Source organism: Thermodesulforhabdaceae bacterium (assembly GCA_037482015.1).
Taxonomy (GTDB): Bacteria; Desulfobacterota; Syntrophobacteria; order Syntrophobacterales; family Thermodesulforhabdaceae; genus JAOACS01.
In genome coordinates this window covers 1-52,222 of sequence record JBBFKT010000012.1, presented here as the reverse complement: position 1 = coordinate 52,222, position 52,222 = coordinate 1, and the positions used below count along the sequence as shown (strand labels likewise).

Annotated in this window: 45 protein-coding genes and 1 rRNA gene; 14 read left to right on the top strand and 32 right to left on the bottom strand. The window is 42.7% G+C overall.

Translation table 11 applies throughout. The features are described 5' to 3' along the window. From WHS38_11000 to WHS38_10960, 9 genes are all read right to left on the bottom strand, one after another. Positions 1–1,717: SBBP repeat-containing protein (locus tag WHS38_11000; GenBank protein ID MEJ5301504.1), on the bottom strand; the 1,717-nt coding region annotated here is incomplete at its 3' end. A gap of 429 nt (positions 1,718–2,146) precedes the next feature. Next, the gene (locus WHS38_10995; GenBank protein MEJ5301503.1) at positions 2,147–2,527 is read right to left on the bottom strand and encodes a transposase; all 381 of its coding nucleotides are present in this window, start codon (positions 2,525–2,527) and stop codon (positions 2,147–2,149) included. A 71-nt stretch (positions 2,528–2,598) separates the two neighbouring features. Beyond that, on the bottom strand, positions 2,599–3,042 hold the full coding sequence (locus tag WHS38_10990) for a transposase (protein MEJ5301502.1): 444 nt from the start codon (positions 3,040–3,042) through the stop codon (positions 2,599–2,601). Positions 3,043–3,841: 799 nt separating this feature from the next. Then, complete coding sequence (locus WHS38_10985; protein ID MEJ5301501.1) at positions 3,842–4,669, bottom strand: choice-of-anchor Q domain-containing protein; 828 nt, start codon at positions 4,667–4,669, stop codon at positions 3,842–3,844. Then, entirely contained in the window at positions 4,638–5,846 is a 1,209-nt protein-coding gene (locus WHS38_10980) for a hypothetical protein (protein MEJ5301500.1), read from the bottom strand. The genes WHS38_10985 and WHS38_10980 overlap by 32 nt, the downstream gene beginning before the upstream one ends. Positions 5,847–6,423: 577 nt before the next feature. Beyond that, a complete protein-coding gene (locus WHS38_10975) occupies positions 6,424–6,852 on the bottom strand; it encodes a 3TM-type holin (GenBank protein ID MEJ5301499.1) in 429 nt (142 codons plus the stop codon). Continuing rightward, positions 6,849–7,355 carry a putative peptidoglycan-binding domain-containing protein gene (locus WHS38_10970; GenBank protein ID MEJ5301498.1) on the bottom strand — a complete coding sequence of 169 codons (507 nt, stop codon included), beginning with the start codon at positions 7,353–7,355 and terminating at the stop codon, positions 6,849–6,851. The genes WHS38_10975 and WHS38_10970 overlap by 4 nt, the downstream gene beginning before the upstream one ends. 172 nt (positions 7,356–7,527) lie before the next feature. Beyond that, positions 7,528–9,777, bottom strand: coding sequence for an LPS assembly protein LptD (lptD, locus tag WHS38_10965; GenBank protein MEJ5301497.1), 2,250 nt, complete (start codon positions 9,775–9,777; stop codon positions 7,528–7,530). 44 nt (positions 9,778–9,821) lie between these two features. Continuing rightward, a complete protein-coding gene (locus WHS38_10960; protein ID MEJ5301496.1) occupies positions 9,822–11,153 on the bottom strand; it encodes a folylpolyglutamate synthase/dihydrofolate synthase family protein in 1,332 nt (443 codons plus the stop codon). Between the two features lie 229 nt (positions 11,154–11,382). Here WHS38_10960 and WHS38_10955 point away from each other — a divergent pair, with 229 nt between their 5' ends. The 12 genes from WHS38_10955 (at position 11,383) to mdh (ending at position 21,583) form a co-directional block, all read left to right on the top strand. Next, positions 11,383–11,907, top strand: a complete 525-nt coding sequence (locus WHS38_10955) for a nitroreductase (protein ID MEJ5301495.1) — start codon at positions 11,383–11,385, stop codon at positions 11,905–11,907. A gap of 19 nt (positions 11,908–11,926) precedes the next feature. Beyond that, positions 11,927–12,556 carry an MBL fold metallo-hydrolase gene (locus WHS38_10950; GenBank protein ID MEJ5301494.1) on the top strand — a complete coding sequence of 210 codons (630 nt, stop codon included), beginning with the start codon at positions 11,927–11,929 and terminating at the stop codon, positions 12,554–12,556. Between the two features lie 15 nt (positions 12,557–12,571). Continuing rightward, positions 12,572–13,120 (top strand): hypothetical protein, encoded by a 549-nt coding sequence (locus WHS38_10945; protein ID MEJ5301493.1) that lies wholly within the window; start codon positions 12,572–12,574, stop codon positions 13,118–13,120. Positions 13,121–13,134: 14 nt separating this feature from the next. Further along, on the top strand, positions 13,135–14,352 hold the full coding sequence (gene coaBC / locus WHS38_10940; protein MEJ5301492.1) for a bifunctional phosphopantothenoylcysteine decarboxylase/phosphopantothenate--cysteine ligase CoaBC: 1,218 nt from the start codon (positions 13,135–13,137) through the stop codon (positions 14,350–14,352). Continuing rightward, positions 14,345–15,028 (top strand): uracil-DNA glycosylase, encoded by a 684-nt coding sequence (locus WHS38_10935; GenBank protein ID MEJ5301491.1) that lies wholly within the window; start codon positions 14,345–14,347, stop codon positions 15,026–15,028. Before coaBC ends, WHS38_10935 begins: the two co-directional genes overlap by 8 nt. 35 nt (positions 15,029–15,063) lie before the next feature. Beyond that, on the top strand, positions 15,064–16,419 hold the full coding sequence (locus tag WHS38_10930; protein ID MEJ5301490.1) for a nodulation protein NfeD: 1,356 nt from the start codon (positions 15,064–15,066) through the stop codon (positions 16,417–16,419). Positions 16,420–16,494: 75 nt separating this feature from the next. Next, positions 16,495–17,292 carry a slipin family protein gene (locus tag WHS38_10925; protein ID MEJ5301489.1) on the top strand — a complete coding sequence of 266 codons (798 nt, stop codon included), beginning with the start codon at positions 16,495–16,497 and terminating at the stop codon, positions 17,290–17,292. 34 nt (positions 17,293–17,326) lie between these two features. Continuing rightward, complete coding sequence (locus WHS38_10920; GenBank protein ID MEJ5301488.1) at positions 17,327–17,656, top strand: transcription termination factor Rho; 330 nt, start codon at positions 17,327–17,329, stop codon at positions 17,654–17,656. Between the two features lie 33 nt (positions 17,657–17,689). Beyond that, positions 17,690–18,262 carry an HDIG domain-containing metalloprotein gene (locus WHS38_10915; protein MEJ5301487.1) on the top strand — a complete coding sequence of 191 codons (573 nt, stop codon included), beginning with the start codon at positions 17,690–17,692 and terminating at the stop codon, positions 18,260–18,262. Positions 18,263–18,278: 16 nt separating this feature from the next. Continuing rightward, positions 18,279–18,503: a hypothetical protein gene (locus WHS38_10910; GenBank protein ID MEJ5301486.1), complete on the top strand. Its 225-nt coding sequence runs from the start codon at positions 18,279–18,281 to the stop codon at positions 18,501–18,503. Between the two features lie 43 nt (positions 18,504–18,546). Then, positions 18,547–20,553: a pyruvate carboxylase subunit B gene (locus WHS38_10905; GenBank protein MEJ5301485.1), complete on the top strand. Its 2,007-nt coding sequence runs from the start codon at positions 18,547–18,549 to the stop codon at positions 20,551–20,553. 94 nt (positions 20,554–20,647) lie between these two features. After that, positions 20,648–21,583 (top strand): malate dehydrogenase, encoded by a 936-nt coding sequence (gene mdh, locus WHS38_10900; GenBank protein ID MEJ5301484.1) that lies wholly within the window; start codon positions 20,648–20,650, stop codon positions 21,581–21,583. Positions 21,584–21,631: 48 nt separating this feature from the next. Here the strand turns inward: mdh and WHS38_10895 are convergent, their stop codons facing one another. From WHS38_10895 to pilM, 8 genes are all read right to left on the bottom strand, one after another. Beyond that, positions 21,632–23,116, bottom strand: a complete 1,485-nt coding sequence (locus WHS38_10895; protein MEJ5301483.1) for an ATP-binding protein — start codon at positions 23,114–23,116, stop codon at positions 21,632–21,634. Continuing rightward, positions 23,113–24,498, bottom strand: a complete 1,386-nt coding sequence (locus tag WHS38_10890) for a glucose-6-phosphate isomerase (GenBank protein MEJ5301482.1) — start codon at positions 24,496–24,498, stop codon at positions 23,113–23,115. The genes WHS38_10895 and WHS38_10890 overlap by 4 nt, the downstream gene beginning before the upstream one ends. Continuing rightward, positions 24,464–25,840 (bottom strand): replication-associated recombination protein A, encoded by a 1,377-nt coding sequence (locus WHS38_10885; protein MEJ5301481.1) that lies wholly within the window; start codon positions 25,838–25,840, stop codon positions 24,464–24,466. Before WHS38_10885 ends, WHS38_10890 begins: the two co-directional genes overlap by 35 nt. A 303-nt stretch (positions 25,841–26,143) precedes the next feature. Next, positions 26,144–26,764: a L,D-transpeptidase gene (locus WHS38_10880; GenBank protein MEJ5301480.1), complete on the bottom strand. Its 621-nt coding sequence runs from the start codon at positions 26,762–26,764 to the stop codon at positions 26,144–26,146. A 33-nt stretch (positions 26,765–26,797) separates the two neighbouring features. Next, the gene (pilQ, locus tag WHS38_10875) at positions 26,798–28,753 is read right to left on the bottom strand and encodes a type IV pilus secretin PilQ (protein MEJ5301479.1); all 1,956 of its coding nucleotides are present in this window, start codon (positions 28,751–28,753) and stop codon (positions 26,798–26,800) included. Positions 28,754–28,768: 15 nt separating this feature from the next. Continuing rightward, positions 28,769–29,389, bottom strand: coding sequence for a type 4a pilus biogenesis protein PilO (pilO, locus tag WHS38_10870; GenBank protein MEJ5301478.1), 621 nt, complete (start codon positions 29,387–29,389; stop codon positions 28,769–28,771). A gap of 21 nt (positions 29,390–29,410) precedes the next feature. Beyond that, a complete protein-coding gene (locus WHS38_10865; protein MEJ5301477.1) occupies positions 29,411–30,010 on the bottom strand; it encodes a PilN domain-containing protein in 600 nt (199 codons plus the stop codon). After that, positions 30,007–31,077 (bottom strand): type IV pilus assembly protein PilM, encoded by a 1,071-nt coding sequence (gene pilM, locus WHS38_10860; protein ID MEJ5301476.1) that lies wholly within the window; start codon positions 31,075–31,077, stop codon positions 30,007–30,009. The genes WHS38_10865 and pilM overlap by 4 nt, the downstream gene beginning before the upstream one ends. A 119-nt stretch (positions 31,078–31,196) precedes the next feature. Here pilM and lepB point away from each other — a divergent pair, with 119 nt between their 5' ends. Next, positions 31,197–31,853, top strand: a complete 657-nt coding sequence (lepB, locus tag WHS38_10855; protein ID MEJ5301475.1) for a signal peptidase I — start codon at positions 31,197–31,199, stop codon at positions 31,851–31,853. 17 nt (positions 31,854–31,870) lie between these two features. Here the strand turns inward: lepB and WHS38_10850 are convergent, their stop codons facing one another. The 4 genes from WHS38_10850 to dnaE are packed head-to-tail and all read right to left on the bottom strand — an operon-like array spanning position 31,871 to position 36,614. Beyond that, on the bottom strand, positions 31,871–32,161 hold the full coding sequence (locus WHS38_10850; GenBank protein MEJ5301474.1) for a succinate dehydrogenase assembly factor 2: 291 nt from the start codon (positions 32,159–32,161) through the stop codon (positions 31,871–31,873). Between the two features lie 9 nt (positions 32,162–32,170). Then, positions 32,171–32,650, bottom strand: a complete 480-nt coding sequence (locus WHS38_10845) for a DNA polymerase III subunit chi (protein MEJ5301473.1) — start codon at positions 32,648–32,650, stop codon at positions 32,171–32,173. A 9-nt stretch (positions 32,651–32,659) separates the two neighbouring features. Further along, positions 32,660–33,001 carry an MTH938/NDUFAF3 family protein gene (locus WHS38_10840; GenBank protein ID MEJ5301472.1) on the bottom strand — a complete coding sequence of 114 codons (342 nt, stop codon included), beginning with the start codon at positions 32,999–33,001 and terminating at the stop codon, positions 32,660–32,662. A 22-nt stretch (positions 33,002–33,023) separates the two neighbouring features. After that, positions 33,024–36,614, bottom strand: a complete 3,591-nt coding sequence (gene dnaE / locus WHS38_10835) for a DNA polymerase III subunit alpha (protein ID MEJ5301471.1) — start codon at positions 36,612–36,614, stop codon at positions 33,024–33,026. A gap of 86 nt (positions 36,615–36,700) precedes the next feature. Between dnaE and WHS38_10830 the strand changes: the two genes are divergently transcribed. Next, positions 36,701–38,206, top strand: coding sequence for a sigma 54-interacting transcriptional regulator (locus WHS38_10830; protein ID MEJ5301470.1), 1,506 nt, complete (start codon positions 36,701–36,703; stop codon positions 38,204–38,206). 7 nt (positions 38,207–38,213) lie between these two features. On the opposite strand, the gene WHS38_10825 is transcribed toward WHS38_10830, so the two are convergent. The 11 genes from WHS38_10825 to rrf all read right to left on the bottom strand — a co-directional run. Then, a complete protein-coding gene (locus WHS38_10825) occupies positions 38,214–38,789 on the bottom strand; it encodes a DUF3011 domain-containing protein (GenBank protein ID MEJ5301469.1) in 576 nt (191 codons plus the stop codon). Positions 38,790–38,814: 25 nt separating this feature from the next. Then, positions 38,815–39,762, bottom strand: a complete 948-nt coding sequence (locus tag WHS38_10820) for a CoA ester lyase (protein MEJ5301468.1) — start codon at positions 39,760–39,762, stop codon at positions 38,815–38,817. Positions 39,763–39,892: 130 nt separating this feature from the next. Further along, a complete protein-coding gene (gene ppdK / locus WHS38_10815; GenBank protein MEJ5301467.1) occupies positions 39,893–42,649 on the bottom strand; it encodes a pyruvate, phosphate dikinase in 2,757 nt (918 codons plus the stop codon). A 142-nt stretch (positions 42,650–42,791) separates the two neighbouring features. Further along, on the bottom strand, positions 42,792–43,673 hold the full coding sequence (locus tag WHS38_10810) for a dihydropteroate synthase (protein MEJ5301466.1): 882 nt from the start codon (positions 43,671–43,673) through the stop codon (positions 42,792–42,794). Positions 43,674–43,788: 115 nt separating this feature from the next. Further along, positions 43,789–45,141, bottom strand: a complete 1,353-nt coding sequence (gene acsC / locus WHS38_10805; protein ID MEJ5301465.1) for an acetyl-CoA decarbonylase/synthase complex subunit gamma — start codon at positions 45,139–45,141, stop codon at positions 43,789–43,791. Between the two features lie 97 nt (positions 45,142–45,238). After that, positions 45,239–47,596, bottom strand: a complete 2,358-nt coding sequence (gene acsB / locus WHS38_10800; protein MEJ5301464.1) for an acetyl-CoA decarbonylase/synthase complex subunit alpha/beta — start codon at positions 47,594–47,596, stop codon at positions 45,239–45,241. A gap of 120 nt (positions 47,597–47,716) precedes the next feature. Continuing rightward, positions 47,717–49,693, bottom strand: a complete 1,977-nt coding sequence (gene cooS / locus WHS38_10795) for an anaerobic carbon-monoxide dehydrogenase catalytic subunit (protein MEJ5301463.1) — start codon at positions 49,691–49,693, stop codon at positions 47,717–47,719. 54 nt (positions 49,694–49,747) lie between these two features. Then, positions 49,748–50,695, bottom strand: coding sequence for an acetyl-CoA decarbonylase/synthase complex subunit delta (locus WHS38_10790; GenBank protein MEJ5301462.1), 948 nt, complete (start codon positions 50,693–50,695; stop codon positions 49,748–49,750). Between the two features lie 235 nt (positions 50,696–50,930). Further along, complete coding sequence (locus tag WHS38_10785) at positions 50,931–51,458, bottom strand: hypothetical protein (protein ID MEJ5301461.1); 528 nt, start codon at positions 51,456–51,458, stop codon at positions 50,931–50,933. 26 nt (positions 51,459–51,484) lie between these two features. Next, on the bottom strand, positions 51,485–51,835 hold the full coding sequence (locus WHS38_10780) for a hypothetical protein (protein ID MEJ5301460.1): 351 nt from the start codon (positions 51,833–51,835) through the stop codon (positions 51,485–51,487). A 284-nt stretch (positions 51,836–52,119) separates the two neighbouring features. Further along, positions 52,120–52,222, bottom strand: a 5S ribosomal RNA gene (gene rrf / locus WHS38_10775); the annotation flags it as partial.

Here is a 52,222-nt window from a genome sequence, read left to right as displayed (position 1 = left end):
CCAAGTTATTGCTCAGTTTTGAAACAAAAACGTCATTCCCACCATTGTGGCTTTGATCATAAGCCCATGCTGTTGTGGGATAGTTGGATGACCCTGTATATCCCGTCACATAGACATTCCCATTACTGTCAAGGGCGATGGAATGGCCCCCCTCACCCCTATCTCCCCCAATGTATGTGGATGCAAGAAGAGTGTCCAAGTTATTGCTCAGTTTTGAAACAAAAACGTCATTCCCACCATTGTGGCTTTGATCATAAGCCCCTGCTGTTGTGGGATAGTTGAATGACTCTGTATATCCCGTCACATAGACATTCCCATTACTGTCAAGGGCGATGGAAATGCCAAGATCTATACTAGATCCTCCTATATAAGTGGATAACAGTAGCTTAGATAAATAATTGTTGAATTTAGAAACAAATGCATCCGTACGTCCATTCCAATATGTATCATATGCCCCCGCTGTTGTGGGAAAATCACTTGAGTCTGCCGGTCCTGTAACATAGACATTCCCAGCACTGTCAATCGTGATCGAAAGTATTCCATCAGCACCACTAGATCCCCCAAAAAATGTAGAGGCAAGGAGTGTGTTCAGAGAGCTATTGAACTTCGAGATGAATCCATCATACGTACCCCCATTAAGATTAGTATCATATGCTCCTTGTGTAGCGGGATAATTGGATGACCATGTAGTCCCCGCCACATAGACATTCCCATTACTGTCAAGGGCGATGGAATTGGCGACATCAGAACTATCTCTCCCGATGTATGTGGATGCAAGAAGAGTGCCCAAGTTATTGCTCAGTTTTGAAACAAAAACGTCATACCCACCATTGTGGCTTTGATCATAAGCCCCTGTTGTTGTGGGATAGTTGAATGACTCTGTATATCCCGTCACATAGACATTCCCATTACTGTCAAGGGCGATGGAATGGCCCCCCTCACCACTATCTCCCCCAATGTATGTGGATGCAAGAAGAGTGTCCAAGTTATTGCTCAGTTTTGAAACAAAAACGTCATACCCACCATTGTGGCTTTGATCATAAGCCCCTGTTGTTGTGGGATAGTTGAATGACTCTGTATATCCCGTCACATAGACATTCCCATTACTGTCAAGGGCGATGGAATGGCCCCCCTCACCACTATCTCCCCCAATGTATGTGGATGCAAGAAGAGGATCTATGACTATCGTTTTTGTCCTGTCATACTCAGAAATAGCAAAGGTGTAGGCATTTCCCTCTATTTTGTAAGAGACCTCTATCTTTTTCATCGGCTCCTCAAGGTAGTAAGCCACAGGTTTTGTAAATCTCACTTCCCCAAACACTGTCTCTGCCACAAGTTCCCCTGTCTTTTCATCTACCTTGAGGCTATTAGCACCTTCCACCGACATGGCTATTGCCTCTGCTTTGGCACCTGGCTTTACATAAAAGAGCTTCTCTACGTTATTTCCATAGGCTTTGAGTTTGAGATCTATCCCTTCATAAACCTCTTCCAGGCTTACAAGCCCATAGGTCCTTATGCCTGTTTTCCACTTGCTCGGGTCATTGCCCCTGAAGTAGCTGACCCTTGCCTGAGCGGGTTCATCACCTTTGATTTCTTTTATGTTTCCTCCAATAAGTCTCTCTTTGAGGGCAACTCCGCATGTTGTCTTGGCGCCCGTAACCTTTTCCTCGTGTTTCAGTCCTTTTTTGTTTCCTGTATTTTCTTCATACTTCGGCAAGGAATAGACAAGCTCTCCATCTTTCGTAACAAAGAGCGTTCCGCCGATGGTCTTGGCGTAAAAGGCTACATCGTCGTTAACCTGCTCTTTGTTTTCAATAAAGGGAATGGGGAGCTTCGAGATCTTCTTTGTTACATCTTCTTTTGTTATTACATTTGTGCTCGCATGCCCATCAAAGACCGCACAGAAAACGCCCAGAGGGAATGGGGAGCTTCGAGATCTTCTTTGTTACATCTTCTTTTGTTATTACATTTGTGCCCGCATGCCCATCAAAGACCGCACAGAAAACGCCCAGAATGAAAGTCAGTAAAACTAATAAAAAACCCCACCATTACCTTTTAAAGCAGCTTTTTCAAACCTACTCATAAGCTATTCCTCCTCACTTGAATGTTTGCAAATAAAGGTTTCAGGAGACAACATAACATAATATTAGTCCAAGTGTGTCTGTAGATAAAAAGACTTTCCTGAATTTAGAAACGGTTTCCTAGAACCCTGGCAAGCTTCTCTGGCTGTATCTTTCATTTCCGATAATACCAAATAAATCACTTTGTAAACAGCCTCTGGCTCTGGAAAAACCTCTATAACTCTGGTTCTTCTTTTGATTTCTTTCATGAGCCTTTCCAATTGATTGGTAGTGTAAAATAAATCTTCTAATTTCCTTGGGATACAAAGGTAGTAAGGTTTTTTAAAGTCCTCTTCCCACCTCTTTACCACTTCAGGATATATTTTCACCCATTTCTCTTTAAGCTCAATAAGAGCCTGTCTGGCTTCTTTCCTGCTTGATGCTCTGTTGCCCCCTAAATCCCCCATCAACGGGAGGACTTACACATCCTTCTGGTCAACTGAGAAACTTTCACACCATTTCCATCAAGGGGGGACTTTCATGCCATCCCCGTCAACTGGAGAATTTTCACACCTTCCCCATCAGCGGGGAACTTCCACTCCCTCCCCGTTGACGGGGAGGGCTGAGGAGGGGACTCCTTTATCAAAGCTCCCTTTACAGCATGAAGCACACAAAGCTGGGATCGTGTCCCAGGAAATTCCATAAGAACAGCCTTTTTAAGTCCTTTTAGACCGTCAGCTACTAACAACTTAAATCTTTTAAGCCCTCTTGATTTGAGTTCACCGAGTATTTCCTGCCAATTGGTGGCACTCTCCCCTTTAGAACCGAAAAACCAAAAACCAAGAACTTCTCTTGCCCCATCCCAATTAATCCCAACAACCACATAGACAGGTTCTTTTCCCACAGAACCACGCCTTACATTCAGAAAAGTTGCATCTACGTAGAGCGCAAAATATTCCTCCTTAACAGGACGGTTCTCCATCTATCTATTGCCTGGGTCGTTACATCCGTGAGACGGCTAACACTGGCAGGGGAATAGTAAGCTCCATAAATCGTTTCCATAAACCGGGAAATAGCTCTAACACTGCACCCGGAAGCAAACAAACCCAAAATTACCTCTCCGAGATCCAGCGAGGCTTTACTTCTTTCAGGAATTATCCTGGGTCTGAAATCTCCCTATCTGACCCTCGGAACTCTAACCCCATCAACAGCGTCTCCCTGCTTTTATCTCCCAATTGGTTAGGTTGCACCGGTTTTGAACATGAGCCAAATTTCTTTTAACTCGGGCATGGGGCTTTCCTTCTTTTTCATTTAGGTTTACTAACACTCACCCACCAGGAGGAAAGCCTCTTCTTACCCCTGTTGTCAAGCAGACACAATTAATGAAACACTACTGATAAGTTACCCCAGGAGATTTTTTACGGAAAGAAAGAGGGAACAGTCTAAAGAATAGGATATTGCCGTAAAAAACCCGTCTATTTATACTTTCAATGGCTTTGTCAGGTCAACAATTTTTCGATAATATGGAGCAGGCTGAAATGTTCCCTTATTTCAGGAAACATTAGCACATGGAGGATGGAGCAAAATAACGAAAGTAACCCCTTAAAAAGAAATTATCCTTAAAGGATCTTTTACTGCCGAGTTTGAAAATTGCAATAAAACGCTTTGCCATCAAACCAATGTTTTGAATGAACTCGCTTGCAACAGGTAAAGAGAGACTCACCCATAAGAGTAGATGAATATATAAGGGCAGACGTTGGAAAGTCTGCCCTTTAATGTATCTAAATGTCTCTTCTTCTCAGGTAGTAAACGGAACCAAGACCCGCAATAATCATAAACATTATCATTCCCCACTCAGTCATCGTAGGCACTGCCACCGCTCCCTGAGACTGGTTAAAGGTGGCGGTTATACTGGAGTTCTGGGTTATCGTAAAACTGCAGGTTCCTGTGCCTGAACAACCCGAAGCAGACCCCGTCCCGTTAGACCACCCTGCAAAGGTAGAACCCGAAGATGGTGTTGCACTCAAGGTTATGGAAGTCCCATGAGAGGCCGTGCAGGTTCCCGTATTCCCCGTCCAGTTCAAGGTGCAACCCGTGGCGCTCACCGTGCCGCTTCCTGTGCCGGATATTGTCACCTGGAGAGTATAATATACGGACTGGTATTCAAAAGCACCCATGTCCACTGTAGCAGTGCCATCTCCGTTACCATCTACAAACCGGGGATTGCCGTCAAGGTCAGTGGTAACGCCAGAGGGAACAGCGCTGTTGTTTCCTTTATCAATAGCAGGCGATCCCGCTTGAAGGCGCAGATTGCCACCTGATGGATCCACAAATAGCGGATCCTGATCAATGTTATGTCCACCATCTACGCCGCAAGCCGACTGCCATCCGCCACCGGAACCTCCACAGCCCTGAATGTTACTGTAGGAAATACTCGGTGTACTCCCTTCGTTGTAAATGCTTTGGCCTACAGATGCACTATTTCCCCAAAGGATGATATTAGTAAGAGTGGGATTGCTGGAATTTCTGTTGAAAATCCCGCCACCGTACCACGCTGAGTTACACGAAAGAGTCACATTAGTAATAGCGGGACTGGAATTGTAATTCATAATACCGCCTCCCCATGATGCCGAATTGCCATAAAAAGCCACGTTGATAAGAGTGGGGCTGGAATTGCCGTTGCTCATTCCGCCGCCATTGTTGTTCGCTGAGTTTCTCAAAAAAGGTCACATTGATAAGGGTGGGATTGGAATTATCATTGTTGTCCATTCCACCGCCGTACCCTGCCGAGTTGCCCGAAAAGGTTACGTTAGTAAGAATTGGGCTGCTATAACCGGCATTTCGCATCCCGCCACCAAACCATTCCGCCGAATTTTCCGAAAAAGTTACATTAGTAAGAACGGGACTGCTGTAGTCTTGATTGTACATCCCACCACCATAGTCTGCCGAGTTGCCCGAAAAGGTTACATTAGTAAGAACAGGGCTGGATTTGTAGTTACACATACCGCCACCATTCCTGTTTGCCGAGTTTTCCAAAAAGGTTACATTGGCAAGGGTGGGGTTGCTGTATTCTTGGTTGCACATTCCACCACAGTAGGATGCCCCGTTTCCCGAAAAAGTCACATTATTAAGAGTGGGATTGCTATTATTGTTGTTACACATCCCGCCGCAATCCCCTGCCCAGTTACCCGAAAAAACCACATTAGCAATAGTAGGGCTGGAACTATCGTTGTACATCCCGCCACAGTAGCTATGAGGCACGTAAATTTCATTCGCCTGCCCGGCGGTTATAATAAAACCATCCAGAACAGCGGTGCCGTCAATGTTAATTCCAGTTACAACATGATAGGCATTACTCCCCTGGATGTCGGCGGTTGTCTCGGCAATATAGTTACCGTCGGTATTGATGTCGTTCTTATCAATATCACCACTTAGAATGGTCTTGTTGGTCTGCCAGTCTCGCTGATCCCGACTGGTCTCCGTCCCGGCAAAACCGCCATATAACGCGACGCCACTTTTAAGTTGAAAGGTGGCGGTCCGGTTGCCAGCCGCACCAGGATAATGAACCCCCGCCTTTACCCAGATCTCATCACCACTCCCAGCACCGGAAAGAGCTGTTTGCAGGGTGCAGGCGTTTGTCCAGGAAGAGCAATCGCCGCTCCCTTGAGCTTCCGGAGCCGCATACAGAACGGCTCCATAGGAAAAACTCGCCATAACAAATGTAAAACATACAAATGACACAATCGCTAGAACAACACCCCCTGGCTTCTTACCTTCTCGATCCATTAGAACATCCTCCCTAAACCCTAAATTAACCTTGCAGGAATTTAACCTTTTTGTATATGGTCTCCCTGCCTTTCCCAATGAACCTACCACTTCTTTTATAAATCCAACCCTTTCAACCTGTTACGAAACTTCTTAACGGCTATTACCAGGAAGAAAACCTTCCATCCAAAGCTTTATAGGGAACAAACATCCTAAAAAGATTTATAGTCTTTACTTGTGATATTTTTCATGAGGATTCTTATAAATATTCGATATACCCCTACAAATAACTATCTTCACTTCCCACAATTAAAAAACCAGGCCATTTCGTGAAATGAGGATATGTAGCTGAAAGAGAATGAAAAATTCGGGAATAGCCCAGGTCAGCTTCATTTTAAAAAAGATGTTTTTCTTTGCAAGTTTTTTTGCCAACCAATTCTGTTATCTGATACTTTGCTACACCAAAACATATCCTGCCAGCTAGTTTCTCGATGTCCCATTCCCGAAAAAACATTCAGAGCGCAGGTCACAATACGATAATTATTCGTTGCCAGAGCATAACTAAATCATTCTAACCGCTAACTTCAGGCTTTTACCCTTATCTGCTGATTCTTTTTGTATCAACAGCTCTTAATTTATCGTAAGTTCTTAATCCCGCAATTCCGAGCATCCCGACAATAATTGTCCATAGTATATCTGATTCCATCGTGGGAGGTGGATCCATATTTAAGGGAATTATATTTTTTGCCTGTAATATCTTCCAAAGCCACGTTAAAAGAGGATATAAAACGAATTGATAACCAAGGCTTATTGCACCTATCCACCCAATAGAGGGTCTCCAGCCTGCAACAAATATGCTGGGATGCTTTGCCTCCTCAATGTTTGTCTCATGGACTTTTTCAAGAATCTCCGCTTCTATTTCTTGCTCCTTTAAAGCAAGTTCAAGCCTTTCTTTGTCTGTGGTTATAAGGTCATCGGCAATCCTGCCAACGGTCTCAATTATCGTTCCTATTCCTATAAGATTCATACATTCACTCCTTTAAATGCCCTGTTCAGCCAACCTCTTAGATATACGCCATATTTCCTAGGATCTGCATTTGCGAGGTCAAGATAATGTTTTATCCTTGCAATAAGGTAACTTTTTATAAAATCTTCAGGAACTACGGTATTTAGCGCAGCAAGAGTTTTTGGTCCTAAAATACCATCAGGAGATGTCCCAACAACCGCCTGAGCTATTTTTATAGCCTTCCTTAAACCGGCGTTTACACCGAATTCAAATATAGAAAATCTTATTTCCGGATTTTCTATACCTTCAAGGGGTTGATAGAAGTTTTCATAGTAAAATTTACGGACGAGTTCTGTTGGCGGAGTTTCTCCTTTATCAATATATTTCCAGCCTTCCCACTGGGGATAAATCTTTCTATAAATACCTGCATAAGTGTGAGTCTCCTCTGTAGGGTTTTTTATAAGCCTAAAGCCGCCTTCAAGTTGAATAACCTTCTGAAAATGTTCTTCAAACTCTGGTTTCATTATTAAACCTCCATAAATACTTTAATTTGTAAAAAATATCTGGGACTATAAGCCTATCGAAGATTTTGAACTGAAGCCTTGGTTTTTGCAGAAAAGGAATAACACCTGGAGTTAAATCAACCGGTTTTTTTTATGATTTAGAATATAGAGCCTGGGTTTTCAGCTTAAATTGCTAACGCCCTACGACACCAGCTTGCCCAAGTCCGAGAAGGTTTATACTAACGAAGAATCGTCTGTCTTCTCCCTCAAGCTCGTATGAAACGCTCAAGGCCCAGCAATCTCGTCGATATGTAACGCTGTAGCCATGCTTAAACATATCATGCCTGGCAAAGGAATAGTCATGGTAGGTTCCCAGAGAAAGCCAGGGGCGCACATCCCAGTTAAGATAGGCAATAAGCTCATCAACACTGGTATTTTCTCTATAGCGATATTCCATGCCAAGACGCTGACCGGTAAATGTTTGTATGCTCAACAGAACATCGTGCTGTCTAACAGATGGAACTTCGGGCGCAGCCGCCATAGTGTAAGAAAGATCTACGTATCTATGTGGAGTAAATTCTACGTCCAGGTAAACATCCGAAAATCCTTCGCCTTTTTCAAAGGGGCTTGATAAACCATTTTCGAAAAAGGGCACCTTTTGGTTCCCTATGCGGTAATACTGAAAAATATTTACCCTGCCCCATTCCTCGCTTGAATTGTTCTTATTAGCCGTTAAAAATGACTGAATACCGTAGCGAATTCTATTAGTGTAGAAAATGCTTTTTGACTCATCAAAGGATGGCACACTCTTTTCATTAACTTTCGGGGCATATTCGTAGGCTATTTCGGGACTTACAGTATGAGTAACCGATGGAATCCCCCAAATGTCCAGGGCATAACTTCTTTCCAGCTTCACATTGGCTCCAGTAGCAAAAACCGGGACAGTCCTGCCATCTAATCCCTTTGAATCATCATTGTCTCCATCCGTTTTGTAAAGGACATTGTGAAGTGTGATGGTCGTTTTAGTATTTAGAATTGAACCTATGGACTCAGACATACTTATTTCCGGAGCAGCGTAAATTTTGGTGCCTCGAGTTCCTTCGTCTCGCCAATATTGAGCAATGGAAGAGCGCACACTGTAGTAAAGAGGAAGCCCCGAAAAAGGCGAAGATCCTATTGAAAAGGCAAAAGAAGGTAGTTCCTGTAGCGTAACATCTTTTAACAAAGGGTCGTTTTCATCAAAATAATGAAGATTAAAGGACACATCTGTGTCCTCCCCTTTTTTGAAGAAATAAGCGTTTGATTCTCGAGCAGTTCTAGATTTATCTGTAATGAGTTCAGTTCCAAGGAAGGATCTCAGTTCAGAATTTGTATATTCAAAGGAAGGAGAGCCGCGAGTAAATTCATTCAAAAAATCTCGATCACTAACCATATCAAGCTTCAGTCTAGCTTTTATATCATAAGGCAAGTCAGTTAATGCAGTTCCTCTTATCCAGTATCGATCCCTTTCGTCTAACGAAAACCCATGAGCGCGAACACTTTCCGTATCGGCAAGGTCATGTAAATAATTAGCCAGAAAAATTCCTTCGCCCCATCTGGCATCATTCCACCTGTATTCAACACCTCCCATGAACCCACGCTTCTGAAGCATCTGACCGAAAAAAGTTGCGTCCTGATTATGGTCTATTGCCCAATAGTAGGGAACTTCCAGCATGAAGCCGTTTAAATCGGAAAATCCCAAAACAGGTCGTAATATCCCGCTGTGACGTTCGGTATTTACCGGCACCACAACCCAGGGAATAAAAATAACAGGAACCGAACCAACCTGAAAAACAACGTTACGGGCTTTTGCCATACCATCAGAAGGAATATAAAGATGTCTGTAGTGAATTGACCAGTCAGGGGAAACAGGAGTGCAAGTGGTTACAAATCCCCGATCCAAAGTGTATTCATTTCCTTCCAATCGTTCAATACGCTCAGCTTCTACATAAAAGTGATTCTTTGCAAAATAGGCTTTACCGTGCTCAACATAACCAGTTTGACGTTCAAGATTCCACACAACCAGGTCGCCCCTAATCCAGTCTTCTCCATAGCTGAGCAGAACATTACTTTCAAGCTTTACAAGTCCTTCCTTTTTGTAAAAAATCCCTTTATCGGCTTCAATTCTTCTTGGGCCAGACTGCAGCACAACTCGCCCTTCAGCTTTATAGGCGTCTTCATCCTTGAGATATTCAATCTTATCAGCTGTAAGAGTCCACGGGAGATTGTCTCGATGGAAATCTCGAGGGGTGGGCAACTCAGAAGGAGACACACCAGAAAAAACCTGGGATCCCCAAAAAAGAAAACTAAAAATTAGAAACCCGAAAATAGAATAAGGACGGATTGGAAATTCATCCCTACCGCCGATAACCCGAAGCTTGGGTATTTTTCTCATCAGGGTCATGGAATTTCCTTCTTTCTCCGTAGAGGCACTTTTGTTTTTGCCTCTTACTGGGAAAGGCTTGTCACGGCATCGGCTTGCTCACCGAACAATTCTTTAACTTCGCCTATAAAATAAAGCGACCCTGTAATACAAATTAGATCATTGGGCCCGGCTTCACTCTTTGCATATTCGATCGCCTGAGCTACATCAGGAATAACATAACACCTGGAAATATAGGAACGAGCTATCTTCTTTAACCCTTCTGGATCGGCAGCTCTTGAATAGCGAGGTCTGGTAAAAATCACAGCTTCAGCTTGAGGTAGAAGTCTTCTAAGGATCCCTCTCACGTCCTTATCACCCATTATGCCAATGATAAAGTAAAGTTTGTTGTAGTTAAAATAAGTTCTAAGTATATGCTTAAGACTTTCAGCACCGTGAGGGTTATGAGCTCCATCAAGCACAATTGTGGGATTTCGTGAAATGATTTCAGCCCTTCCCGGCCAGGAGGTTTCTGCAAGCCCAGTTCTTACTTCATTTTCTCTCAGTTCAATCACTCCCCGCTCTTCTAAAACTTCCAGAGCTGCAAGGGCCAGAGCTGCGTTTTCTCGCTGATGTTCTCCTATAAGCGGCAGAGTCAGATTCTGAAATGTTCTCATCCAGCCTTGATAATGGAAGGTCTGGGGAGAATTTTTTCTGATGTTGAAATCTTTACCAAAAACCAGCAGATCTGATCCGAGACGGGAAGAGGTAGTTTTAATTATACTTTGGACCACGGGCTGTCTGGCAGCCGTTATAACAGGGACACCAGGTTTAATTATTCCAGCTTTTTCACGAGCTATAGCGGCAAGTGATGTTCCAAGAAATTCCTGATGGTCGAAGCCAACGTTGGTTATTATGCTAACTTGAGGAGTAATAACATTTGTGCAATCCAGTCGTCCGCCCATTCCTACTTCGATAACTCCCCAATCAACATTTTCCTGCTTAAAGTAAAGGAAAGCCATTGCTGTAACAAATTCAAAAAAAGTAGGTGGGGATTCGGGCATCAAAACGGATTTTACCGATTTGTAAAGATCAACAACTCTGGACGGCGCTATTTCCTGCCAGTTTATCCTGATCCGCTCTGTAAAACGTAGCAGGTGAGGCGATGTGTAACTTCCAACTCGATAGTTATGAGCCTTAAGAATAGATGAGATTATCGCCACGACAGATCCTTTGCCGTTAGTTCCTCCAACGTGGATGTATTTGATACCGACATGGGGATTACCGAGCCTTTCCAGAATGTGCTCGGTGCGATTTAGCCCAAACTTTATCCCTATTTTCTGAAGCAGGTAAAGCTCCTTAAGAACCCTATTGTAGCTATCCAATTCATCCTGACTTTTAGGGCAATGGGTCTGCATAATACTGTCTCCAATTTTCGATAATCCCTTCTCTTACATAGCTTCTATAAATTGTCACATTAACCTGGAAAATACAAGAACTTTGCCCGGGAAAACGTAAAAGCGATCAGATGCTTGTGGCTTTGAATTTTCAATTTTAACCATTGCCATTTGTAGTGTATAAAACCTAGTGACCAACACTTTCTAGGCACCGAACAAATCATCATAGATTTTTCTTGGAGAAGACAAGATGGAACATCAAGGTGTTATGACTGAAGTATTTAAAGCGATTTATGGACGCCGCAGCGTACGAGCCTACATGGGGGAACCTGTAAAACGTGAAATGGTTATGGAAGCCCTAAAAGCAGCTTCGTGGGCGCCATCAGGATTAAACAATCAGCCATGGCGATTTGCTATAATATGGGATCCAGACTTACGAGATAAAATCGGTGCTCTTACTCGTTACGGTCAAATAATAAGGAACGCTTCCGTAGCGGTTGCCGTATTTCTGGACAAAAAAGCCTCTTACGATTACGTAAAAGATTGTCAGGCAGTTGGTGCTTGCATTCAAAATCTTCTCCTTGCTTTACATTCAATGGGGCTTGGAGCCGTATGGATTGGTGAAATCTTAAAAAACAAGGAACCCGTAAGGGAAACGCTTGGACTGCCGGACCACCTTGAACTTATGGCTGTTGTGGCTATTGGTTATCCGGCTTCAAAAAATCAGACATCCCATAGAAAGCCTTTGGAAGAACTTATTGTCCTGGAAAAATAGAAAAGAGGAGAAAAGACAAATGATAATCGAACACTTAGTAGTGGGCATGCTTCAGACAAACTGTTACATTATTGCAGACCCTTCTTCTAAGGAAGCCTTTGTTATTGATCCAGGAGGAGAGGCAAAACGCATCCACAACTTTCTTACATCTAAAGGTTACACGCTTAAAGCAATTCTTCTAACCCACGGTCATTTTGACCATGTTCTTGATGCATGGAGTCTTAAGAAGTTGTCCGGCGGTGAAATTTATCTCCACCCCCTGGATGAGCCGCTTCTTCACAATCGCATGGTGGGTGTCGGCGCATTTATTATGGGAAAAACTCCTTCTGTAAACCTTTCTGCTGATAAAACTCTTCAGGAAGGCGATATTCTTAAACTCGGAAACATAGAAATCCACGTCATAGAAACTCCTGGTCATACTCCCGGCCATGTTTCTTTCTATGTTCCATCTCAAAGGCTGATCTTCGTTGGCGATACTCTGTTTGATGGTTCCATTGGAAGAACGGACTTCCCAGGTGGATCATATGAGCAACTCATAGCCTCGGTTCGCACAAAAATATTTCCGCTGGGTGATGATGTTATAGTCTATCCAGGACATGGGCCTTCAACAACTGTAGGAAAAGAACGAAGAACTAACCCATTTTTCTAAACAAGGAGCACTGACATGAGTAAAAAATACTTACTGGTGGGAATAACTTTAATGCTAATAGTGGTTGCATTAACAGGGTGTTCCCAGAGTCGAGCTCTATCACCACCTCCTCCCCCTACGTCTGGATTATCTCAATCACCCTCTACAGGGCAAACATTGCCACCTCCGTCTGGAACCACCACCGGATACCCCGGCCCAGGATCAACCACCCAGCCAACCACCAGCACGTCTGGCTATCCTATAGCTCCACTCTTTTACGACTTTGAAGACATACCGGTTCCTCAGGAAATGAATATAGTTGAAGACGAGTCTAGAGTTTTCATGGTTGGACAGTTTAAAAGTGGAGTGCTTGTTTTTAAGGGCAGAGTGGAACCGAACTCTCTTGTGGATTTTTTCCAGGCGGCTATGGTTAGAGAAAAATGGCAATTCAAAAGTGGCTTTAGGTATAATCGGTCAGTGCTTGTTTTTGAAAAACCTCAAAAAACCTGTGTCATCATCATACATTCGCACTTGGTCTATACCTACCTGGAAATTTACGTTGCTCCGACTCAAGTCAGGCTTTAGCAGAGGTGGAAACAATGAGCCGACCTATTCTTAAAGGAAAAACCATAGTGCTTGGTATAACTGGGAGCATTGCCGCTTATAAAGCCGTCGAACTCATAAGAGCACTTAAGGATGAAGGAGCAGACGTTCACGTTATTATGACCAAAGCGGCACAACAGTTTGTAACTCCACTTACAATACAAACACTTTCTCAAAACCCTGTAGCAACAGATCTTTTCTCATTAAGAGAAGAAGCTGACATTGGTCATATAAAGATAGCCCGCATGGCTGATGTTGTGGTTGTAGCTCCAGCCACAGCAAATATTCTTGCCAAAGCGGCTCACGGAATAGCCGACGATTATCTATCAACAGTGTTGCTGGCAACAAAAGTACCGATTGTCATGTGTCCAGCAATGAACCCAGCAATGTATGAAAATCCGGTTACTCAAAAAAACATCGAAATTCTTAGAGACCGAGGGGTATTAGTGCTGGAACCCGAATCTGGGACTATGGCGTGCGGAGAAGAAGGACAGGGGCGGTTTCCTGCAATCGATGTTATAGTTGAAACTATAGCAACCAGCATTACTCCCCAGAAATGGAAGGGAATAAAGGTACTTGTATCGGCTGGTCCGACTAGAGAATTCTTTGATCCCGTAAGATTTATATCCAATCCATCCAGCGGGAAAATGGGATACGCCATAGCCAAAGCCGCTCTTAGGCGAGGTGCAGAAGTGCATCTTTTGACGGGTCCTGTGGAGCTTCCCCATCCTTACAAAGCCATCGTCCACCCTGTTACATCGGCTATAGACATGTATAACGAAGCTATAGATCTTGCCCCTTCAATGGATGTTATCATAATGGCGGCGGCCGTGGGAGATTATAGACCGGAGAAAATTCATTCCCAGAAAATCAAAAAAACCGGCGAAAGTCTTACTCTAGTTCTTACTCCTAACCCAGATATTATAGCCGAAATTGGTAAAACTAAGAAACCACATCAAATCACCGTAGGATTTGCCGCCGAGACGGAAAACATCGTAGAACATGCCACAAAAAAGCTTATCCAAAAAAACCTGGATCTTATCGTTGCAAACGACGTAACCAGACCAGATTCGGGTTTTTGTGTGGATACAAATCGGGTAAAAATTATTTTTCGTAACGAAAAGGTGGTAGAATTTCCATGTTTACCTAAGGATGAAGTAGCAGAAAGACTTCTCGACATTATTGAAAGCCTGAAGGAAGCACAGAATGTCTAAAAGTGGGGAAATGGCTAGATGGCTTTTAATGATCTGTAAATCCTGGGAATTTTTTGGAGTGGACACAATTCCCAAAGAACCCATACTTACTAAAGAAGCTACTTTTTCAAACGACCCTAAGGAAAAGCAAGACAAACTCCGTAAGCTCGAAAAATCCCTTGAAGGTTGCACAAGATGCAGGCTTTCGGAGGGAAGAAACACTATTGTTTTTGGGGATGGTAATCCCAATGCTCAACTTGTGTTTGTAGGTGAAGGACCAGGACATGAAGAAGATATCCAGGGACTTCCTTTTGTTGGGCAGGCGGGAAGGCTCCTTACTAAAATGATTCACGCCATTGGACTCACTCGCAAGGAAGTTTATATCTGCAATGTAGTAAAATGTCGCCCACCACAAAACAGAACGCCTTTAGCTGATGAAATAGCCATTTGCAGTCCCTTCCTTTTTCGACAGCTGGAAATTATAAATCCCAAAGTTATTTGTGCTCTAGGTGCCTGTGCTGTGGAAACTCTTCTCAGAACGAAACAACCCATGAACAGATTGAGAGGCAAAATCTTCAACTGGCAAGGTATACCAGTTATTCCTACTTTTCATCCGGCATATCTCTTAAGAAACGCTTTGGAAAAGAGAAAAGCCTGGGAAGATTTTTCAACTCTTAGGAAATTTCTTCAGAACTAAAAAACGTGATTTATACAAAAAGGCAGGTGATGGTTATGAACATTAACAAAATGTGGAAAAAGTTGACGCTGATAGTGCTTCTTATGATTTTAACCTGTCCATGGAAAATCTTTGGATCCGAACCCAGTTCAAAACCCCTTTATATTGCTGACTCTGGTAAATCAAAGTCTTCACCACATTATTGCCTTATTTCTATCCAGGACACCATTAATCCTGCCACCCAGGATTTTCTGGAATACGCCATTGAAAAATCTAAAGGAACAGGGGCTGAGTTCCTTCTGGTATTACTTGATACTCCCGGCGGGCTTATGACGTCCATGCGGAAAATGGTGCAGGCGATCATGAGCGCACCAATCCCTGTGGTGGTTTTTGTATATCCACCTGGTTCTCAGGCCGCATCGGCGGGGGTCTTAATAACCGTTGCGGCGGATATTGCTGCCATGGCTCCCGGCACGAACATAGGAGCGGCACATCCGGTAACTGGATCGGGCGAAGATGTGCCGAAGACCATGAACGAAAAAGTTCTGAATGATATGGTAGCTTTTGCAAAGAGTATTGCCGAAGAACGTTTCAGAAACTCTGAGTGGCTTGAAAAAGCCATAAGAGAAAGCGCTTCGGCTACAGCTCTGGAAGCTTACAAGCTTAACGTCATTGACTTAGTGGCTCAAGATATTCCGGACCTTTTACAGAAAATTGATGGAAAGGAGATTGAGCGCAAGAATTTTAAGAAAATTATTCACACGGCTGGTTTAGAAGTCCAAAAGATCGAACCGGGGTTTGGACACAAAATTCTAAAGACAATCAGTAACCCCACTCTAGCTTACATACTTCTTATGATCGGACTTGCAGGGCTTTATTTTGAGCTTTCTCAACCAGGAGCCGTTCTTCCTGGGGTTATTGGAGCTATATCTTTAATCCTGGCATTTTATGCATTACAGACCCTGCCTGTGAATTACGCTGGTATATTGTTTATCATTCTCGCCATAATTTTCTTCATCCTGGAGATAAAAGTCAGTTCCTATGGGATGCTTGCTATCGCAGGTTTGATATCACTAACCTTAGGTTCTATTATGTTATTTCGTTCGCCCTCTGGTCATTTAATGGTTCCCTACTCGGTTTTAGTCCCTTCGGTTCTGGGCATTAGTCTTTTCTTTTTGGTAGTAGCTGGCCTCACCTACCGAGCTCAACGCATGAAACCCAAAATAGGCGTAGAGGCTCTCATTGGCGCACGAGGAATCGTAGAGGAACCCCTCACTCCAACTGGAAAGATTTTTGTTGAGGGTGAACTCTGGAACGCTGAAAGTGATGAATTTCTCCCAAAAGGAACAGAAGTAGAAGTAGTGGAAGTCCATAATTTAAAGTTGCGTGTGAAAAAAATCGGTGTTAAATAACATTAACCTTTGTTCTAGATGGCTAACCGCTAAATAAAAACCTAGCGGCAGAGCCAATGTAAGGGAGGAATAGAGATGTATGGAATTATTTTGCTTGTGATACTTGGAATTATATTCCTGGCAAACGCTCTTCGTGTGCTAAGGGAATACGAACGAGGGGTAGTGTTCAGGCTTGGTAGAGTCATCGGAGCAAAGGGACCTGGCCTCATTTTGCTTATTCCTATTATTGATCGTATGCAAAAAGTAAGTCTCAGACTTGTAACCATGGACGTAGCCCCTCAGGATGTCATAACAAGAGATAACGTCTCCATTAAAGTAAATGCGGTAGTGTATTTCAGGGTAATCGATCCGGTAAAGGCTGTAATCTCGGTAGAAAATTACCTTTTTGCTACCAGCCAGCTAGCTCAAACAACTCTAAGAAGTGTATGCGGGCAGGCAGAGCTTGATGAACTTCTTGCAGAGCGAGATAAAATCAATGCTCATCTTCAGGAAATTCTCGACAAACATACGGATCCATGGGGCATTAAGGTAACTGTTGTTGAGTTAAAACATATAGATCTTCCCCAGGAAATGCAGCGAGCTATGGCAAAACAGGCGGAAGCTGAAAGAGAAAGGCGAGCAAAAATCATTGGTGCGGAAGGAGAATATCAGGCTGCTCAAAAGCTTGCCGATGCCGCAGCAATTATCCAAAAATATCCGGTAGCTATTCAGCTTAGATATCTACAGACTTTGCGAGAAATCGCCTCTGAAAACAACTCTACGACACTCTTTCCCATCCCGATAGACATCATTACTCCTTTTATACGCCAGAAATTAAACATGTCGGACAGCCCCACAAAGGAATCTCAAAAGAATGGCTTGAATGACATGTAAACAAATTTAACAGCCGGAAAGGAGTGAGACAAATATGGGTAAGAAAGAGAAAGCACAGAAGGAAAAACCTCTGGAGAAAATGACAGCAAAAGAACTCAGAGAAATCGCCTTAACCATTGAAGGCGTGACCGGTGTCCACGGTATGAACAAAGATGAGCTGATCAAAGTCATCAAGGAAGCTCGCGGCATTGTCGATGAAAAGAAGAAAACAACAACAATCGATGTAAGGGCGATCAAGGCAAAAATTAAGGAACTAAAGGTAAAACGAGAAGAAGCCAGAGCGGCTGGCGACAAAAAGGCTGTAGAAAAGCTCCGCAAAGCGATAAGCAGGCTTAAAAAGAAAACCCGGCGAGCCGCTGCATAGGCTTAACGGCAAAAGGGTGGTTACTGTTAAACAATGAGCGATTCGCTAAACATAACTAGAGAACAGGCTTTGGAACTTTTATCAACTCATGTGAAATCCGACAACCTGAGGAAGCACTGCATTGCTACGGAAGCTATCATGAGAGTTCTTGCTGAAGAACTTGGAGAGGATAAAGATCTTTGGGGACTTGCCGGTCTTTTACACGATCTCGACTACGAACTAACAATGGACTCTCCTCAGGAGCATGGAAAGAAAACTGCGGAACTGCTTGCGTCCTTCAACCTTCCCGAAGAAGTAATCCAGGCAATTATGCGCCACAATGCGGAAGCTCTAAACCTCACCCGAGAAACCACCCTGGACTTCGCTCTAACCGCTGCAGAAACCATAACCGGTCTCATAGTGGCGGCAACTCTTGTTCATCCTGAGAAGAAAATCGAAAAACTTCAGCCCCAGTCTGTTAAAAAGCGTATGAAGAGCAAAGATTTTGCGAGAAATGTCAACAGAGAACACATAATGCTTTGCGAACGTATAGGAATAGATCCTATGCGTTTTATTGAGTTAAGCATTGAGGCGATGCGAAAAATATCGGGCGTTTTAGGATTATAAGAAGGAGCATCCTCCCATGAAAAATCACAAAGAAAAGGTTGTAGCTGCAATAGCTGGAGCGATAACCATGTATCTCCAGGCGGAACAAGAGGCTAGACTGGCTGTTGAGGCTCCACAAGAAGAACTCTTTCAAGTTCTAGCACCCGCTAAACCCGTGGCAATTCCCAGTCTATGGGCAATTTCAGGCCGGCAGGCAGCTATGGAAATGAGACGATTCTTACAAATGAGACTGATCAAATAATACCGTAGCGCTATTTAACGAACGTTAAAAAGGAGTAGGCGTTATGACTCAACAACACGGGGTGCTTGTTGCCGGGCTTTTAGATCGAGATCAAGTAGAAGTCACTAATCCCGTTAAGGTTCAGGATCTTACCTTTCGGGATGGACATCAGTCGCTTTTCGCTACAAGAGGGCGAACAGAAGATTTTATCCCCATTGCCGAAGACATGGATAAGGTTGGATTTTATTCCATGGAAGTATGGGGTGGGGCTACCTTTGATACTATGCACAGATTCCTTGCGGAAGATCCGTGGGAACGTATCAGGACTCTCAAGAAGTATATCAAAAACACTCCCTTTTCCATGCTTCTTAGAGGACAAAATCTTGTAGGTTACAGAAATTATCCCGATGACGTAGCGGAAGCTTTTGTAGAAAGATCCTGTATCAATGGAATAGATATTTTTCGAGTTTTCGATGCCTTGAATGACTTCAGAAACTTTGAAACAGTTGTTAAGATTATAAAAAAATTTGGAAAACATTTCCAGGGCACAATTTGTTACTCGCTCACTGAACCCAGAATGGGGGGACCCGTATATAACCTCGAGTATTACATTAAGAAAGCTAAAGAACTCGAGGACATGGGAGCGGATACTATATGCATCAAGGACATGGCGGGGCTTATCGCTCCTTACGATGCCTATGAATTGGTAAAGGCGTTAAAGGAAACCGTTAAGGTTCCAATCCATCTTCACAGCCATTTCACATCCGGAATGGCCGATATGGCTTTGCTAAAAGCCATTGAAGCTGGAGTAGATATTGTGGATACCTGTTTATCGCCATGGGCTTACAGGACATCTCACCCCGCAATCGAACCCCTTGTTGTAACTCTAAGAGGCACAAATCGTGACACTGGTTTTGATTTGAAACTTCTTGCCAAATGCAGTGAATACCTGGAAAAAATCTCACCTAAGTATCGTCATCTTCTCGATGATCGTATCTCTATCATCGATATTAACGTCTTACTCCATCAAACTCCAGGTGGTATGCTTTCTAACCTCATTAATCAACTCCGTGAAATGGACGCTCTGGACAAGCTCGACGAAGTATTTAAGCAACTTCCTATCGTGCGCCGTGAACTGGGTCAGGTTCCTCTCGTTACACCAACCAGTCAGATTGTGGGCATTCAAACCGTAAATAATGTTCTTTTCGACACCCCCGAAGAACGCTACAAAATGATCACTGCTCAGGTAAAAGATCTATGCTACGGACTTTATGGTAGAACTCCTGTGCCAATAGATTCTGATGTTCAGAAGAAAGCCCTACAGGGTTATCCAAGAGGCGAAACACCTATAGATTGCCGCCCAGCAGACATTCTTGAGCCAGAGCTTGAAAAAGCCACAAAAGAAATAGAAGGTTTAGCTAAAGATATTGACGATGTGCTTATTTACGCCCTATTTCCAACTACAGGAAAACGGTTCCTGAAGTGGAAATATGGTCTTGAACCAATACCAGACGAAGTTAAGCCAAAAACTTTGGAAGATGTAAAAAGGGAAGAAGAACTAATTAAAAAAGCAAAGGCGGGGTTACTCGTGGAAAAGGCAAAGAAAGAAGCACCTTCTAAAGGTCCTGGAATCAGGAAATTTAATGTATTTGTTGACGGAGAGTATTTTGAAGTTGAAGTAGAAGAAGTTGGTGGTGTGCCTTCGGCAATAGCCGTCACGGCGCCACCGGCGCCAACACCAGCCGCAAAACCACAGCCACGTCCAGCGGTGGCTCCACCACCTCCACCCCCACCTCCTCCAGCACCAGCACCTGCTCCATCGGCACCCCCAACTCCAAAAGCTGCAACTCCCACAACGGGTGTTGCAATCGAGGCTCCTATGCCGGGCATGATAGTCCGCTATGAAGTGGAAGAAGGAGCGCAGGTTAAGGAAGGGGATGTTGTCCTGGTGCTAGAAGCAATGAAGATGGAAAATACGATCACGTCTCCAATATCCGGGACAGTGAAAAAAATTAATTTCAAGCCGGGTGACAGTGTTCAAAAAGGCGATGTGCTAGCAGTTATTGAGTAAATTCGCAAAGCGGAACCGTCCATGGGCAAATGCCCGAGATTGTAAGAACTTACATGGGCGGTATCCGCTTAATTATCAAGGAGGAAACCTACTGATGGGTCTTAGCAGAAAGAAAATCACCATTGTTGGATCAGGTTTTGTGGGAGCTACGGCGGCTCACTGGGCAGCTATTAAAGAGCTGGGTGATATATGCCTGGTTGATATAGTGGAAGGAATGCCTCAAGGAAAGGCTCTCGACCTCCTGGAAGCTTCCCCCGTTGAAGGATTTGACGCTCAAATCATCGGCTCGAACGATTACGCCGACACGGCAAACTCAGATGTTGTAATCATCACGGCAGGACTTCCAAGAAAACCGGGTATGAGCCGTGACGACTTACTTTTCAAGAACGCAGAAATTGTTAAGAACGTTACAGAACAGATCGCCAAATATTCTCCAAATGCTTACATCATAGTGGTATCAAACCCGCTAGATGCTATGGTTTATGTGGCTCATAAGGTCAGTGGCTTTCCTACAAATCGAGTAATGGGAATGGCAGGTGTTCTTGATGCTGCTCGATTCAGAACTTTCATTGCGATGGAACTCGGAGTATCGGTCGAAGATGTCACAGCCTTTGTTCTTGGTGGTCATGGTGACACCATGGTTCCCCTTCCCAGATACAGCACAGTTGGGGGTATTCCCATTACTGAACTCTTAAGCTCTGAAAAAATAGAAGCTATTGTCGAGCGAACCAGAAACGGCGGTGCTGAAATCGTAAATCTCTTAAAAACCGGAAGCGCTTTCTTTGCACCTTCAGCTTCAGCGGTCGCAATGGCGGAAGCGATCATCAAAGACAAGAAACGGCTCATGCCATGTGCAGCTTATTGTGATAAAGAATACGGAGTCGGAGGTTACTTCGTTGGAGTGCCGGTCATTCTGGGTGGAAATGGAGTAGAAAAAGTTATAGAAATCAAGTTAACATCGGAAGAAGAAGCGGCTTTCAAACGTTCAGTTGAAGCAGTAAAAAGCCTGGTAAGCAAGCTATCCTTATAATAAGGCGAGAAAATGGCGGGGACCTGGTCCCCGCTTCATGTTTATAGGTTATTGAACCGACAACTTCTCGTTAAAAGGAAGTCTTACTATCAAAGTAGTTCCCTTACCCTCCTCGGATTCGACAACCACCTCGCCACCATGGCTTTCGATTACCGACTTAACAATAGCCAGTCCCAATCCAGTTCCTTTTTCTTTTGTTGTAAAAAAAGGCCTGAAAATTTTTTCCTTGAGATGATCTGGAATACCGGGACCGGTATCTGAAATCCTCACCTCACAAAATTGGCCATTAAACTTAATATCTATAGTGAGCTCGCCTCCCTTGGGCATTGCCTGCAAAGCGTTTACGAAAAGGTTGTAAAAAGCCCGATGTAGAAGCATTGAATCGGCTCGGACCATCGAGGGTTTTAACAAACCGTTCTTATACTCTTTTCGAACTGCTACCCCTCGTTCCTTACACTGATTTTCAATGAAGGATATAGCCTCATCCAGCAAATCTTCTAAAATAATGTTAGAAAACTGGGGATCTTTAGGTCGGGCAAAGTCAAGAAATTCCGTTACGATACTGTTTAATCTTGTAGCTTCATCTACAATAATACTAGCAAGGCGCTGATTTTTTTCATTTTCAAGACGCTTACGTAATAACGACGCCGTGCTGTGAATGATACCAAGAGGATTTTTAATTTCGTGAGACACCGAAGCGACCATTTCTCCCAGAGAGGCAAGATGTTCAGCTCTATGTAATTTCTCTTTTAATCTGATGCGCTCCATGGCTCTTTTTTCGATAATCTTCTCTGCTCGTCTTGCAAAAAACAGCAAAGCAGAAAGCAAAATCCCCACAAACACAGTAACAGAACCTATAACAATCCATTGAAAGCGAAAGATCTTTTCGTAATCTCCAGAAATATCTTGAATAATCTCAAAAACAGCCACTGTGCCAACAACTTCCTGATGCGTTTCTAACTCTATCATTCCAATCCACATAGGGATGTAGGTCACCAGAGCTTGCGCCTTGTTTCCCCAGGGCCATTCAAACCCCAGAAAGGACTTACCTCCCTTGAATACTGATACAATATCGCCCTTAAGAGATCTCTTAAACGGCTCCCCTAAATTTTTTTTAGTCCCGAGAGTTACACCCTTAGAAGTGCTATAAGTCAATTCCCCAAGCAGGTCATAAATATTTACTTCTTTGACGGGAAATCCATGTATGGTGTTTCTAACTATAATATCAAGCTTCTCATACTGTTCACGCTTGCTTAAGCGAATCGCCCCTTCTGTAGCTAGAGTATCAAGTATGAACTCCCTAACAACTCGATAATTCAAGTTTTTCGCCAGCAAAGATGCATTTTCTTCACTCTTCCTTAAAACGATTTTTTTTGCGCCACGGGCTATAAAGCTTGAAAAAACAAAAGCTCCTATGAGCACAACGCACAATCCCACCACAGAAAGATACTTTACCAGTTGAAAAGGCTTGATGGTTTCTTCTTCTTTTTGGTGTCCAACCTTTTGGGTAAAAGAGTCAACTACATTTTTCATCTACCAAAATTCTCCACCATGGCAGCGTATTTTTCAAATCCCTGGCGTCCCATCAGACCATAGGTCATCATTTTAGACAGTTCTACTCCGGGTTGATCAAAAGGATTTATCCCGTAAAGAAATCCCATAAACGCCGTCTGAAGTTCAAACATGAAGAAAGCCTGGCCAAAAGTAAAAGCATCTAAAGTTGGAAACCACACTGTCATGTTAGGACGACCAGCCTCAGCTAGAGCGCAAGCAGTGGCACGCTGTTCAGCGTGCAAAAGTTCACCTAAAGTATGTCCTCCCAGATATGCAAGGGTAGCTTCTTCTTTATCCGGCTGGGGAATTTCTACATCGCAAACCCAGTTTTTGACCCCAAGAAAAATTATCACCTTGTCATTCGGACCTTCACGGTAGAGTTGTAGCTGTGAGTGTTGATCCGTAACGCCCAGAGCCTTAATCGGTGTGATTCCCACGGAATATCCGTCATCAAGTCTTTTCTTTCCTAGACTCTCGGCAACAAGCTGACGTAACCAATCGGCAAGGTAATACAATCCATCTGCATAAGCCCAATAAACATGTGTCGATTTTTTCTTTTCAGAATCAAACACAAATTGATACAAGCCGTTTTTAACAACAGGATTATCCATAAGAGATGACCCGCTTACAGCGTCAGCCATCATAACTGCTCCTTCCCATAGTGCTTGAATGTCAACTCCAACGCACAGGGCAGGGACTAAACCCACAGGAGATAACACGGAAAATCGGCCACCTAGAAGAGAAGGAACAGTGCATGATACAAGGTCCATAGATCTAGCGATCGTTCTTAGGATACCCTTTTCTGGATCGGTAATAGCAATAATGTGGTTCTTAGCTGCATTCGGTCCAACAGCCTTTTTAATTTTTTCCCTTACAATAAGAAACTGGCTCATAGTTTCAGCCGTAGTGCCGGACTTGCTGATAACAATAACAAGGGTTGATTCCCAATTGATCATTTCAAGGAGAGATCCAAAGGTAACAGGATCAATGTTGTCCATTACAAAAAAGCGAGGAGTAGCAACAAGATTATGAAATGGGTGTCTCAAAGCTTTAAAGATGGCTATAGCCCCGAGAGCTGATCCTCCTATACCGAGCACAAGAACGTTTTCCCAGCTTTTTTGTCGAATCACTTCTTCAACAGTTCGAACTTCCCTTATAACCAAGTCATTCTGGAGTATATTCCAGAAAGCAAGCTGAGACTTGTCTCGCTCTTCAATAATTTTATTCCATGCCTGTTCCGCCTTTAAAAGGTATCTTTCCAACTCACTTTCACTCACGCCATGTTCTTTGCCCACAATTTGTGGATCAAAAAAAGCCCAATCAAATTCAAGTTTCATCACGTTTTTGCTGTTCTGTAGCATAATGACCTTCTCCTTTTTTAACACGGTTGATCATAGCTTTCATTTTTTTGCGACGTTCAGAAAGCAAGTTACTCCATCTTCCTTCCCAGCCTCGGTTGGTTGGTTCGTAGAAACGAATGTCTTCCCATCCTTCTGGCATATAAAATTCCGGAATCCACCCTTCTGGGTAGTCGTGAGGATATTTGTAGTCTTTTCCACAACCCAAATTTCTCATAAGTTCTGTAGGAGCATTACGAAGATGCAAAGGGACAGGGATGGTGCCTGTTTGAGCAGCAAACGCTCTTGCCTTTCCAAAAGCCTTATAAACACTGTTGCTCTTGGGAGCCAGGGACAAATATACAACGGCATGAGCAATTGCAAGATCACCCTCTGGACTTCCCATTATTTGGTAAGCCTGAAAAGCAGAAACAGCTTCCACCAAGGCAAATGGGTCAGCAAGGCCCACATCTTCGTAAGCCGCCTGGATAACTCGCCTCATTATGTAAAGAGGATCTTCACCTGCTTCAAGCATACGGGAAAGCCAGTAGAGAGAAGCATCTGGATCGCTTCCACGAATGCTCTTATGGAGGGCGGAAATCAAATCGTAATGCTGATCCCCAGTTTTATCATATCGTATAGCCGGTCTCTGCATGGCATCTTGCACAGCCTGTTCATCAATAAAACGGATTTTTTTATCTGGGTCTGGTGGTGTGGTCATAACAACTGCTTCAAGGGTATTTAGAAGCCGTCTAGCATCTCCACCCGCCCACTGGATTATCAAATCCTTTGCCTTCTCGCTAATCTCTACAGGATAGGCTCCAAGCCCCCGTTCTTTATCGGTTAGTGCTCTATCCATTATTGCGGCTAGATCTTTTGAAGAAAGTGGACGAAGCAAAAGCACATGTACTCTAGAAAGCAACGGGCTATTGATTTCAAAAGATGGATTTTCTGTAGTAGCACCTATAAGCCGAAAAAGACCGGATTCCACATAAGGCAAAAGGACATCCTGCTGAGCCTTATTAAGCCTGTGAATTTCATCAATAAAGAGCCAAGAACGTTTGGCTTTAGTCTTCCAGACCGTTTCAGCCTCGTCAGCTGCTCGCCGAATATCATGAACTCCAGCGGTAACGGCTGAAAATGTCATAAAATGGCCGTCACAGTGTTTTACGATAAGCCTTGCCAGAGTGGTTTTACCAGAACCGGCAGTTCCCCAGAGTATAAGAGAAGGAAAATCCTTTTTCTGGAAAAATCTCCAAAGAATCTTTCCCGGAGCGAGAAGATGTTCTTGCCCCACGAATTCTTCAATGCGAGTTGGGCGCATACGTTCTGCAAGTGGTTCTCGTCTAATAAAATCAAGACTCATTTTGCTTAAACCTCACACATAGGGCAACTGAAATAGTTTTTCTCTAGAAGATTATAGCTAGTCCCAAGAGATGGTCAAATTGTATCAAGTATGTTCCCAAAAAGCTGACCATAACGAATGGATGTGGACACTTTTAGAACGAATTGATTTTTATTTTTCTAAAAATCGCAAAGCAGTGATGACACATTAGGGTAGTTTATAAGGTTGAACTTAACTTGCAGGAAAAATCCGTAAAACAGTATCCTTACTAAAAATTGATACAATTAACTACTAAGTAATACCATGGGCAAATAAAAATAATCGTCATGGGTATATATAAACAGGAGTTCCTACACGGACCATTTCAATCAACTCGTCTATATCAGAATTGTAAAGAGCGATACAGCCTTCTGTCCAATCCGAATGAGCCCCACCACCGTGGATAAATATATAACCTCCAAGAGGAGTATCCCATGGGGGAGTGTCATAACGGCGGTATGCATCTTCTATTCTTCGATAATCGCTCACAGTAATTAGACCATTCATTAGAGCCTTCTCAGCATGGGCAAGAGATGGATAACTCAAACCTATAGATTTATAAAATTTGCTCCTTTCATTTTTCCTACAAACATAGAACACTCCCTCCGGTGTTTTACCGTCTCCTTCACGCTCTTTATCTCCTTGGGGATTTTTCCCTAGACCTATCGGATAGTCGCGAACAATAGTATCACCATCAAAAACATACATTCTGCGTTTTGACTTGTAGACGAAGATCTTAGGATCCTTAACCATATAAGCCGGGCGCAAGTAATCGAATTTGAGTTCAACTTTTGGGGGCACAACAGGTTTTTCCACTTTAGTTTCCTGAGAAGAGGGAGAAAATAGAGAACAACCCGCCACCATCATCAAAAGAATAAGCAGAAACAACCATTTTCCAAATCGCATAACAGTCCCCTTTTCAAATCTGCCATTGATGTGTTATTGAGCTGAGAGTTGAACCTGCGGGAGTTCTATAATCTTTGGACGTATAAAAATCAAGAGTTCGTTTTTTTCAACCTTGGTATCCTTAGACTTAAACAAGTTCCCAAGAACAGGTATTTTGGACATGCCAGGAGTTGAAACATTAGCTGTGCTCATCGACTCCTCCAAAACTCCACCAAGCACCACAATCGAGCCATCTTCCACAAGGATTTTGGTTGTAACTGCCCTTCTTTTGATGGACGGTTCACCTTTAGCCGAAACTACGGAAAAATCGGGATCCGATTTTTCCACGGATAGATCGAGCAAAATCCTTTTGTCAGGGGTAACACTTGGAGTAACATTAAGTTCTAATTTAGCTTCCTTGAACTCCGTAGTAGGTTCTTGCTCCTTTCCCTGCACAGTGTAAGGAATCTCGAGACCTTGGCTTATTTTAGCCTGCTGGTTATTAAGTGTATGAACTTTAGGAGAAGAAACCAGCTTCGCAGCCCCTCTCTTTTCTCCTAGCTTCAAACTCATATCAATAGAAAAAAGATCTCTTCCTCGAAGGAGATTCCATCCAAACCCGAGAGTAGAACTAAGGGGTGCACTTGTTGTTGCGGGAGTGTTATTTATAGCAAAACCAGGCGAATATGACGTAGCCTTATTTTTAGGATTGGTAGGATCAAAGGTTGTATTCCCTATATTTCGGTAGTTAAATCCCCAATCTACTCCAAGCGATCTTGCAAAATTTGATGTTGCGGTAACAATACGCGCTTCCAGTAGAACCTGTAGAAGGGGTTTATCAAGCATTGCAATAAGCCTTTTAGCATCATCTATTCTAGGAGCATAGTCGGTATAAATAATAGTTCTTGTCCTGGGATCAAGTTCCACTTTTCCGTCACCACTTTTTACAGTGTTCTCAATTTGCCTTTTTACGACGTCCATGTCGGCATAATTGATGGTAAGATAGTGAGTTTCAAGAACCCCGACATTTTTCTTGGATTTTTCCAAGTTCATTTGTTCTTCTATTAATTGTTGTTTGGCTTTAATAAGAGCTTGCTGTTCTTCAAGTTCTTTGCGTAGTTTCTCTTTTCTTGCAATACGCAACACGTCACCAGTTTGTTCTGTGCCTAGATTATTAACTTTTAATATCATATCAAGCACTTGATCCCAGGGAACTTGCTCAACTTTCAGAGTAATTTTACCACCGACATCAGGATCCACGACAATGTTCATGCCAGTAAGATCAGCAATTAAACGTATAACGTTTTTAATATCAGCATCCACCAGATCAAGACTTATAGGTTTTCCAGTATAAACTTTCGGTCCTTCAATTATAGATTCAGAACCCATAGTTACAGAACCACCTGGGGCAACCGCAGGTAATAAGTCCTTACCTTTATCAACCACTGGTGTAAGTGCATAATTCTGGTGGGAATAACCGTCTTTAGCATAACCACCAGAGGAACTGTTTTTATTTGAGGTTATTGAATTCGAGGCTGGATAGATTCGTATATATACGGTAGTCTGATGTTTATCTATCGTAAAGCCATTCCAATCTAATTGTGGTTCTCCAGTAATCAAAACGCCCTGATTATGCGACTTCATTATAACACGTTTTAAGTAAGAAGAACGTATAGGAACGGATGCCACAGGCCCTTCTAAACCAACCCCTTCGAGCAAGATATTAAGTTTCGTCTTATCTTTTGGATCTAAGATTTTGCAATCTTTGAAGGGTTTATCTGTTTCTATAGTTAGCACAAAAGCTCCTTCCTGATCCAATCCTGATATTTTCAGCAATTTGGCATCAGAATCAGCATAAATTGATCCCACCTTTACAAAGATAACTCCCAAAAGAACTATGCTAAGCAGTAAAACTATTCTTTTTGATAAAAAAATCCCACTACCGCTATAACTATAAAAACCTCGATCTTTAATAATTCTCGCAATAATGTAGTTTATCATAAATTCCATTTCACTACCTCCCACCTATTTTTTCTTTCCTTTAGGTTGTTCAGGTGGTTTTTCTACATACCTGTAGGTCTCAACCATACAATCGACATCAACTTCTCCATTACCTTTGCGTTTCATTGTAAAATCTCTGACTTTTAGCACTCTCTGAGTGTGAGCAAGTTCATCAAAAAACATTCCCACCTTGTTATAATCGCCTAACATCGTAAGATGTATAAGAATGGCAGCGTGATATTCTCTTAACTCTTCGCCTTTAGGTTCAAAGAGAATTAGTTGCTTCAAGCCAACTCGACCTCCGAGACCAGAAATATTCTCTAATATTGATGGAATTTCACGAATATCAGGCAGAAACACAAGCAATTCCTGAAGCTTAGCTTCTGCTTCAGTCAATTGCTTCTCTAAATCTTTGGACATTTTTTCAGCTCTTTTCAATTGATCTAAACGGTTTCTTGCTTCTTCAATCTCTTTTGTCTTCTGGGCAATTATTTTTTCATTGCCTTGGTATATAAAATACCAAAAACTTCCAGATATAATCAAAACAGTTCCTATTAAAATCGCAATTTTTTTTCTATTAGAAAGAGTTTTGAGATAAGATTCTATAACTTCTTTTTTCTGAGCAAGGTCATTTTTAAATTTCATGCTCTTTATCTCCAAACTATATCAAGGTTTCTTTGGCTCTTGTTTTTCCTTTGTCGAAGCTATAACTTGAGAAAAATTTTTATATTTGAACCTTAATTCAAATTTACGTAAAACATTACCGAAGTATTCTTCAGCCCTTGATACGACAAGATTTATATCTTCCTGAGGAGCAAAAGATGACTTTTCCAAACTTCTCATAAATTCTACTAGGGTCTCATTACTTTTAGCAAATCCTATAATTGTAACCACATTTCCTGAAAATCTAACTTCTTCAAACCACATACTATCTTCAGGGAGCAAAATTGTCATAAGTGCAAGAAGTCTAACAACATTATCCCTATCTCTTGTAAGACCTGATATAACTTCTGTTCTCTTTTTTACGTCGTTTAGCTTTGCCTGAAGATCCTTTAAGATTTTGTCATATTTTTCATACACCTTTATCTCAGCATCAAGCTGGCTTTTTTCCATATCCAGTTTTTTAATTTTTTGATCTTGATACTTCCACACAGCTCCAGTTATTGCAAGCTCCAAGATGATCACTAGTATATAAAGCCAAAACTGCCACATCAGGGTTTTGGGCTTTTCGATTTTTCTTTCTCGAAGAAGGTTTAGCCGTATCATTTCCCCTTGCCCTCCTCCTGCCTCAAAGCCAATCCAAAACATATCGCCATCTGAGGACCTATGGCTCTGACATAATCTGGATCTACATCCGATTCCACCTTAACTTTCTCGCTAGCAAGAGGATTAAAAATAAAAACGGGGATACCAAGACTTTTCTCGATTTGCAAAGCTATACCCGGAGATCGAGCCAGTCCTCCACTTAGAAATACTCTTTTTACTTTTTTGCCCTCGAGGCTTGAAAAATAATCCATAATGTTTTTCATCTCTGAAACCATTTGATCTATAAAAAACAGGAGGAGCGCTCTAACTTCATCTTCAGGATAGGCAATTACATCGGGATCGACAGTGCCTGTGATAAAACCATAAGCATCTTGGTAAGAAAGTGTGAATTTATCCATCAACTGAAAAATTAGTTCATTAGTTCCCATCAGGAAAGACTTGGTAAATGCTGGAAATTTATTTTCGATAATAACCGAAATACTTTTAGATGCCCCTATATCCACCAGAGCTATAACTTCATCGGCAGGAAGTCCTTCTGTTGCTTCGAATGCATTAAAAAGGGCAAAATAATCAACATCAAGAATGACAGGATAGAGTCCAGCAATGCTCATAAGCTTTTCATAATCATACACTATACCCCGCCTTGCATAGGCGATAAGGATAGTCAAGGTTCCTTCCTTGTTTTCTTCAAGAATATCCACTCCGTAAAAAACTTCATCAGGTGAGTACGTAATAAAATCTTTGATTTTATCATCAACGTAAGAGAAAACAGCGGATCTTTTCATTAGGGGGATACGAGGCATCTCTGTCATTATCTCGTTACCAGGCACACTAAGAACCACTTTTTTCCCTTCCAGATTCAGATTCTGCCACAGCTTTGATATTGTCTTTGCTACAGCTTTTATATCAGCAATGTGATGGCCATCAAAAGAACCCGAGGGATATTGAGCCATCCCAACTTTCTGAACTATGAATTCATTTCTGGTTTGCTTGAGTTGAAGAATTTTTGCGGAATGAGAACCAATATCCAAACCTATCAACGCCTTCTTTCTTCTTAAAAAGGCCATACCCTCATCCCTTTCTATTTTTGCGACACAATTATAGCCCCCAATCTTGCAAGTTAGCTGCTAATTCATATATACTTGCTTTTTGCAAAAAGCAAAAAAAAAATAAAAAAGGAGTTTTTATGGAAGAACAATCTCAAACACAAAGATCGCCACGTCAAATCGTTTGGGAATATGTCAAATCTATCATTATCGCTTTGATGCTTGCCCTGCTCATTCGAGCTTTTGTCGTGCAAGCGTTCAAAATTCCGTCCGGTTCAATGATACCTACCCTATTAATTGGGGATCACATCCTAGTAACCAAGTTCACCTATGACGTTAAAATCCCCTTTATAGATACAACTATCTGGCACAGAGCAACACCAACAAGAGGGGATATTATCGTGTTTAAGTATCCTCTGGATCCTGGAAAGGATTTTATCAAGCGAGTAATCGGGGTTCCTGGAGATAAGGTGTTCATAAAAAACAAACGCGTTTACGTTAATGATCGGGAACTTGAAGAACCCTACGTTCAACACACAGATTCTCGCATATTACCCGCTGAATTAAGCCCTAGGGACAACTTGGGCCCCATTAATGTCCCACCTAATAGCTTTTTCGTTATGGGCGATAACCGGGACGAAAGTTACGACAGCCGTTTCTGGAAATTCGTTGACATATCGGCGGTTAAAGGCAAAGCCTTTATAATATACTGGTCGTGGAATTCAAACGGCCACTTAAGCCTAAACCCAAATAAATTCTTCGTAAGATGGAGCAGGATTGGACGATTAATACGCTAAAAACAGGAGTTCAAAGTTTACTCAGCAATTTCCTTTTTCTGATTCCAAGATCTGCGAATCATAAGAATAATGTTTTCCCATTCTTTTTTAAGCACAGGCTTTATGCCCAAGATCATCTCAAGAAGATCCAGGTCGTTTAATTCAAGGATATTTTCAAAATCCTTTATTTGATCTTCTGAAAGGCTCTCCCCCTGTTGAGTCCAGAAATTTCTTAAAAGTGCCTCTAACTCAAGGTTTGCACGCCTAGAAACATGATATTTTATTTTCTTTTTGCGCAATGCAAGATTATCTCCTTCATTTAGGCTCATGGCATCCTTCTATGCCTTCTCCCAAACATGGTTTAATAATTCAAGCCATGAATTTTTATCTCGCGAAAAAACATGGTGTCTGGGAACATTAAGCCTAGCAAGCCTCCGCCATAATTCTCTTGCTCGTTCTTTCTGATCCTGATCATCACCAAGGACTATTACTATACCATCTTTGTAAGATAAAAAAATATCCTCACCTTGATCAACATCAAGAGGTATTACAACATCACAGTTCTGTAAAACAGTCAATCCAACAGTAATGAAAACCTTTTCTAACCGTTCTTCTGTAGATTCTCCAGGGCCTAAAATAACATGAGGTATGAATGACTCCTTTTTGAATGTCCACAAGAGATTATCAATACGAGTGGCTTCTATCGTGGAAGAAGTAATCACATGAACAGACCGAGAAAAACGTTCCACTATAGATTCTATAAGCTCACCCAGATCTCGATCTTTTCCCTTACGAGTAGTCTCAAAGAATATGACCATGGGATCCTTCTAACAGGTAAGATGAAAGGCTCCAGCTACTCGTTTGGCTTCTTTATAAGCTTCGTTAAAAGCATTCATAGCCTTACCGGTCCTTTCAGCAATCAGTTTTATACTTTTTTCTTCAAGTAACTTTCTCAGTGCATCATCTATTTTCATCAGACCGAAAAATCCTGTGCCAACCACCAACACTTCCGGTTCATAATCCAAAATATCTTGTATATCTTCTTCTCTTAGTTTATGCCCCTCTTTCCTCCACCAATTTGGAATAACACTATCACCGATAATTTTTAGGTCAGATTTATAGGTTTGCCCACTAACTACCATCGAACCAAAACCATACTTCTCTATCATGGATAACTCCTGAACCTAAATTTCAACCCCCACATGCCATACCATAGATTACCTCCAAGGACCCTCCCCCAAAATGCCTTCTTAAACCATCCAACAGATCACTTGAAGGATTAACCTTATACTCATCTCCTAAAAGCACCGTTACTTCCCCTTTTCCATCCACATCAAGCTTCAAGAACACAGGACAATTTCCCCTATGATCCACGATAAGATTACGCAATCGAAACAGATCATCCTTCTGAAGTTTATCTGTTCTCATATGAAGTATCAGTCTGTCTATTGATCGTCGCTCAGCTTCGTCTATGTCAATAATGTCCTTCACAATTATTTTAACACCAGATCGTCTTCCCCAACCAGTTTGCTGTTGAGCATCATCGGCGCTTCCAGCTTCTTCATCATCAAACCCTCCTATTTGGTTCTGAACAGTCCCTATCACCACAACAGGTTCATCTTCGTCGTGAAGTCGATCTCTCACCAGTGCATATGTTTCAGGAAAAGCAACCATTTCTATCAGACCTTCTTTATCCTCTAGCTGGAGAAACCCCATCTTTTCGCCTCTTCTTGTTGTCACCTCCTTTTCAAGCGAAAGAATGCCTGCAAGCACCACTTCAGCCCCATCTGGCATAGTTTCTACATCTCTAGAACTTCCACTACATATGTATTTCAGTCGTTCTTTGTAAATATCCATTGGGTGAGATGAAACATAAAATCCAAGAGATTCCTTTTCATATCGAAGCACTGTCTTTTCATCCCATGGAGGACACTCTGGAAGCTGGGCAGACAACATTGGCTTGACACCACTCTTAGACCCTTTTTTCCCCAGAAGCTCAAATAGAGTCCTTTGTCCTCCCTGACGCTCCTTCTGAAAAGCCTGAGCTCGTTCCAGCGCTTCATCTAGAGCAGCCATCACCTGGGACCGCTGAGGATGAATGGAATCAAAGGATCCACACTTGATAAGTTGTTCGATAATTCGCCTATTAACTTTTTGTAAATCAACTCGTTCGCAAAAATCGAAAATCGAACTAAATGGTCCATTTTTGGATCTCTCTTCCAAAATCGCTTCCACTGCTGCCTCTCCCACGTTTTTCACAGCAGCAAGTCCAAAACGTATTTTTCCGTTTGAAACACTAAAACCACTATTGCTAACATTAATATCGGGAGGAAGGACATCAATTCCTTTTTCTCTACATTCGTTTATTAGCTTAACTATCTTATCCGAATTGCTTAATACGCTATTCATGAGAGAGGCAGTGAATTCCAGGGGATAGTGAGCCTTAAGATAAGCTGTTTGATAAGTTATAAAGGCGTAGGCAGCACTGTGAGACTTATTAAAACCGTAGAGAGCAAACTTTTCCATTTGATCAAAGATCTTATTAGCTTTTTCTTCACTGATATTGTTTGCCTTGCATCCTTCCAGGAAGCGATTGCGCTGAGCCTGCATAACCTCTGGTATTTTCTTCCCCATGGCTCGACGAAGAATATCAGCTTCTCCAAGAGAATAATTAGCAAGAGTGCTCGCAATTTGCATAACCTGTTCCTGATAGAGGATAACCCCGTAAGTCTCTTCAAGAATGGGTCGGAGTTCATCGAGTTCGTATTTTATGGGGATTTCACCGTGTTTAGCTCGAATATACTGATCCACCATCCCGCTCTGGATAGGTCCAGGCCGATAAAGGGCAACAAGAGCCACGATGTCAGAAAAACGCTCTGGTTTAAGTCTAACCAGAATATCCCTCATGCCTGCACTTTCAAGCTGGAAAATGCCCGTTGTGTCACCCAGACATAAAAGCTCATAGGTTTTTTTGTCATCAAGCGGGATGTTTAACATATCGAGTTCTATTCCGTGATTTTTTTTAATCATCTCAACTGCATCTTTTATGAGTGTGAGATTTCTCAATCCCAAAAAGTCAAATTTTATAAGCCCGACCTTTTCGACATATTTCATAGAATATTGAGTAACCACTTCACCATTTTGGTCTCGATAGAGCGGCACATATTCGATTATGGGGCGATCAGCGATAACGATACCTGCGGCGTGAGTTGATGCGTGGCGGGCAAGTCTTTCTAATACAAAAGCAATATCGAAAAGCTCTCTGTACTGCGGATTTTGCATCCTAAGTTCTTCTAATCTGGGTTCTAGTTCAAAAGCTCTCTGAAGAGTCATTCCTAGAGAATCTGGGATTAACTTAGCGATTTTATCCACCTCTGAATATGGAACCCCTAAGGCTCTTCCCACATCACGAACTACTTGTTTTGCTTGCATCGTTCCAAAGGTGGTTATATGAGCAACTCGATCGGCTCCATATTTCTCCGTTACATATTTTAGAACTTCTTCACGCCTCCTTTGGCAAAAGTCCACATCAATATCAGGCATACTCACACGTTCTTCATTAAGAAACCTTTCAAAAAGAAGCCCGTGCTCGATAGGATCAATATCTGTTATACCCATAGCATAAGCCGCAAGACTTCCAGCAGCAGATCCTCTTCCAGGACCAACAGGAATACCCTGACTTTTTGAGTAACTAATAAAATCCGCCACTACAAGAAAGTAAGAGGCAAATCCTGTCTTTTTTATTACCGCTATTTCCTTCTCAAGCCTTTCCTGATATATCCGCCACTGATTTTCTCTCTGTTCATCTGAAAATCTTTGCTGAATCTTCTGCCACCTTTTTACAAGTCCACTCCGAGCAAGTTGTTCGAAACGACTCTCTGCAGTCTCGCCGTTGTCAAGAGGAAATTCCGGAAATATATGTTTGTCTAGCTGGATCTCAAGCTCACATCGGTCGCTAATCTCGATCGTGCTTTTGATCGCTTCTGGAATATGTCGGAATGCCAGAGCCATTTCATCAGGGGACTTAAAATATAGCTCATCAGTATGAAACCTCATTCGTTTCTCATCAAAAATAGTTTTATTAGTCTGTATACAGAGAAGTATTTCATGAGCCCTGGCATGATCTTTTTTCAAATAATGGCAATCATTTGTTGCAACCAGCTTAAGTCCCATTGACTTGGCAAGCCGAATTAACTCTTCATTAACCTGAGCCTGTTCCAATAATCCGTTGGCTTGAAGCTCTATGTAAAAATTTTCCAATCCGAAGATATCTACGTATTGCCCTGCCACATCTCGGGCTTTATCAGGGCGATTTTTCAGGATATTCCGTGCAATTTCTCCTTTCAAGCAACTCGAGAGAGCTATCAATCCCTTAGCATGAACAGATAGACGATCTTTATCTATGCAAGGTTTGTAATAGAAACCTTCCAGGTGGGCTGTAGAAACAATTTTCAAAAGATTTTTGTAACCTTCGAAATTCACAGCAAGAAGAACAAGATGATAGTTTTTGTCATCGTCGTCTTCTTTAATGCGTTTTGCTTCAACCGCTTGATCTTTCAAACCGTAAGGGGTTAGGTATATCTCACAACCTATAATCGGCTTTATACCAGCTTCCCTGGCTTTTTCGTAAAATTCCAAAGCTCCATACATGTTTCCATGATCGGTTATAGCAACGGCAGGCATACCGTAACTTTTAGCAGTTTTCACCAGATCACCTATTTTTATAGCCCCATCCAAAAGGCTGTATTCTGTGTGAACATGCAAATGAACAAAGGAAGACATAAATAAACTCCTTTTCTAAATCACCATAATGTATGTAAAATATTACTCCTGAAATCTATCGAAGAGGAGGTGCGATCAAAAACATTATGGCCTATTCCTACGAAGAACTTCAAGCACTTTACAAAATAGCCAAGATTATAACCAGCGGCAGTGAAATCCGTGATCAGTTCAAAAAGGTGCTCGACATTTTAAGCGAGGATCTTGGAATGAAACGGGGTATGATTTCTGTTCTAGATCTTTCTACCGGCGAGGTCTGGCTCGATGTTATCCAGGGTGTGAATATTCCCCCCGCTATGATTTCCTATCGCCCCGGTGAAGGCATCACAGGACAAGTGGCTCAAACGGGACGTCCCGTTGCTGTAGCCAATCTAGGACAAGAGGTTCATTTTCTCGATCGCACCGGTATCAGAAAAAACCTAAATAGATCAGAGCTTGCATTCTTTTGTGTTCCCATAAAATATCAAGAAAAAGTTGTCGGTGTTCTCTCCGCAGACAGTGTTTCGAAAAAAGATGAAAAAGATTTAGAAAGGGAACTTAATTTACTTACAGCCGTTGCCGATCTGCTAGGAAAATCTGTCTATGTTCGAGCCATCGAGGAAGAAAACTTAAGTTTAAGAAGAATTGTGGCTAACCCTAAAAGACCCAAGACCGACATCATCGGGCGATCAAAGGGGGTTCAAGACGTCCTGATACTTATTGACCAGGTAGCCCCATCTAATATGACGGTTCTAATTTACGGAGAAACTGGCACAGGGAAAGAGTTGGTCGCAAAGGCTATACACGAAAATAGTCCAAGAGCCAACGGACCCCTTGTCAGAGTAAATTGTGCCGCACTACCTGAGACATTGCTTGAAAGCGAACTCTTTGGTCATGAAAAAGGGGCATTTACCGGTGCTTTTACAAGGCGAAAAGGAAGGTTCGAAGAAGCTCACGGAGGCACCATATTTCTAGACGAAGTGGGAGAACTGCCTCTAGGCGCTCAGGCAAAGCTACTAAGAGTCCTGCAAGAACGGGAATTCCAGCCTCTTGGGTCTTCTAAAACCGTAAAGGTTGACGTTAGAATTATTGCCGCAACTAATCGGGATTTACAGAAAGAAGTTGAGAACGGGAAATTCAGAGCGGATCTTTATTATCGGCTTAACGCTTTTACCATTCATATTCCACCACTTCGGGATCGAGGAGCAGATATTCTACTACTTGCTGAACATTTTATTTCTAAGTATTCGCATGAACTGAGTAAATCCGTAAAAAGAATCTCTCCAACAGTAGCCGAAATTTTTCTGAATTACTTCTGGCCAGGAAATGTGCGAGAATTAGAAAATGTCATAGAGCGAGCAGTGTTAATGGCTACAGAAGATACAATTGAAGTTTTTCACTTGCCACCAACTCTTCAACCAAAAAACATCCCCCATTCTGAAAAATCTTTTGGAATTCTTAAATCCATGGTCGAATCCTATGAGAGATCTCTTATCATGGATGCCCTTCAGCTATCGGGTGGTAACGTATCTAAAGCAGCACGACTCCTCAAAACTACCAGAAGGGTTATTCAATATAAAGCTGCCAAGTATGGACTCAAAATTAGATCATCCTAATCAACAATCACCATTTCCTTTTTTGCACCGGAACATTAGGACTATAAGGAATAACCTGAGGTTCGCGATTATCGGGCTCAATTCGATGCCTACCAGGATAATACCTTACCTCAGGATATATAGCAAATTCACCTCTACATCCACTATCAACCCATACCCCGTGTTTATCGAAGCCCCAACTTTGTCCTTCTATACAAGGGCTTTTTGAAAACTGCTTCAAAAGCCTCACTTCTCCAACTACAACGCTCACCGGACAATATTGGTATCTTTCATGTTCGCTCTCGCAGGATATCTTTATCACCTTTGGACCGCTAACTCGCTCTTCTATTTCAAATTTTGCTCTACATCCATTAGTTACCCAGATTCCGTAGCGATCATACCCCCAGGTCTGTCCTTCAATGCAAGGAGCATCTGAAATCTGCTTGATCATTCTAACCGATCCCCTAACTTCAACCTCACAAAAGCGATACCGCATCTTGTGGCTTTCACAAACCACCACTTTAGCCTCAGACAAAACGGGATATAAAACTCCTAAGGCCACTAAAGAAACCAACCATATTAGATGTTTTTGTAGAAACATCATCGTATCTCCCTCGATAAAGCTATTGTTATTTTTCACTTCCCCGTTGCCGAGTCTTCATAAGCTCTGCATAAGTATTGATCTTCATAGCAATTCGGAGTGATGCCCCGTCTATCATTTTTCCATCGAGAGAGAATGATCCTTTGCCCTCTTTTTTCGATACTTCATAAGCTTCTATAATCCTTCGGCTTCTTTCAACATCTTCTTCACCTGGGGAAAAAACTTCTTCGATAATTGAGATCTGATCTGGGTGTATCGCCCATTTGCCATCACAACCTAAAGCAGCAGCAAGGAGACAAGATTTTCGGAGTCCATCTGGATCTTTGTAATTTCCATAAGGTGCATCAATCGCTGCAAGTCCTGCAGCTTTTGCCGCCATAATCATGCGACTTAACGGGAAATGCCAACGATGTCCCGGATAAAATTCTTCGGCTTCACCGTGTCCACTTACCCCTCGGGTCATCGCTCCAACTGAAGCAGCATAATCAGCAATACCAAAAACCAAAGTTTCCAATCTTTCTGAACTGAAGGCTATCTCTTTCACTCTAAGAAGTCCTTCCGCAGTTTCTATGGAGGCTTCCAATCCAATTTTTCCATCAGGTAATCCCACAGATCTTTCAATCTGAGTCAAAATATAATCCACAGCTTTAACTTCACAGGGGTGATTGACCTTAGGAATAACGATTGTGTCGATAGCCTTACCGGCTCTTTCAACAACATCCACAATATCACGATAGGCATAGGGTGAATCCATAGGATTTATACGAACAGAACGACTTCCACTCGCCCATTTCTCTTCTTCAAGAAGACATTCACTGATCATCTGGCGTGCTCGCGCCTTCTCGTCCACAGGAACACTATCCTCAAGATCAAACATCAGCACATCAACAGCAATGTTTCTGGCTTTTGCTAGCATTTTTTCTCTATTACCTGGGACTGAAAGGATGCAGCGACGCAATCTAAAAGGGCGATCCATAATTAAAACTCCTCACATCGTATAAAAGCTAAAGGAGGGGTTTGGGTTGCCACTGCTATATCAAAACAGCATAACGGATTTCTTAACCAAGAATAACCACTAAAAACCCCTCCAGTTTTTGATTGATATATTATTTTTTAACCATTTTTTCCCTAATAGCAGCCTGCGCCGCAGCAAGTCGAGCAACAGGAACACGATACGGAGAACAGCTCACATAATCCAGACCTATTTCGTGGCAGAAAGCAACCGAATGGGGTTCACCGCCATGTTCTCCGCATATACCGATTTTGAGATCCGGTCTGGTTCTGCGCCCTCGTTCCACAGCGATTTTCATTACTTCCCCGACACCATCTCGATCTATAATTTCAAAAGGATCATTATCCCAAATTTCCATCTCTATGTAATGATGAAGGAATTTTGCGGCATCGTCCCGGCTAATACCATAAACCGTCTGAGTAAGATCATTAGTTCCAAAGGAGAAAAATTCCGCTTCTTTGGCAATTTCTCCAGCTGTAATGGCTCCTCTTGGAACCTCGATCATCGTCCCAACGTGATAGTTTATAGAGATGCCCTTTTCCTGGAAAACCTGTTTTGCCACATCATCAACCACCTTTTTCTGATGGCGGAGTTCAAGAACATGTCCAACAAGAGGAATCATAATTTCTGGATCAACCGGTATTCCCTCCGCTGCGACCTCACAGGCCGCTTCAATAATTGCTCTGGCTTGCATAGCTGTAATCTCTGGATAAACAATTCCCAGACGGCAGCCGCGGTGACCGAGCATCGGATTAGCTTCGTGGAGGTTCTGTATCTTAGACCACAGTTCTTCAAAGGGTACCCCCATCTTTTTGGCAAGATCCGCAGCAGTTTTTTCATCAGCAGGCAAAAATTCATGGAGTGGTGGATCAAGAGTTCTAATAGTTACAGGAAGTCCGTTCATTACCCGGAAAATACCTTTGAAATCCTCTTTTTGCATGGGAAGAAGTTTTTGCAGGGCCTTTTCTCTTCCTTCCCTGTCTTTAGCAAGAATCATTTCTCGCACTGCATCGATGCGATCACCCTCAAAAAACATGTGCTCTGTTCTGCAAAGCCCGATTCCTTCTGCTCCAAAGGCTATTGCTATAGCAGCCTGATCAGGCTTGTCCGCATTTGTTCTGATGCCAAGGCGGCGATATTTATCTGCCCAGGACATAAGTTTCATATAATTCTGAACTATGGATGAGTCGTTCATTCCAAGAGTTTTCTCAACCACTACTCTCACAATTTCAGAAGGTTGAGTAGGAATCTGACCCAATAAAACTTCACCGGTAGATCCATCAAGAGAAATCCAATCTCCCTCTCTAACCACCAGGTCCCCAACGGCAAATTGGCGAGCTTTGTAATTTATATCCAAAGCGCCACAGCCAACGATGCAGACTTTGCCCATCTGTCTTGCCACAAGAGCCGCATGAGAGGTCATGCCTCCACGACTGGTAAGAATTCCTTGAGCAGCGTGCATACCTCGGATGTCTTCCGGGGACGTTTCCATACGCACAAGAATAACTTTTTCCCCTCGTTCTGCCCATTCTTCAGCATCAGGAGCGTTGAAAACAACTCTACCTGTAGCAGCTCCAGGACCGGCATTTAATCCCTTGGCAATAAGAGCTCCCTTTTTTATAGCGTCTTCTTTAGCTTTTATATCGAAAGTAGGTCTAAGAAGCTGTGTAAGCTGTTGAGGATCAACTCTAAGTACCGCTTCCTCTTCTGAAAGAATTCCCTCTTCAACCATTTCCACGGCGATCCTAAGAGCAGCAAAGGCGGTTCTTTTACCGGATCTAGTCTGCAGCATCCACAATTTTCCGCGTTCTATTGTAAACTCGATGTCTTGCATATCTCGATAATGACGATCAAGAATACGACGAATTCTTTCGAGTTCTGCATACACCTCGGGCATCGCTTCCTCTAAAGAAAGCACATCAGCATTATCACCTTTCTGAGCTTTGTTGATTGGTTGCGGTGTCCTTATACCGGCAACAACGTCTTCACCCTGAGCATTTATGAGATATTCGCCATAAAGAACGTTTTCTCCGGTAGCTGGATTTCTAGTAAAGGCAACACCTGTGGCGGAATCTTCTCCTAGATTTCCGAAAACCATTGCCTGAACATTAACAGCCGTGCCCATATCTGAAGGAATATTGTTAAGTTCTCGATAAGCGATAGCTCTGGGATTATCCCAGGACTTAAAAACGGCTCCAATAGCACCCCACAACTGTTCCCATGGATCATCCGGGAAGGTTACATTAAGGCGGTCCTTTATAAGCTTTTTATAAAGTCTTACTAGTTCTTTCAGATCATCGGCTGTAAGTTCATAATCATAGGTAACACCCCGATCGTGTTTCATGCGATCAAGAATTTCTTCAAAAGGATCTATTTCGTCTTTGGCAGCCGGCTTAAGCCCCAGCACTACATCTCCATACATCGCAACAAACCGACGATAACAGTCATAAGCAAAACGCTCATTATTTGCTTGCTTAGCCAAGCCTACAACAGTTTCGTCATTGAGACCCAGATTTAGGACAGTATCCATCATTCCGGGCATACTTACCGGGGCACCAGATCTTACAGACACTAAAAGGGGATTAGATGCATCCCCAAAACGCCTTCCCACGACTGATTCTATGTGGTGAAGAGCTGCTTCAACTTGAGGCTTCAATTCTTCTGGATAGGTTTCACCTTGAGAGTAAAAATAAGAACATACTTCAGTCGTGATGATAAAGCCTGGTGGAACGGGAATACCAAGATTTGTCATTTCGGCAAGATTTGCACCTTTGCCCCCCAAAAGACCTTTCATCTTAGCATTCCCTTCGGCTCTTCCCCCTCCAAAAACATAAACGTATTTCTTCACCATAACCTCTCTCCTACCCTATGAGAAAGTTTGCAATCAGTTAATAAAATCTTTAAGGCTTGGATAACACCAAGAAAATCGAAAAACCCCATCTTGAATCAAAGATGGGGTTTTATAGTAAAAAGTTTTTGGAAGAAAATAAAGTCTAGAGTTCTAACCAGGAATCTGAATATAGAGTATGTCCAAGAATGACTCGAGCAGTCTTAACGTAATCCTGCTCTTCCTTGGTAAGAGAACTCATATCTATGGGTTCGCCATCTTCTACCTTATACACAAGAGCTTCTAGTTCGGGACGCTTGCCCCGAGCTATAGCATGAAGATCTTTATCGAAGCAATCAACTATAGCTGATTGCATCCCCCAACGCTTCCATAAAATGAGCATTACTTGATTTAGAATTGGACGAAGATGCTCAGGAGCACCATTAGAAACGTTAGATAATCCTATTGTTGAACTGCAACCTGGAGCTATATCAGGGAACATCTTCATAAATGCCAGAGCGCTCATAATCTGGTTTTGCTGAACATTAACAGGGGTTTGAATTGGGTCTATATAAATTCTTTCTGGTGGAATGCCCATCTCAGTAGCTCTGAAAAGAAGTTCAGCGCAGAGCGCTCCACGCTCATTTTCATCTCGAGGCATCCCCTCAGGTCCCCACAAAAGTCCAACAAACTCAGCATCATATTCTTTTGCTAAAGGAAGAAGCGCCTCCATTCTCTCAGGGCGAACCATAATCGAGTTAATCATGGCTCTTCCTTTTTTGTGAACCTTAAGCCCCGCTGCTATAGCTTTTATATTAGAAGTGTCCAGGGCTAGAGGAAGGTCAACAACCTCGTGAATAACAGGCACTAGCCAGGACATCAATTCTTCTCCATATTTACCAGCCGGACCAATGTTAAGATCTATGTAATCCATTCCAGCTTCAGCCATCTGAACAGCTAGTTCTTGCAATGTCTTGGCATCCCTCTCTTTAAGCGCCTTACCATATTTCTTGCTTACAATGTTAAGATTTTCACCAATAAGTTTCATGAGAATCTCTCCTCCTTCTTAGAGGTGCCCATTTTGACCAACTTTACAACCAGGGGCAATCCTTTACTTTTCGATTACCCCTGGTAATTTTGCTTTTCCCTATGATTAATAAAAACTATTTAGGAGAAAAAGTCTTAAGGAATTTTGTAATCTGGCTAGCTTCTCGAGGACCAACCACAACATTATATCCAGCAAGTTCTTCCTCAAGCTCTCCACTTATAGCTGCCGCATAACCCGGAATTACCACACTCTTATGTTTAACCTTATCAAGAACTCCGCACTTCTTTATCCAGGCTCCCACATCTTCACCGGAGAACTTACCAGCAGCCCAAGCGGTCATAACAGAGAGTCCTTCAGTGTCCTTAACCACCAGCCATGCCGGCATACGGCTAGATTCAACTTCACCGGAAACGATAAAGTAAGTAAGAGAGAAGTTACAAGTAACAAGAACAGGTGCATTTTCATCCGGATTGTTAATAGGATAGACACCGGGTTCTGCTGTCATGGGTCGCTGTGGATCTGTAAAGATATTAAGCCGCTGCAAGAGAAGCGGGAAAACAAAATGAGGTTGTAAATCGCTTAAAAGGACTATACCTCCGTATTTTGAAATAAAAGTTGCGGCAACCATAACTTCTTCTTCAGGGCTGGAAGCCATTTCGTTAGCGAAAACAATGGTTGGAAATCCAAGAGGTCTCGCTCTATCAACAAGAGCAGCTCTTCGGATCTGGACACTATGAGTAAAAGCTGTCTTTAGATCTCGAACACCGGTGTCTATGACGATGTCTTTAATTTCCATTTTCATGAGATTCTGAGTGATCTTCATAACCGTGTCAAGCGTGCCGTCGCTTCTTACAGCCACAGGGCAGTCATATTTTTTGGCAATAGGTGCCATCTTAGGACCGTTCTTCATAGTCACCGCGTAGATTAGTGGCTTTCTATCTTTGGCAACGGCGAGAGCTGCTTCCATTACATCAGGATTGGGAGAAACAAGTATAAGCGCTGCATCGGTAAGTCCCATGATTTTTTCTACAAAGGCTTTATACTTTGCCGGATCGTTGGTTTTATCCTGAATTGCGATAAATTCGGGACGCATTAACACGCCGACTCGTTCAAACTGCAGGGCTTTAAAACGATCCAACTTGCCCTGAACGGAAGCATCATCTTCATCCGTTGAAATAACACAGCCAAGTCCAGTTGGATTATTGAAAGTTTTCTCATGACGAAACTGAACTAATTCTCCACCGACTTTGGTTGCATAATTACCCGTACCTATAACTACGGTTCTAATCGGGGGAGCCGACTGTTCCGCAAGAATCTTCTTTGCCTCTTCCGACACATAAGGACAGGAGGCAAGCTCAGCCTTGCCAGCCGCAAGGTTCATTGCAAAAGCAAGACACGTAGAAACTCCACACTCACCACAATTTGTCTTAGGAAGCAATTTAAAAATCTCAATTCCGGTCATTCCCATTGTTTAGTCTCCTCCTCACCATTTCGAGAGAACCAAACAGGAAGATGACAGGTATCCCCAGATTATCACCTGTCATCTTCCCACTCTTATTCAAATACTACCAACCTTCCTCCTTAGATTCTCCACCAGCTCCCCAATCGGCTTCACCAGCTGCTTCTTCACCCCATTCGGCTTCACCAGCAGCCGCTTCCTCAGCGGGTGCTGCGGCGGCTTCAGCCGCTTCTGCAGCAGCCGGCATTTCACCACCCAGAATAGGAGGCATAGAAAGAGCCGGATGGCCTACCTTTTTGAGGAACTCAAGAACTTCTTCCTCTGTAACACCATCTTCTTCCGTTGCAATCATATCGATAAAGTTAGGAATACCAATTTCTTCACCACGCTTTATTAGTCGCTCTCGAATTTCTTCCTTCAGCATCTTGGGCATCCACACGAGCCTCTTTATACCGCCATCGCCAGCAATGAATTTCCTCTGAGTGATATTATACTTGCTATGTCCAACGAAACCAGGTGTTACCGCTCCACCACCAATGGTTCCAGCAAGAGTCGTAAACTTCATTCCGCATGGTGTCATACCAGTATATTCTCGGTTTACTGTCATAACACCGTTGCAGAGCGGAAGAACCGCCGCAATACATTCACAACAACCACAGGTTGTCATTGGGTCATAAACAACACTGTAGAAATTGTAGCTCTTAATAGCTCCTCGCGACGCCCTTTCAACAAATTCATTAACCCCTTTAAAGTTCCCAAGAACCGGATTCAAAACCTCCCCTTTAGGACAGGGCTGGTTAGGACCGGTTGGGTTTATTTCGTAAGAGGCTTTGCAATCGAGCCAGTTGTATGCTCCACAGAGACCTGTTCTCTCAGGGCTTATAACGCACACGTGAGTAGGAGCAAAGGACTGGCAGAGCACGCAGGAGTAGAAAATATCCGTAGTCTCATCAGTCATACCTTCAATACGCTCATCTCTCATCTTATAGCGAGCTTGGGCAATCTTTAGGAGTTCTCGCACCTTATCTTCTTCAGTATATATTTTTATCTGGCATTTGTCGAAAATAGCTCCAAAATCCTGATGGAATTTAGCATGGAGAATCTTCCCTATATGTTCAAGAGTAAATCCTTTTTCTACGGCAGACTTGCTGATACGATACCAGGCTATATCGCGCTGTCCAATATGCATTACGCCCTGAGCATAGTTAATAAGATGGTGAATTTGACGTTCTAGAATTGGCTCATAATCTTCTTGCATCTTACGACCCGCTACCTCAACTATAACACCAAGCGGCAGGTTCGAACCAGGTGGCACATCTTTGATGTCAGGACCGATAACCTCCACCTTCCCGTCTTCAACTTCGTGCATTTCAGCAATACGCACAAGCTCAAAGCAAGGAGTCTTACCACCACCACATTCAAGATAGACATCATCCTTACGTACTCGCTCACCTTCGAAGGCTGGACCGTAAGACACAGGAACAGGAACTTCCGTAACCGTTACTTTAAGACCTCTAACTTCAATCGATTTTGCCACAATCTGATCGTGAGGCACATTAGAAACAACATGTTCGTAAGTGCATACACCTGTCGGTAGAATTTCTGGAATATCCGTATCGGCGATTGTCGGGAAGCCCCAGTTAATAGCACCAGCAGCATTCGCTGCCCATTCAGCATTTACTTCACCAAGAGCATTAACGAAGGCGAAGATACGATCCTTGTTATATAGAAGGATCCTTTTGTAATCACCAGGCTGGACACCACCAAAAGCCATAGCTGCACGGTTTGCAAAACCGAGAGCAAACACAGCCGCAGAAATTTCAGGGCCGAAAGGCACAAGACGTGTATTCCATCCGATCTGAACTCCCGCTTGAATAAGCTGTTCGGTAAAGGTTGTGCCATTCTGATTGGCGCACATAAAGACGTAAATAGCCTTCTTCTGATATTCTTCCGCAATCTTTTTAGCGGTTTCAACATCGGGGGCTGCACCTACAATAGCAACAAACCCAGGGGCAGTTCCATCGACGAATTCCACACCGCGCTTTCTCATAATAACGTCATCGGCAGCACCAACCCAGATCTTTCCGTTTTCGATATCGGGATCTTCTTGAGGATAATAGAAATCAGGCTCTTCAAGGTAGCGAATCGCTTCCAGAATTTCTTCAGCAAGAATTGCTGCCATACCCGCATCCAGAGTATTACCAAGATAGGGAGTGTAAATTCTTTTGCTTATATGAGGGGGAAGCAACTGCTTGCATCTATTCAAAACCTGCTCAGCATCTCCGAGTTTTTCAACTTTTATTCCAAGAATTGAATAAATAATAGGAAGGTAATAAGCAGTGTTCGGAAAGCCTATGGGCTCATTTGGCCCATATTTATCCATTGTCTGCTTCCATTTGCCTTCCACTTTTGCAACAATGTTATAAGCACCCTGTATTGCTGCAAATGCTACCAATCTCGACATATCTTTACTCCTTTTCTTAAGGATATTTTCTTAAGCCTTTCTGATCTTCCATGACCGCCCTTCTTGGGAAAATTTGCCATGCCCGGGATCCCAGGAATATCCCAGGATCCCCAAAATACCTTACATAGTCTCCAAGGCTCGACGGTCAGCCATATCGAAAAGTTTTCTTTCGCGCGGACCCATAATGCCGAGAGCCATACGTCTCTCGTCAATATGGGCTATCATTTTACGAGCCATATCGTATGGATCATCAGAAAAATCCCATTTTCCAAGTCCAAGCTCCGCTAATCCTTCAAACAGGAATTTTTGGAACTTGGTTCCCTGAACGACAGGGAATGTTCCTCCAAAAACAGTGTAAACTCCTGAACATACGAAGTAATGACCAATCGATATAGCTTTTTCACTCATCCACTCAGGCGCTGCTCCAGCTACAGGCAGATCAGCTATACTATTACCCAACCCTCCAATGCGAACCATTTCAGCACAAGCAACAAGAATACGGCTATTGTCCACGCAGGAACCAAGTCCTAGAACAGGCGGCATACCAACAGTTTCGCAAACTTCAGCAAGTCCATCTCCAGCAAGAACAGCCGCATCAGGTTTCATTAGACCAGCTTTAGCAAGAGCAATCTGGGAACAACCGGTTTGAACCACAAGAACATTGTTCTTTATCAACTCTTTAACAAGCTCCACATGGAAATAATCCTGCCTTACGCGCGGGTTGGTGCAACCAACAACACCAGCAACACCCCTAATACGCCCATTTATAATATTTTCATTCAAAGGCTTATAAGAAGCTCGGAAGGTTCCACCAAGCATATAATTAATATATTCATGAGAAAATCCATGAATACCTAGATCTCTACGCTGTGGAATGACTATTCTTTCGGGTCGAGCATTCTTAAACCGCTCAATAGCCATCTTGACTATCTTATCAGTGCATTCCCTTGGGCTTCTCTCATGAAATTCAATGTGCTCGGCTCCCTCAATTTTACATCGAGGGTTAGTGGTGAAAAACTTTGTTCCATAACATTTAGACATGGTGACAAGAGATTGTTTAATACACTGCACATCAACTGCCATCGCATCTACAGCACCAGTTGCAATAACCACTTCCGTGCTCATGAAGTTACCGGCATGCGGAACCCCATGTCGGCTAAGAACTTCAGCACCGGAACAGCACATCCCAAGGAGTTGAATTCCCGCTGCACCAGCGGCTTTGGCTTCTTCAATAAGTGCAGGATCATTAACCGAATCGATCATAGATTCAAAAAGATTGGGCTCATGACCATGAACGATAATGTTAACATGATCTTCCTTGAGATATCCCATATTAACACCAGCTACCAGAGGCTTGGGAGTTCCAAAGAGAATATCCGAGATTTCAGTTGCTACCATCGAACCGCCCCAACCATCCGCAAGAGCCGTCCTACCACATTGTAAAACAATATTTTGATAATCCTGATCTACACCCATATGAGAGCGATGCATAATTTCCATAATTTCTCTCATCGCACCTCGAGGAACCAGCCCATACTTTCTCCATGTCTCCAAAGTCTTAGGAGGAACGCGCTTTGCAAAAGGAATTTCACCTTCAACCTGAGTGTAGGTCCTTTCCAATTCATGATAAAGTTCTTTTGCCACAGTAAGGGTATCTTTACCGTCAACGGAAATACCTATGCTCTTTGCTACTTCTCTAAGTTTTACTTCATCCTTTATCTGATAGTCTTTAATATGACCATTTACTACATCGCGGAAAACATCAAGCATGGTCATGCCGTGGTCAGTATGAGCTGCACAGCCGCTTGCTACCATGCGAGCAAAGTTACGAGCCTGAATTGTATCGATAGTTGCACCACAAACACCAACTCTTGAATATGGATCTTTCGGATTTAAGCGGCATGGTCCCATTGCACAGTGCTTACAGCAAGCAGATTCCACTCCAATAGGACAAGGCTTCATTTCAGCAGCACGCTGAAATGCCGTTTCCACCCCATCTTCTGCAGCCTTCTGGAGCATCATAAGGGTGGCTTCACAGGTGGTAAATTCTCTGAAATCATACTGTTTTTTCTTTTCTTTCTTTTCTACTTCCGCCATAGTTACACCCCTTTTTACCCCTTCTTGGGGATTTTTATTAGGAAAATTAAAACCTTATGCCATCATCTTTTCAATGTAGCTCTTCACAAGCTTAACACTTTCGGGATGACGAAGTATCACAACATCTGATCCCGCAAGAAGAAAACTTACTGCCGTAACAACCTCCATCATGACAGCTCGCTTTTTAGGATCTCCAAGTTCTGGGGCTTCTTCTACAGTCTGTCCTGCCTCTTTGGTCTTCCAAACTTCAATACCAATGTTGTTAATTATAGGATTAGCCAGCTTGTCATCTCCCTGAGCCAGCGCTGCCTGGGTAATACGCTCCATGACCGAATAGGTATATTCCAAACCGTAACCCAAGGCTCCCGTTGTAGGATCAATAAGAATGTTGTCATCTCTTACACCCAGGTTCCCAAGAAGAACGTTAAGCTGCTTAGCAAGGTTAACATCTATTGGGGTAGACGCAACAACTACATGACCATAAGCCATACAGGAGGCTCCAATTTGTTTATGATCGCCCTCTTCTGTAGGAGCTATCGCAAGATGTTTTCCGCTGCACTGCTCAGTCACAAGGCGCATAACTTCTATGTCTTTCTCATGATTTCCAACTCCCCAGACGATAACCGGAACATCCACAGCATCCACGACTTTTTTCACAACAGCAGCTACTTCCTCAGCCGGACGGTTATCAGCGTTTGGATCCGCACTTCTTGTCTGGAGAGCTATCATCTCAGCGCCATACACATCAACACACTTCTTTGCCCATGCTGCCGCATCCCCCAAGACATCAGCGAAAGGCTCCTTTGCCGCATCAGGCCAATCAGCACCTGGATCCTTATCCCACACTTCCATAGCAATCCTTGGGGGATTGGGCATTGAACCTTCAAAGGTGTAAAATGGAAAACAAGACCGCCCCCCCACTGTCACCGCTTTGGGACCGGTTCCAATCGTCACTTGACGAATAGCTCCAGTATATTTTTGTTTTGTCGGTTCGAATGCCAAGGCTCTTCCTCCTTTCTGGTTTGTTATTTCCACATTAGACCACTATAAACCCACACTTCGACTAACCTACTTGAGTGAGGATCACATCTTTTGAGAAAAGTTTTTGATGTGTCCTACACTATTATCTAGCAGATGACCTTTCGTTATAATTTAAACTAACCTGACTGTAAGATTTAAGTATGATAAAGAAAATTCCAAATGTCAAGCACAATCATTGTGAAGATAATAACAACATCTAAAAAGCACTTGGTATGAAGCGCCAACGACGCTCTTCCTTGTATGTTGTGATTTTAGGATCATACTTTTCCGAGCGCTGAGTTCTTTTAACTACAAGCAATTCTCCACACCACTCAAGCACTACCGTTTGATAGGGACTACAAAGAGCCGTTTGCTCAAGAGGAAGGCGACACCAGGTAAAATGCTCAATTTTTTCTTTAGACCAACGATTCGGATAATAATCGGAAGGATTAAAACTAAAAAAACCATTCAAAATCATGTGACGGACCACAACATGGCGAGGGGGAGACGGAATAGCTTTTTTAAGGCGAGCTTCAACCTTTGCAAGAACAATTTTTGATGTTTTCTCAAATACAATCTGGGTGGGAAATTCATCTCCCGGGGGATTGTTGCCAAAATTTCTCCTAACACTTAAATAATCGAAAAGATCTCGCAGTATTTTTCTAGCATCCCAAAAGTCCAAATCGGTAAAAATATGATGTGCATAACCTTTTACAGTAGGATGAGCGTAGATTATTTTTGCCACAAAAACCTCCTTGCGTCATGGGCTCCTTAATGACACCCACAACCACATTCGCAAGAGGCCTGCTCTTCAGACGTCACAAATCCTATATGCTCAAGCCCATACATTGACACAAGGTTATCTATCTCTTCCCGATAAACTAAATGAACAAGATGATTTTTTACAGATGGAAGTCGTGTCACATAAGGCTTTATTACTTCATCAAGCCAAGCATACTGTGAAGATACACAAAGGGTATCCAAGACCGACTGTTCAGGGGAGCTGGATATACAAAAGGGGAACCAAGAACCATTTTGAGCCTGCAAGAATCCAACATAAAAAGTTCGAGAAACTTCATAGGTTTTCTTAAATTCTTCTATTGATAGGAACTCACACTGCATAATCCGTAACCTTTCTATTCAAATTACTTTTTACGTTTAGGAGCCCAACTGCTAAATTTATTCCTACTTGCTAGCCTTAACAGCAAGCCTTGTAACACAACAACCAAAAATTTATCCCTTCATTTTTGGCGTATTCAGGCACCAATATTTTAATTCACCAAAAGGCGCTTTTAATATATCATCCACAAAAGGAAAGACAATAGATTAAGAATAGTGGATCAGATTCTTTTGGGGTGTTTTGTAAGAATTTAATTATGAAAAAGATTATTAATTAAATAAAAAAGGATCGGCGGCGACCTACTTTCCCACGAAGCTACCTTCGCAGTATCATCGGCGCTGAGGGGCTTAACTTCCGTGTTCGGGATGGGAAACACCCGTTCCCATCCC

Coding starts and splice junctions, on each gene's coding strand:
- pilQ (MEJ5301479.1), bottom strand. CDS start 28,753: ATGGAATTTATGATAAACTACATTATTGCGAGAATTATTAAAGATCGA.
- coaBC (MEJ5301492.1), top strand. CDS start 13,135: ATGAGCCGACCTATTCTTAAAGGAAAAACCATAGTGCTTGGTATAACT.
- acsB (MEJ5301464.1), bottom strand. CDS start 47,596: ATGTCGAGATTGGTAGCATTTGCAGCAATACAGGGTGCTTATAACATT.
- WHS38_10935 (MEJ5301491.1), top strand. CDS start 14,345: ATGTCTAAAAGTGGGGAAATGGCTAGATGGCTTTTAATGATCTGTAAA.
- WHS38_10930 (MEJ5301490.1), top strand. CDS start 15,064: ATGAACATTAACAAAATGTGGAAAAAGTTGACGCTGATAGTGCTTCTT.
- WHS38_10890 (MEJ5301482.1), bottom strand. CDS start 24,498: ATGCTACAGAACAGCAAAAACGTGATGAAACTTGAATTTGATTGGGCT.
- WHS38_10915 (MEJ5301487.1), top strand. CDS start 17,690: ATGAGCGATTCGCTAAACATAACTAGAGAACAGGCTTTGGAACTTTTA.
- cooS (MEJ5301463.1), bottom strand. CDS start 49,693: ATGGCGGAAGTAGAAAAGAAAGAAAAGAAAAAACAGTATGATTTCAGA.
- WHS38_10820 (MEJ5301468.1), bottom strand. CDS start 39,762: ATGGATCGCCCTTTTAGATTGCGTCGCTGCATCCTTTCAGTCCCAGGT.
- WHS38_10950 (MEJ5301494.1), top strand. CDS start 11,927: ATGATAATCGAACACTTAGTAGTGGGCATGCTTCAGACAAACTGTTAC.
- WHS38_10810 (MEJ5301466.1), bottom strand. CDS start 43,673: ATGAAACTTATTGGTGAAAATCTTAACATTGTAAGCAAGAAATATGGT.
- WHS38_10840 (MEJ5301472.1), bottom strand. CDS start 33,001: ATGATAGAGAAGTATGGTTTTGGTTCGATGGTAGTTAGTGGGCAAACC.
- ppdK (MEJ5301467.1), bottom strand. CDS start 42,649: ATGGTGAAGAAATACGTTTATGTTTTTGGAGGGGGAAGAGCCGAAGGG.
- WHS38_10985 (MEJ5301501.1), bottom strand. CDS start 4,669: ATGAATTACAATTCCAGTCCCGCTATTACTAATGTGACTCTTTCGTGT.
- WHS38_10910 (MEJ5301486.1), top strand. CDS start 18,279: ATGAAAAATCACAAAGAAAAGGTTGTAGCTGCAATAGCTGGAGCGATA.
- WHS38_10850 (MEJ5301474.1), bottom strand. CDS start 32,161: ATGAGCCTAAATGAAGGAGATAATCTTGCATTGCGCAAAAAGAAAATA.
- lptD (MEJ5301497.1), bottom strand. CDS start 9,777: ATGACCCTGATGAGAAAAATACCCAAGCTTCGGGTTATCGGCGGTAGG.
- WHS38_10990 (MEJ5301502.1), bottom strand. CDS start 3,042: ATGGAGAACCGTCCTGTTAAGGAGGAATATTTTGCGCTCTACGTAGAT.
- pilO (MEJ5301478.1), bottom strand. CDS start 29,389: ATGAAATTTAAAAATGACCTTGCTCAGAAAAAAGAAGTTATAGAATCT.
- WHS38_10955 (MEJ5301495.1), top strand. CDS start 11,383: ATGGAACATCAAGGTGTTATGACTGAAGTATTTAAAGCGATTTATGGA.
- dnaE (MEJ5301471.1), bottom strand. CDS start 36,614: ATGTCTTCCTTTGTTCATTTGCATGTTCACACAGAATACAGCCTTTTG.
- WHS38_10880 (MEJ5301480.1), bottom strand. CDS start 26,764: ATGCGATTTGGAAAATGGTTGTTTCTGCTTATTCTTTTGATGATGGTG.
- WHS38_10825 (MEJ5301469.1), bottom strand. CDS start 38,789: ATGATGTTTCTACAAAAACATCTAATATGGTTGGTTTCTTTAGTGGCC.
- WHS38_10975 (MEJ5301499.1), bottom strand. CDS start 6,852: ATGAATCTTATAGGAATAGGAACGATAATTGAGACCGTTGGCAGGATT.
- WHS38_10960 (MEJ5301496.1), bottom strand. CDS start 11,153: ATGCAGACCCATTGCCCTAAAAGTCAGGATGAATTGGATAGCTACAAT.
- WHS38_10970 (MEJ5301498.1), bottom strand. CDS start 7,355: ATGAAACCAGAGTTTGAAGAACATTTTCAGAAGGTTATTCAACTTGAA.
- WHS38_10865 (MEJ5301477.1), bottom strand. CDS start 30,010: ATGATACGGCTAAACCTTCTTCGAGAAAGAAAAATCGAAAAGCCCAAA.
- WHS38_10895 (MEJ5301483.1), bottom strand. CDS start 23,116: ATGAAAAATGTAGTTGACTCTTTTACCCAAAAGGTTGGACACCAAAAA.
- WHS38_10980 (MEJ5301500.1), bottom strand. CDS start 5,846: ATGGATCGAGAAGGTAAGAAGCCAGGGGGTGTTGTTCTAGCGATTGTG.
- mdh (MEJ5301484.1), top strand. CDS start 20,648: ATGGGTCTTAGCAGAAAGAAAATCACCATTGTTGGATCAGGTTTTGTG.
- pilM (MEJ5301476.1), bottom strand. CDS start 31,077: ATGGCCTTTTTAAGAAGAAAGAAGGCGTTGATAGGTTTGGATATTGGT.
- WHS38_10885 (MEJ5301481.1), bottom strand. CDS start 25,840: ATGAGTCTTGATTTTATTAGACGAGAACCACTTGCAGAACGTATGCGC.
- WHS38_10920 (MEJ5301488.1), top strand. CDS start 17,327: ATGGGTAAGAAAGAGAAAGCACAGAAGGAAAAACCTCTGGAGAAAATG.
- acsC (MEJ5301465.1), bottom strand. CDS start 45,141: ATGGGAATGACCGGAATTGAGATTTTTAAATTGCTTCCTAAGACAAAT.
- lepB (MEJ5301475.1), top strand. CDS start 31,197: ATGGAAGAACAATCTCAAACACAAAGATCGCCACGTCAAATCGTTTGG.
- WHS38_10830 (MEJ5301470.1), top strand. CDS start 36,701: ATGGCCTATTCCTACGAAGAACTTCAAGCACTTTACAAAATAGCCAAG.
- WHS38_10905 (MEJ5301485.1), top strand. CDS start 18,547: ATGACTCAACAACACGGGGTGCTTGTTGCCGGGCTTTTAGATCGAGAT.
- WHS38_10945 (MEJ5301493.1), top strand. CDS start 12,572: ATGAGTAAAAAATACTTACTGGTGGGAATAACTTTAATGCTAATAGTG.
- WHS38_10995 (MEJ5301503.1), bottom strand. CDS start 2,527: ATGGGGGATTTAGGGGGCAACAGAGCATCAAGCAGGAAAGAAGCCAGA.
- WHS38_10780 (MEJ5301460.1), bottom strand. CDS start 51,835: ATGCAGTGTGAGTTCCTATCAATAGAAGAATTTAAGAAAACCTATGAA.
- WHS38_10925 (MEJ5301489.1), top strand. CDS start 16,495: ATGTATGGAATTATTTTGCTTGTGATACTTGGAATTATATTCCTGGCA.
- WHS38_10845 (MEJ5301473.1), bottom strand. CDS start 32,650: ATGGTCATATTCTTTGAGACTACTCGTAAGGGAAAAGATCGAGATCTG.